The 56,422-nt window shown below is 45.9% G+C and carries 57 protein-coding genes, 1 tRNA gene and 4 pseudogenes (2 of these 62 cut by a window edge); 27 read left to right on the top strand and 35 right to left on the bottom strand.

Going from position 1 to position 56,422, the window contains the following annotated elements; translation table 11 throughout:
- Nucleotides 1–363 carry the 3' portion of a biofilm surface layer hydrophobin BslA gene (gene bslA / locus AC1RRX_RS03515; protein WP_015240450.1) on the top strand. 177 nt of this gene lie to the left of the window's left edge, so only the last 363 of its 540 coding nucleotides appear in the window; the start codon falls outside the window, past its left edge; its stop codon occupies nucleotides 361–363.
- Nucleotides 364–526: 163 nt separating this feature from the next.
- A complete protein-coding gene (ktrA, locus tag AC1RRX_RS03510; protein WP_144463952.1) occupies nucleotides 527–1,195 on the top strand; it encodes a potassium uptake protein KtrA in 669 nt (222 codons plus the stop codon).
- Between the two features lie 33 nt (nucleotides 1,196–1,228).
- Here ktrA and AC1RRX_RS03505 read toward each other — a convergent pair whose 3' ends face one another.
- Both AC1RRX_RS03505 and hmpA read right to left on the bottom strand, forming a co-directional pair.
- A complete protein-coding gene (locus tag AC1RRX_RS03505; protein WP_144463951.1) occupies nucleotides 1,229–2,074 on the bottom strand; it encodes a glucosaminidase domain-containing protein in 846 nt (281 codons plus the stop codon).
- A gap of 141 nt (nucleotides 2,075–2,215) precedes the next feature.
- Nucleotides 2,216–3,391 (bottom strand): NO-inducible flavohemoprotein, encoded by a 1,176-nt coding sequence (gene hmpA, locus AC1RRX_RS03500; RefSeq protein WP_144463950.1) that lies wholly within the window; start codon nucleotides 3,389–3,391, stop codon nucleotides 2,216–2,218.
- Nucleotides 3,392–3,609: 218 nt separating this feature from the next.
- Here hmpA and AC1RRX_RS03495 point away from each other — a divergent pair, with 218 nt between their 5' ends.
- On the top strand, nucleotides 3,610–4,251 hold the full coding sequence (locus AC1RRX_RS03495; RefSeq protein ID WP_038464235.1) for a cupin domain-containing protein: 642 nt from the start codon (nucleotides 3,610–3,612) through the stop codon (nucleotides 4,249–4,251).
- Between the two features lie 66 nt (nucleotides 4,252–4,317).
- Here the strand turns inward: AC1RRX_RS03495 and AC1RRX_RS03490 are convergent.
- Nucleotides 4,318–4,639: pseudogene (locus AC1RRX_RS03490) on the bottom strand (YjcN family protein).
- 837 nt (nucleotides 4,640–5,476) lie between these two features.
- Here AC1RRX_RS03490 and AC1RRX_RS03485 point away from each other — a divergent pair.
- Entirely contained in the window at nucleotides 5,477–5,665 is a 189-nt protein-coding gene (locus AC1RRX_RS03485) for a hypothetical protein (RefSeq protein WP_144463949.1), read from the top strand.
- A 197-nt stretch (nucleotides 5,666–5,862) separates the two neighbouring features.
- Here the strand turns inward: AC1RRX_RS03485 and AC1RRX_RS03480 are convergent, their stop codons facing one another.
- A complete protein-coding gene (locus AC1RRX_RS03480; protein ID WP_258566438.1) occupies nucleotides 5,863–5,991 on the bottom strand; it encodes a hypothetical protein in 129 nt (42 codons plus the stop codon).
- The gene (locus AC1RRX_RS03475) at nucleotides 5,981–7,111 is read right to left on the bottom strand and encodes a Rap family tetratricopeptide repeat protein (protein WP_144463957.1); all 1,131 of its coding nucleotides are present in this window, start codon (nucleotides 7,109–7,111) and stop codon (nucleotides 5,981–5,983) included. Before AC1RRX_RS03475 ends, AC1RRX_RS03480 begins: the two co-directional genes overlap by 11 nt.
- A gap of 391 nt (nucleotides 7,112–7,502) precedes the next feature.
- On the opposite strand from AC1RRX_RS03475, the gene AC1RRX_RS03470 reads away from it, so the two are divergent.
- Entirely contained in the window at nucleotides 7,503–7,706 is a 204-nt protein-coding gene (locus AC1RRX_RS03470) for a hypothetical protein (RefSeq protein WP_038464241.1), read from the top strand.
- 123 nt (nucleotides 7,707–7,829) lie between these two features.
- The gene (locus AC1RRX_RS03465; protein ID WP_047477098.1) at nucleotides 7,830–8,336 is read left to right on the top strand and encodes a hypothetical protein; all 507 of its coding nucleotides are present in this window, start codon (nucleotides 7,830–7,832) and stop codon (nucleotides 8,334–8,336) included.
- 172 nt (nucleotides 8,337–8,508) lie between these two features.
- Here AC1RRX_RS03465 and AC1RRX_RS03460 read toward each other — a convergent pair.
- From AC1RRX_RS03460 to AC1RRX_RS03450, 3 genes are all read right to left on the bottom strand, one after another.
- Nucleotides 8,509–8,581 (bottom strand) — tRNA-Ala (locus AC1RRX_RS03460).
- Between the two features lie 127 nt (nucleotides 8,582–8,708).
- Nucleotides 8,709–9,539, bottom strand: a complete 831-nt coding sequence (locus tag AC1RRX_RS03455) for an undecaprenyl-diphosphate phosphatase (protein ID WP_007613337.1) — start codon at nucleotides 9,537–9,539, stop codon at nucleotides 8,709–8,711.
- Between the two features lie 91 nt (nucleotides 9,540–9,630).
- The gene (locus AC1RRX_RS03450) at nucleotides 9,631–10,791 is read right to left on the bottom strand and encodes an AI-2E family transporter (RefSeq protein ID WP_007408629.1); all 1,161 of its coding nucleotides are present in this window, start codon (nucleotides 10,789–10,791) and stop codon (nucleotides 9,631–9,633) included.
- A gap of 179 nt (nucleotides 10,792–10,970) precedes the next feature.
- Here AC1RRX_RS03450 and AC1RRX_RS03445 point away from each other — a divergent pair, with 179 nt between their 5' ends.
- On the top strand, nucleotides 10,971–11,957 hold the full coding sequence (locus AC1RRX_RS03445; RefSeq protein WP_045208716.1) for a Gfo/Idh/MocA family protein: 987 nt from the start codon (nucleotides 10,971–10,973) through the stop codon (nucleotides 11,955–11,957).
- A gap of 31 nt (nucleotides 11,958–11,988) precedes the next feature.
- Here the strand turns inward: AC1RRX_RS03445 and AC1RRX_RS03440 are convergent, their stop codons facing one another.
- The 8 genes and pseudogenes from AC1RRX_RS03440 to AC1RRX_RS03405 form a co-directional block, all read right to left on the bottom strand.
- Complete coding sequence (locus tag AC1RRX_RS03440; protein WP_003152143.1) at nucleotides 11,989–12,513, bottom strand: type 1 glutamine amidotransferase domain-containing protein; 525 nt, start codon at nucleotides 12,511–12,513, stop codon at nucleotides 11,989–11,991.
- A gap of 65 nt (nucleotides 12,514–12,578) precedes the next feature.
- A complete protein-coding gene (locus tag AC1RRX_RS03435) occupies nucleotides 12,579–14,585 on the bottom strand; it encodes a methyl-accepting chemotaxis protein (RefSeq protein WP_144463948.1) in 2,007 nt (668 codons plus the stop codon).
- Nucleotides 14,586–14,700: 115 nt separating this feature from the next.
- A complete protein-coding gene (locus AC1RRX_RS03430) occupies nucleotides 14,701–15,651 on the bottom strand; it encodes a methyl-accepting chemotaxis protein (RefSeq protein WP_404833624.1) in 951 nt (316 codons plus the stop codon).
- Nucleotides 15,646–16,686, bottom strand: a pseudogene (locus AC1RRX_RS03425) (cache domain-containing protein); the annotation flags it as partial. The gene AC1RRX_RS03430 and the pseudogene AC1RRX_RS03425, both read right to left, overlap by 6 nt.
- A gap of 127 nt (nucleotides 16,687–16,813) precedes the next feature.
- Complete coding sequence (locus AC1RRX_RS03420; protein ID WP_479835020.1) at nucleotides 16,814–17,767, bottom strand: methyl-accepting chemotaxis protein; 954 nt, start codon at nucleotides 17,765–17,767, stop codon at nucleotides 16,814–16,816.
- Nucleotides 17,762–18,709, bottom strand: a pseudogene (locus tag AC1RRX_RS03415) (HAMP domain-containing protein); the annotation flags it as partial. The gene AC1RRX_RS03420 and the pseudogene AC1RRX_RS03415, both read right to left, overlap by 6 nt.
- Before the next feature lie 277 nt (nucleotides 18,710–18,986).
- Nucleotides 18,987–19,814: a methyl-accepting chemotaxis protein gene (locus AC1RRX_RS03410; RefSeq protein WP_371265913.1), complete on the bottom strand. Its 828-nt coding sequence runs from the start codon at nucleotides 19,812–19,814 to the stop codon at nucleotides 18,987–18,989.
- Between the two features lie 117 nt (nucleotides 19,815–19,931).
- A pseudogene (locus AC1RRX_RS03405) lies at nucleotides 19,932–20,972 on the bottom strand (cache domain-containing protein); the annotation flags it as partial.
- Nucleotides 20,973–21,115: 143 nt separating this feature from the next.
- Between AC1RRX_RS03405 and AC1RRX_RS03400 the strand changes: the two are divergent.
- A complete protein-coding gene (locus tag AC1RRX_RS03400; RefSeq protein WP_007408635.1) occupies nucleotides 21,116–21,853 on the top strand; it encodes a protein-glutamine gamma-glutamyltransferase in 738 nt (245 codons plus the stop codon).
- A gap of 17 nt (nucleotides 21,854–21,870) precedes the next feature.
- Here AC1RRX_RS03400 and AC1RRX_RS03395 read toward each other — a convergent pair whose 3' ends face one another.
- The 7 genes from AC1RRX_RS03395 to AC1RRX_RS03365 form a co-directional block, all read right to left on the bottom strand.
- Entirely contained in the window at nucleotides 21,871–22,122 is a 252-nt protein-coding gene (locus tag AC1RRX_RS03395) for a protein YuzH (protein ID WP_007408636.1), read from the bottom strand.
- 25 nt (nucleotides 22,123–22,147) lie between these two features.
- A complete protein-coding gene (locus AC1RRX_RS03390) occupies nucleotides 22,148–23,179 on the bottom strand; it encodes a nitronate monooxygenase (protein WP_144463945.1) in 1,032 nt (343 codons plus the stop codon).
- Nucleotides 23,176–23,592, bottom strand: a complete 417-nt coding sequence (locus AC1RRX_RS03385) for a secondary thiamine-phosphate synthase enzyme YjbQ (RefSeq protein WP_144463944.1) — start codon at nucleotides 23,590–23,592, stop codon at nucleotides 23,176–23,178. Before AC1RRX_RS03385 ends, AC1RRX_RS03390 begins: the two co-directional genes overlap by 4 nt.
- A 121-nt stretch (nucleotides 23,593–23,713) precedes the next feature.
- Nucleotides 23,714–25,372 carry a glycoside hydrolase family 13 protein gene (locus AC1RRX_RS03380; protein WP_144463943.1) on the bottom strand — a complete coding sequence of 553 codons (1,659 nt, stop codon included), beginning with the start codon at nucleotides 25,370–25,372 and terminating at the stop codon, nucleotides 23,714–23,716.
- 89 nt (nucleotides 25,373–25,461) lie between these two features.
- Entirely contained in the window at nucleotides 25,462–26,751 is a 1,290-nt protein-coding gene (locus AC1RRX_RS03375) for a hemolysin family protein (RefSeq protein WP_088461336.1), read from the bottom strand.
- A gap of 42 nt (nucleotides 26,752–26,793) precedes the next feature.
- Nucleotides 26,794–27,471: a zinc metallopeptidase gene (locus tag AC1RRX_RS03370; protein WP_144463942.1), complete on the bottom strand. Its 678-nt coding sequence runs from the start codon at nucleotides 27,469–27,471 to the stop codon at nucleotides 26,794–26,796.
- A gap of 46 nt (nucleotides 27,472–27,517) precedes the next feature.
- Nucleotides 27,518–27,781 (bottom strand): YuzI family membrane protein, encoded by a 264-nt coding sequence (locus AC1RRX_RS03365; protein ID WP_039063521.1) that lies wholly within the window; start codon nucleotides 27,779–27,781, stop codon nucleotides 27,518–27,520.
- A 132-nt stretch (nucleotides 27,782–27,913) separates the two neighbouring features.
- On the opposite strand from AC1RRX_RS03365, the gene AC1RRX_RS03360 reads away from it, so the two are divergent.
- Together AC1RRX_RS03360 and AC1RRX_RS03355 are read left to right on the top strand one after the other, a co-directional pair.
- A complete protein-coding gene (locus tag AC1RRX_RS03360) occupies nucleotides 27,914–28,168 on the top strand; it encodes an Atypical membrane-integrating protein (protein ID WP_015418086.1) in 255 nt (84 codons plus the stop codon).
- Nucleotides 28,165–29,151, top strand: coding sequence for a potassium channel family protein (locus AC1RRX_RS03355; RefSeq protein ID WP_007408644.1), 987 nt, complete (start codon nucleotides 28,165–28,167; stop codon nucleotides 29,149–29,151). The genes AC1RRX_RS03360 and AC1RRX_RS03355 overlap by 4 nt, the downstream gene beginning before the upstream one ends.
- Here the strand turns inward: AC1RRX_RS03355 and AC1RRX_RS03350 are convergent.
- The 3 genes from AC1RRX_RS03350 to AC1RRX_RS03340 all read right to left on the bottom strand — a co-directional run bounded on the left by AC1RRX_RS03350 (nucleotide 29,148) and on the right by AC1RRX_RS03340 (nucleotide 31,346).
- Complete coding sequence (locus AC1RRX_RS03350) at nucleotides 29,148–29,552, bottom strand: YugN-like family protein (protein WP_015418088.1); 405 nt, start codon at nucleotides 29,550–29,552, stop codon at nucleotides 29,148–29,150. The genes AC1RRX_RS03355 and AC1RRX_RS03350 overlap by 4 nt on opposite strands.
- Before the next feature lie 22 nt (nucleotides 29,553–29,574).
- Entirely contained in the window at nucleotides 29,575–29,928 is a 354-nt protein-coding gene (locus AC1RRX_RS03345; protein ID WP_237436946.1) for a transporter, read from the bottom strand.
- 65 nt (nucleotides 29,929–29,993) lie between these two features.
- Nucleotides 29,994–31,346, bottom strand: a complete 1,353-nt coding sequence (locus AC1RRX_RS03340) for a glucose-6-phosphate isomerase (RefSeq protein ID WP_044801734.1) — start codon at nucleotides 31,344–31,346, stop codon at nucleotides 29,994–29,996.
- 396 nt (nucleotides 31,347–31,742) lie between these two features.
- On the opposite strand from AC1RRX_RS03340, the gene AC1RRX_RS03335 reads away from it, so the two are divergent.
- Nucleotides 31,743–32,309, top strand: a complete 567-nt coding sequence (locus AC1RRX_RS03335) for an NADPH-dependent FMN reductase (RefSeq protein ID WP_022537146.1) — start codon at nucleotides 31,743–31,745, stop codon at nucleotides 32,307–32,309.
- Nucleotides 32,310–32,433: 124 nt separating this feature from the next.
- Complete coding sequence (gene ycaC / locus AC1RRX_RS03330; protein WP_007613383.1) at nucleotides 32,434–33,078, top strand: isochorismate family cysteine hydrolase YcaC; 645 nt, start codon at nucleotides 32,434–32,436, stop codon at nucleotides 33,076–33,078.
- Nucleotides 33,079–33,370: 292 nt separating this feature from the next.
- On the opposite strand, the gene AC1RRX_RS03325 is transcribed toward ycaC, so the two are convergent.
- Nucleotides 33,371–34,543 (bottom strand): iron-containing alcohol dehydrogenase, encoded by a 1,173-nt coding sequence (locus tag AC1RRX_RS03325; protein ID WP_144463941.1) that lies wholly within the window; start codon nucleotides 34,541–34,543, stop codon nucleotides 33,371–33,373.
- 86 nt (nucleotides 34,544–34,629) lie between these two features.
- Complete coding sequence (locus tag AC1RRX_RS03320; protein WP_088461331.1) at nucleotides 34,630–35,793, bottom strand: iron-containing alcohol dehydrogenase; 1,164 nt, start codon at nucleotides 35,791–35,793, stop codon at nucleotides 34,630–34,632.
- Nucleotides 35,794–36,023: 230 nt separating this feature from the next.
- On the opposite strand from AC1RRX_RS03320, the gene AC1RRX_RS03315 reads away from it, so the two are divergent.
- Complete coding sequence (locus AC1RRX_RS03315) at nucleotides 36,024–36,260, top strand: DUF378 domain-containing protein (RefSeq protein ID WP_003152104.1); 237 nt, start codon at nucleotides 36,024–36,026, stop codon at nucleotides 36,258–36,260.
- Between the two features lie 47 nt (nucleotides 36,261–36,307).
- Here AC1RRX_RS03315 and yugI read toward each other — a convergent pair whose 3' ends face one another.
- The 3 genes from yugI to AC1RRX_RS03300 all read right to left on the bottom strand — a co-directional run bounded on the left by yugI (nucleotide 36,308) and on the right by AC1RRX_RS03300 (nucleotide 38,568).
- Nucleotides 36,308–36,700, bottom strand: coding sequence for a S1 domain-containing post-transcriptional regulator GSP13 (yugI, locus tag AC1RRX_RS03310; protein ID WP_007408653.1), 393 nt, complete (start codon nucleotides 36,698–36,700; stop codon nucleotides 36,308–36,310).
- A 197-nt stretch (nucleotides 36,701–36,897) separates the two neighbouring features.
- Complete coding sequence (locus AC1RRX_RS03305) at nucleotides 36,898–38,067, bottom strand: aminotransferase (RefSeq protein WP_025285179.1); 1,170 nt, start codon at nucleotides 38,065–38,067, stop codon at nucleotides 36,898–36,900.
- Nucleotides 38,068–38,568: an Lrp/AsnC family transcriptional regulator gene (locus tag AC1RRX_RS03300; protein WP_144463940.1), complete on the bottom strand. Its 501-nt coding sequence runs from the start codon at nucleotides 38,566–38,568 to the stop codon at nucleotides 38,068–38,070.
- 152 nt (nucleotides 38,569–38,720) lie between these two features.
- On the opposite strand from AC1RRX_RS03300, the gene AC1RRX_RS03295 reads away from it, so the two are divergent.
- A complete protein-coding gene (locus tag AC1RRX_RS03295; protein ID WP_032876825.1) occupies nucleotides 38,721–39,542 on the top strand; it encodes an alpha/beta fold hydrolase in 822 nt (273 codons plus the stop codon).
- Between the two features lie 25 nt (nucleotides 39,543–39,567).
- Here AC1RRX_RS03295 and AC1RRX_RS03290 read toward each other — a convergent pair whose 3' ends face one another.
- Complete coding sequence (locus AC1RRX_RS03290) at nucleotides 39,568–39,828, bottom strand: DUF1871 family protein (protein ID WP_003152094.1); 261 nt, start codon at nucleotides 39,826–39,828, stop codon at nucleotides 39,568–39,570.
- A gap of 86 nt (nucleotides 39,829–39,914) precedes the next feature.
- On the opposite strand from AC1RRX_RS03290, the gene AC1RRX_RS03285 reads away from it, so the two are divergent.
- The 3 genes from AC1RRX_RS03285 (at nucleotide 39,915) to kapB (ending at nucleotide 42,918) form a co-directional block, all read left to right on the top strand.
- The gene (locus tag AC1RRX_RS03285) at nucleotides 39,915–41,078 is read left to right on the top strand and encodes a MalY/PatB family protein (protein ID WP_040238949.1); all 1,164 of its coding nucleotides are present in this window, start codon (nucleotides 39,915–39,917) and stop codon (nucleotides 41,076–41,078) included.
- A gap of 122 nt (nucleotides 41,079–41,200) precedes the next feature.
- On the top strand, nucleotides 41,201–42,484 hold the full coding sequence (locus tag AC1RRX_RS03280) for an ATP-binding protein (protein ID WP_040238948.1): 1,284 nt from the start codon (nucleotides 41,201–41,203) through the stop codon (nucleotides 42,482–42,484).
- 47 nt (nucleotides 42,485–42,531) lie between these two features.
- Nucleotides 42,532–42,918: a kinase-associated lipoprotein KapB gene (kapB, locus tag AC1RRX_RS03275; protein WP_007408657.1), complete on the top strand. Its 387-nt coding sequence runs from the start codon at nucleotides 42,532–42,534 to the stop codon at nucleotides 42,916–42,918.
- A 24-nt stretch (nucleotides 42,919–42,942) separates the two neighbouring features.
- Here kapB and kapD read toward each other — a convergent pair whose 3' ends face one another.
- Nucleotides 42,943–43,560, bottom strand: coding sequence for a 3'-5' exonuclease KapD (gene kapD / locus AC1RRX_RS03270; protein WP_003152084.1), 618 nt, complete (start codon nucleotides 43,558–43,560; stop codon nucleotides 42,943–42,945).
- Between the two features lie 151 nt (nucleotides 43,561–43,711).
- On the opposite strand from kapD, the gene AC1RRX_RS03265 reads away from it, so the two are divergent.
- The 3 genes from AC1RRX_RS03265 (at nucleotide 43,712) to AC1RRX_RS03255 (ending at nucleotide 47,355) form a co-directional block, all read left to right on the top strand.
- Nucleotides 43,712–44,956: a multidrug efflux MFS transporter gene (locus AC1RRX_RS03265; protein ID WP_007408659.1), complete on the top strand. Its 1,245-nt coding sequence runs from the start codon at nucleotides 43,712–43,714 to the stop codon at nucleotides 44,954–44,956.
- A gap of 89 nt (nucleotides 44,957–45,045) precedes the next feature.
- Nucleotides 45,046–46,920, top strand: coding sequence for a transglycosylase domain-containing protein (locus AC1RRX_RS03260; RefSeq protein ID WP_012118304.1), 1,875 nt, complete (start codon nucleotides 45,046–45,048; stop codon nucleotides 46,918–46,920).
- A gap of 21 nt (nucleotides 46,921–46,941) precedes the next feature.
- Complete coding sequence (locus AC1RRX_RS03255) at nucleotides 46,942–47,355, top strand: thiol-disulfide oxidoreductase DCC family protein (protein ID WP_014305710.1); 414 nt, start codon at nucleotides 46,942–46,944, stop codon at nucleotides 47,353–47,355.
- A 14-nt stretch (nucleotides 47,356–47,369) separates the two neighbouring features.
- On the opposite strand, the gene AC1RRX_RS03250 is transcribed toward AC1RRX_RS03255, so the two are convergent.
- The gene (locus tag AC1RRX_RS03250) at nucleotides 47,370–47,927 is read right to left on the bottom strand and encodes a YufK family protein (protein ID WP_007408662.1); all 558 of its coding nucleotides are present in this window, start codon (nucleotides 47,925–47,927) and stop codon (nucleotides 47,370–47,372) included.
- 174 nt (nucleotides 47,928–48,101) lie between these two features.
- Between AC1RRX_RS03250 and malK the strand changes: the two genes are divergently transcribed.
- From malK to nupQ, 6 genes are all read left to right on the top strand, one after another.
- Nucleotides 48,102–49,703 carry a malate sensor histidine kinase MalK gene (gene malK, locus AC1RRX_RS03245; protein WP_012118305.1) on the top strand — a complete coding sequence of 534 codons (1,602 nt, stop codon included), beginning with the start codon at nucleotides 48,102–48,104 and terminating at the stop codon, nucleotides 49,701–49,703.
- Nucleotides 49,696–50,403, top strand: a complete 708-nt coding sequence (locus AC1RRX_RS03240) for a response regulator (protein WP_003152077.1) — start codon at nucleotides 49,696–49,698, stop codon at nucleotides 50,401–50,403. The genes malK and AC1RRX_RS03240 overlap by 8 nt, the downstream gene beginning before the upstream one ends.
- A 401-nt stretch (nucleotides 50,404–50,804) precedes the next feature.
- Complete coding sequence (locus tag AC1RRX_RS03235; RefSeq protein WP_007408665.1) at nucleotides 50,805–51,878, top strand: BMP family lipoprotein; 1,074 nt, start codon at nucleotides 50,805–50,807, stop codon at nucleotides 51,876–51,878.
- 141 nt (nucleotides 51,879–52,019) lie between these two features.
- Nucleotides 52,020–53,552, top strand: a complete 1,533-nt coding sequence (locus tag AC1RRX_RS03230) for an ABC transporter ATP-binding protein (protein WP_144463939.1) — start codon at nucleotides 52,020–52,022, stop codon at nucleotides 53,550–53,552.
- A complete protein-coding gene (locus AC1RRX_RS03225) occupies nucleotides 53,545–54,591 on the top strand; it encodes an ABC transporter permease (protein WP_042635448.1) in 1,047 nt (348 codons plus the stop codon). The genes AC1RRX_RS03230 and AC1RRX_RS03225 overlap by 8 nt, the downstream gene beginning before the upstream one ends.
- Nucleotides 54,592–55,551: a guanosine ABC transporter permease NupQ gene (gene nupQ / locus AC1RRX_RS03220; RefSeq protein WP_003152071.1), complete on the top strand. Its 960-nt coding sequence runs from the start codon at nucleotides 54,592–54,594 to the stop codon at nucleotides 55,549–55,551.
- Between the two features lie 44 nt (nucleotides 55,552–55,595).
- Here nupQ and AC1RRX_RS03215 read toward each other — a convergent pair whose 3' ends face one another.
- Nucleotides 55,596–55,814 (bottom strand): hypothetical protein, encoded by a 219-nt coding sequence (locus tag AC1RRX_RS03215; RefSeq protein ID WP_042635449.1) that lies wholly within the window; start codon nucleotides 55,812–55,814, stop codon nucleotides 55,596–55,598.
- 243 nt (nucleotides 55,815–56,057) lie between these two features.
- On the opposite strand from AC1RRX_RS03215, the gene AC1RRX_RS03210 reads away from it, so the two are divergent.
- Nucleotides 56,058–56,422, top strand: partial view of a Na+/H+ antiporter subunit A gene (locus AC1RRX_RS03210; protein WP_144463938.1) — the beginning only. It continues 2,038 nt past the right edge of the window; only the first 365 of its 2,403 coding nucleotides appear in the window; its start codon is at nucleotides 56,058–56,060; its stop codon lies off the right edge, out of view.

Genomic DNA, 56,422 nt, shown 5'->3' with positions numbered 1-56,422 from the left:
TGGTCATTTTCTGATATCGAATTGACGTACCGACCGAACACGATCCTGAGCTTAGGCGTTATGGAATTTACCCTTCCTAGCGGATTTGCGGCTACTACAAAAGATACAGTCAACGGACACGCTTTGCGTGAAAGACAGATTCTGAATAACGGCAAAACAGTCAGACTTCCGTTAAACATTGATTTGCTCGGCGCAGCGGAATTTAAGCTTTCTCTTAATAACAAAACGTTGCCTGCTGCAGGTACATATAAGTTCCGTGCAGAAAATAAATCATTAAGCATCGGCTCTAAATTCTATGCTGAGGACACAATTGTTGTTCAAAAACGCAGCACACCGCCGACACAGCCTTGCAACTGCAAATAATTGCGAAAAAAAGACCGGCACAAGCCCATCGCTTGTCAGCCGGTCTTTTTTTGTGCTGTTTTCTTTCTTCCAGCCCTCGCATTGACAAACCCTTGAAACAGGAGTACATTCTTGTTTGTTGTATTTGGAGTGACGAAAACAGTTTCTTAAGGAGTTATGAGGATTGGGAAAAATCAAAAATAAACAATTTGCCGTCATCGGACTCGGCCGTTTCGGCGGAAGCATCTGTAAAGAGCTTTTTAAAATGGGGCATGAGGTGCTTGCGGTCGATATCAGCGAAGAGCGGGTCAACGCATACTCCTCTTATGCCACGCATGCTGTGCGGGCAAATTCAACGGAAGAAAGCGAGCTTCAGTCGCTCGGCATCAGAAATTTTGAATATGTCATCGTAGCAATCGGCGCCAACATTCAGGCAAGCACGCTGACGACGCTGTTATTGAAGGAGCTGAACATCCCTAATATCTGGGTGAAAGCGCAAAACTATTATCATCACAAAGTGCTTGAAAAAATCGGTGCTGATCGTATTATCCATCCCGAAAAGGATATGGGCGTGCGGATTGCGCAAAGCCTTTCAGATGAAAATGTCTTAAATTACATTGATTTGTCAGATGAATACAGCATTGTGGAGCTTTCAGCCACGAAAAAGCTGCATTTAAAATCCATTCTTGATCTCGGCGTCCGGGCCAGATTCGGCTGCACCATTCTCGCCTTGAAACATAATGGAAACATTCAGCTGTCCCCTTCTCCGGAGACTGTCATTCATGAATGTGACTGTCTTGTGCTGATGGGGCATAAACGTGATATTAAAAGGTTTGAAACTGAAGGAATGTAAAAAAGCCGGCGGGCTGCCGGCTTTTTTTGATGCTTATGTTTCTTCACTTAACTGGACGGCGGTTTGGTCAACCCAGCCGATCAGCTCATCTTTCACTTGAATTTGGTACCAGACGGATTCTCCGTTTTGTTTTTCAGATACGACTTTAATATGCTCGCCGGTAAACTTTTGCGCCGATGCCAGTTTAATAGAATGCCGCTCTTTTGACGGCTTGGACCACACGTCTTCAATGGCGTGGTCTTTGATGGCGCCTTTCATATCAACTGCTTTAAGAGAGGCATTGATTTTGTCATATTCATTCAGGTTATAGGTTTCTATGACATCTTTAATTTTTTCAGCATAGCCGGGGTCTGTGGCGTAGCCGGATTTTTGAAGGGCAGCCGCCGCAGTTTTATAATTGTCCGCTTCAATGACGGGCTTGTACTTCTTTTTATTCCAAGACGTTCCGTTGACAAATAATTTGGCATGGTCATCCATTGATTCAAAAAACGTGCTGTATTTACGGAATTTTGCCCGAATCGTTTTTCGTTTTCCTTTTTCAAATTCATCCGTTTTCATCGTGACGTGTTTTCCTTTATAATCACCTTTTACACCGAACAGGTTGCGCGCTTTCCCCGCAAGCTCACTGTTCCCCCAGTCCGATTCGAGAATGGCCTGTGCGAGGGTGATGCTCGGAAGGACATGATATTTCTCATATAAAATTTGAGCATGCCCGGAAAGGCTGTCAATAAAGACCTGCTGCTCGTCCACCTCTTCAGGCGGTTTTTCTTCCGTCACTATGAATTTCGAAAACACCATTGATACCAGAAATAATCCGAATATAAGAGATACAGCAAAAAGGCATCCAAGCCCCTTTTTGGTCTTTGCTTTCTTTTTCATATCAACCTTCCTTTAATTCCGGAATCACTAGATTTATAATTTTACTGGTCATTGATGAAAATTTCAATAAAATAGGGAAAAAGACGGAGAAAGAACACATTGTGCAAGTAAAAAAGACTCCTCTTTGAGGAGTCTTTTATGTTATGCCATGCTCAGCTGAGGGCCGAACAATTCATATTGAACGGAATCAGAGTCAAACCCGAGTGCAAGAATCATGTCTTTCATTTGCGTCATAAACTGCGCTGATCCGCACAAGTAAAATTCAGCATCTTGATTCAGATGAAGCTGCTCCAGGAAGGTTTGATCAATTCTGCCGCTGTAAAAAGGCTTGTCTCCTAAGCGGTCTTGTTCTGCCGGTTCACTGTATACATAAATGACGTTAATATTCGGATGATTCTCCGCAGCTTGTTCAGCCTCTTTGCGGAACGCGGCGTACTCTCCGTTTTTCGCGGCATGAATAAAAGTAACGGAACGCTCCGGCTGTTTTTCGGCGGCTGTTTTCAGCATGCTCATCATCGGCGTGATTCCGGAACCGGCACTGATAAGAACAACCGGTTTTTCGGAAGAAGACAGCTTGAAATCTCCGGCGGGTGCACTGACTTCAAGTTTATCTCCCTCTTGAACTTCATTGTGGAGATGAGAAGAAACCGCTCCGTCCTTTTTCACAGAAATCCGATATGCGCCTTTTTGAGAAGCATCAGACAGGCTGTATTGGCGAATGTGCGTATAAGGAGAATCCGCAATCCGCACTTTAATGCTGATATATTGTCCCGCTTCAAATCCAGGAAGCGAAGAGCCGTCACTCGGTTTGATATAAAATGATGTGATATCTTTGCTTTCTTTCGTTTTCTGTATAACCGTAAATTCTTTATACCCCTGCCATCCGGCTTCATTGTACATGTCTTTTTCAATGCCGATGAAAGCCTCCGCAATAATACCGTAAGCTTTTTCCCATGCCTGCATAATCTCAGGAGTTGCGGCATCCTGCAGCACATCCTTAATTGCCAGAAGCAGATACTTTCCGACAATCGGATAATGTTCCGGTTTTACACCGATGCTTGTGTGTTTATGGCCGATCTGTCTGACCTCCGGAATGATTTGTTCTAATTGATCAATATTCGCCGCAGCCGCAATGACTGCATTTGCCAATGCTGCGCGCTGAGTCTGTTTCTTTTGGTTCGTTTGGTTAAACATATTTAACAGTTCGGGATGATCTTGAAACATCAGGTTATAAAAGCGTCCGGTGATGTTTTCTCCATGTGTTTTCAATACGGGTACTGTGCTTTTGATGATGTCTATTGTTCTCTCATCCAGCATGTTAATCCTCAACCCTTCTAAAGATGTATTTTCAATATATCTTTATAGTAAGAGATATTTTGAATAAAAGATATATTGAAAATGAATCTTTAAAAAAGTCGTCACAATATTGTATTGGATTTGGAATTTATGGATTTCACCTCCTTTTTTTATCACCCGGTGAAACAGGGACACATATATTTGGGAATATACGTTTAAAGATGAAAGCGGGGGAGTGCATGGTTTCCGATATCGATTACACGTCTCCGAATACACAGTTCACTTATAATGTGAATGAGAGCCGTTTTTTTACGAAAGATGCTCGGAACTTTATCAATGTATTGGGGATTAAACAGTTAAACACGCTTGAAAATATTTCATTATTAGATATCTTTCTGAGCAATACAAATGTGATTGAACCGCATACCCATCAAAACGCCGCTGAATTGGTGTACTGTATTTCGGGTTCCGCGGTGGTGTCGATGCTGAATCCGTTCACCCAGAAAATACGGAATTATCCGATCTCTTCAGGACAAGTGGCGAATGTTCCGCAGGGGTGGTGGCATTATGAAGTCGCCACTTCAGACAAAACCCACCTTTTGGCCATATTTGACGCCCCTTCGCCTGAAGTGATATACGGCTCGGATATTCTCCGTCTGACGCCGCCTGAGATCATGGCGCATACGTACTGTCTGAATGAGCATGAGTGGGAAAAAGCCGTTTCACCGATCCGGCAATCAACTGTGATAGGTCCCGATAAATACTGCGGTCAGACTGAAAACACGGGTATTCATGATATGAATAAGCCTTATCAGCCAAATACGCATTATCCGAATGATCCGTATCGGCATTATGATACGCCGTTATATTGGGGATATTAAACGGAGAGCCAGAGCGGCATTCAGCTCGACAGAAAGAGCCCCTCATTGGAGAGGGGCTCTTGATCATTACGGTCCGGTTCCGCAGCTTACTTTGTATCCGCCTTCGGACGATTTTTTTGAATAACATACGTGCGGCGTCTGTCCAGTTTCATCTTTCCAATTGAACCAATTTACATAATAAAGGTTCCCGGCCTCTCCGCCGCCTTCTTATTTTTGAAGAATCGCAAAGTAGCTTTGATACGGATATCCTTTTTTATAAAATGTCATGCCTGATGGCTCCTTTTTCTGAAGCAGACGTGAAGATGACGGGAGAAAGAGGCAGAAGCGCTGTTAAAAGAAGTGCCAGTGCCGCTGAAAGAGATAATATAAGATAGATTTTCTTTTTCATTTTCTCTCTTTCCTTTATTTTGAATTGTTAGAAATGAAGCAGAACACAGAGGCTGCCGCAGAAGATGAAAAAACAAAAAAACCCTTATTTATAGAATAAGGGTTTAAAGGTATGGAGCCAAGGGGGCTCGAACCCCTGACCTCTACGCTGCCAGTCTGGAGATGAGTTTCTGATACAAACAGACGTTTTATTTTGAAACCTTATTTTATAAGGTTTGCTGACCAGCCTTTCTGATAAAAAATCTTCTGTTTTGGCTAAAAATGAACAAGTTGGTCCCTAATTCGTCCCCATCTGTCCCCAAATAGGATTATAAATTAAGGTTAATTTTCCACTAGACCTGCCATCAAAACGCCCATCACAATCAATAATAATAGTAAAAGTAAACAAAGTGCTAGGATAACAAAAGAAATATACTTAGCAATTCCTTTAGGTGATTTGATTGCTAGAATACTCCCCACGACAATTCCTAGGATTCCAAGTGCCCAATGAATATGAGGCAGGAAGTACAATGTGAATAAAAGGATGATAAGCGACACTATTCCAAAATACTTTATCATTTCTCTCCTTTCTATTTTCCCTCCATTAAATTTGAAAATTGAGCTTATCAATTCTTATATATTCTTAAGATCTAAAAATATAGAGTGCCATATTTTTTTAATATTAGCATAGATTTATCGTTCGAGCTTTATGACGACGGATACATACGCGAGGTTATCTGCGCAGTTCATTACGGGACCACATACGGAAGGAAACTCGTGTCGAGAACTTAAAGGTGGATACATTATTGTATTTGATTCTCTTTTATCCGTTGAGACTTATGAAGTGGGAGATGATCAAATGACTGATTTTGAACGAAAAGTGTACCGGATTATCTTTAACATGATCCAATTCGGAAAAAACCCCTCCTTGGATGAATTGAAGAGAAAAACCGGCAAGGATGAACGCGCTAACCGGGAAGCAGTGAAGAACCTCATGAAGCAGCGTATGCTGGAATGGGATAAGAATAAAAACAAGTGGATGTTTTGAAACAATATAATGAAGAAACTAAAAAAGCCTTTCCCGAAGAAAAGGCGTAAGCTGTTCAAGTTTGAAGACGATCAGAAGCAGTTTGAAAGGTAGCATGTGTTTGTTTTTCCACTGTGTTTACACCCAATCCGCATATCAAAGATAACGACAGACCCAAAATAATGAAGAGGCTTTTTTTCATACAGGCACTCTCCTTCTTAGGTTTGATTACGATCAGAAGAAACTTGATAAGATCCATCAAATGAAACAGCCGATGTTGCTAGACCGATCCCTGACATTAAAACGACAGCCGACACAATGATAAATACGCCTTTTCTAAAATTCATACAGGCATTCTCCCCTCTGAATTTGTTTTTGCGTTTGAATCATTTTTTGATGATAAAAATAAGATTTGTCATATTGCTTTGACTCTGCATAAACAGCAGCCGTATCAAGAGCAATATCTTCTACATACGAATAGTTTTTATTTTTCTCAAGGTAATCAATTGTTTTTTTGATTCCCATTTGGTCTATTGCATTAATATATAAAGCCTCCAAATATTTTTGCAGAGATTCAAACAGCTTATCTCCTTGAAATATCGCTGATGAAAGTCCCTTTTTGCTGATTTGAATCGCCTCGCTTGTTTTCCCTTGTTTAAATAGAAGCTTTGCGTATGTAAACAAGGAATGCGGAAGGTTACCCAATTTATACTTTTCAGATATCTCCGCTGCTTTTTTTAAGTAGATTTCAGCTTTACTGTATTCTTCTAAGTCTCCGTAATTCTTTCCTATGTTGTAATAAGCAGAACTGAGCAGCCTTTCATTATTGTTTACTTGTTTCGACAACTCTAAAGCTTTTTCTAAATGCGGCAAGCTTTTTTCAAAGCGTTTAAAGTCAATATAATTCCCTGATATGACAAATAGACATTGAATTTTCCGGACCTTATACAACTCATACTGATCGTAAATATCGAGCGCTTGCTTTACGTGATGCATAGAGACGTGACTTTGTTTCATACCGTAATATGCTTCAGCCAGTTTAAAATGAAACTCCGCTCTCTCAATTTCATCATGCACATGAACGAGTTGTTTTTCAGCCTCTCTATAAAAGCCGATAGCCTTTACATACTGCTTTTGATCAAATTCATACATGCCGCGGAAAAATAAAGAATAATAGCACAGCAGGCCGGAAATTCCTTTATTTGATGCTTCGATTTTTTCCAGCAGCTCGTCAATTGTCGGTCTCACGCGGGTAGTCACCGGTTCTAAATAATCCAACATGAGCTGATGGCGGAATTTCATGAGGGTGTAGTAAATCAGTAGATACTCGTCTTCTTCCATCTCATTTATTTCTTGTTCCACTTCCGCTTTCAAAATTTCCGCATCCGGAACACTGAACTGACGTATCATTTTGTACCATTCATTAATCTTAACGCCAACCTCCGATGATGGTAAAACAGAACTCACAAGGCCACTCCTCCTTTTATATAATATTCTAACATTTCCATAATATGTTTGGGCGAAAAAAAACCGCAATTTGTTTGCGGTCTACAGTGATTATAAAATCATGATTTTGTTGGATAAAAGATACATCATTTCTTATACCATTAGACATATTACGCATTACTTATTTTCACATAACTGTTGGAAATGGCCATTCTATTTGCGATAATAAAACTAATGTGTCGGGAATACAAATGGGGAGGGGATAAGGATGTGCCATTTTAAAATGAGCCTTACTTTATCACTCAAGCGTTCTCAGCTCTAAAGAAATGTGTACTTTGGATAAACGTGTATAAGTAGACTTTCTACAAGTCTACTTTATTTTTTCTCATAAATAAAAACGAGGTGAAAATCAATGGATGGTATAGAATTTTTAGAAAACATGACACGACTTGGAATAATCATTTTGGTGTTCTCCGGATACGCTATTTATTGGAAATTAGGTAAAACAAAAAGAGAGCGAGGGCTTTCAAAATTTGAAGCTTGTCTTAGGTTCTCTGTAATGTTTGGGATAATAGCATGGGGGGTTTCGACTCTTGCTTTGAGTTTATGGTCATAATCTTTTTTGTCGATATTTGACTTATCCTGTCTAAACAGATTAAAACTGGATAAACATACCCTAATTTGGAAAAATGTGTTACCATGTAGTTACTTGTACAATTTTCCAAAAGGGGGAGTTATAATGTTGAAAAGATTAGTTTTTCTGGCGTTGACCCTACTTCTTGCTATTGCTACAATAGCGCCAACAGTTTCAGCAGAGGAAGAGAACGGGTTAGATGGATTAACTAAAGAACAAATTGAAAAATCTTTAAAAGAAGTTGAGTACATCTTTACTAAGATTGTAATTTTTGATGAAGAAACAGGTTACACAGTTAATGAGGGTGAGCTTGAAAAGTCTCCTTATACCAAAGGTCAAAAAGAGGGTATGATCGCCTTCGCTAACTATATGAACAAGGAATATAAGTATGCAAGTGTCCAAAAGAACACTGTTCAAAGATGCCTTGAAGATGCTATTGGTATCTCTAAAGGAGCATTAGATAAAGTTCAAAAGGCAATTGAAAAAGGAGATTGGTGGACAGTATTGGAATATCTGGGCAAATTAGGTGTAGCAATTTCTCCACCAGTATTATTTACATTCTTCCTGTTCTGCGGTGCTACACCAGCAAAGATTGCTCCGCAAGAAAATTGATAAACAACAAAGCCGCCTTTAGAGGCGGCTTCTTCAATCCTAATTGAAGGCGAAAAGCAACTAAACTTCCTCAAAATAAATTTTTCGTCCCCAAATTGTCCCCAATTGCTTTTTGGGGCTATTGGCTCTGTTCCTGACAAATAAAAAAACCCTTATAAAGGGTTTAAAGGTATGGAGCCAAGGGGGCTCGAACCCCTGACCTCTACGCTGCCAGCGTAGCGCTCTCCCAGCTGAGCTATGGCCCCGTGCTGTAACGTCATGTTTTATTATAGACGAGTCTTCTATGAATTTCAAGCAGAAAATTCAGTTTGCTCATATTTTCCTGAGACGTTTTTCGAACATAAAAAGAAGACCCTCCGGGGGCCTCTTCGTTTATCGCACGAGCATGATTAAAATGATGCCGAGGATGACACGGTAAATGGCGAACGGGACAAGCTTAATCCGGTTAATGAGCCGAAGAAAAAACTTGACGACTAAGAGGGCGACGACAAAGGCGCAGATAAAGCCGACAAGAAAAAACGGAATCATGTCATAAGAAAGACTGCTCCAGTATTTCACCAGCTTCAGAAGGCTTGCGCCCGCCATAATCGGAATAGCCATAATAAATGTGAAGTCTGCGGCTGCTCGGTGATTCAAGCCGACAATGACACCTCCGGCAATCGTTGAGCCTGAGCGGGAAAATCCGGGCCATAAGGCGAGACACTGGAATAATCCGACACAGAAAGCCTGTTTGTAGGTGATTCTGTCTACCGTATCGATCGTTTCTTTCCTTTTATTGATCCAGTCCGCTATAAGCATAAGCACGGCTCCGGCAATTAATCCGTAAGCGACCGTTCTGACGGAGAATAAATAGCGGTCAATGAAATCCTCAAATAAAAAGCCGAGCACCGCCGCCGGAACAAGACCGACGGCGATTTGCGCGATGGTCAGCCTGTATCCCTTCTGCTGATCGCGCGTGACGTTTTTTTTGAGGCCGAGTAAATGTAATATCCGATCCTTAAACACAATGGCCACCGCCAGAATCGAACCGAGCTGAATCACCACTTTGAAGGAATTGGCGGCTTCCGGATTCATCAGGCTTCCGGATTTCAGCCAGATGTCATCCGCTATGATCATATGTCCCGTGGAAGAAACCGGCGCATACTCCGTCAGCCCTTCCACGATTCCCAAAACGGCTGCTGTGAACATCTCCCATAATGTCATCCCATTCTTCCCTTCATTCATCATTTACAAAAGAGAAGCTCTCCTCTGAAGGAAAGCCTGTCTTATAATAAATATCATATCCGTTCCGATTTTATGACTTCGATCCAGCATCATTTTTTTCTTCTTCATATAAATGCGAACGCATTTTGAACCAATCAAACAGATGGGTCGTGACCACTTTGATGACCGCATACCCCGGGATGGCTAAAATAATGCCGACAACCCCGAACAGCTTTCCGGCAGTTAAAAGAACAAAGATGATGGTAATCGGGTGAATGTGAAGATTTTTCCCCATGATCTGCGGAGAAATTAATTTTCCTTCCACGAGCTGGACAACGGTCCAGACAATCGCAAGCTTCAGCAGCATAAGGGGCGAAGTGACCAACGCGATAATAATCGCCGGCGTGATAGCAATGGTCGGCCCTAAATACGGAACAACGCTCGTACAAGCGGCAATGACCGCAAGCAGTGACGCATAATCAAGTCCGATAATCAGATAGCCGATAAATAATAAAAACCCGATGCAGAAGCTGACGATGACCTGTCCTCTAATATAGGAGCTTAATCTGTGGTTCATTTCACTAAGCATCGTATACGTTTGTTCTTTCAGACGGGTGGGCACAAACTTTAAGATATAGATTGGCAGTTTTTTGCCGTCTTTCAGCAAATAGAACAGAATAAACGGCACGGTCACAATTGAAATAATCACTTCCGTCAGCGCGCCGATAAAATTCCCGACCCCGGTAAATGTGCTGTTTGCAATTGTCGCCGCCTGCGCCGATACTTTATTAGCAAGATCGGAAATGTTGATATTCATCGTCTTTTGCGCCTGATTTACAAAATCGCTTCCGATCAGGCTTTTCGTCTGATCTTCAACGATATCCACATATTTCGGCAGATTGTCGATCAGGCTCATGATCTGTTCCTTTAAAAACGGAATAATTGAAACGACCGTAATCGTAATCAGCCCTATAATAATGAGGTAAAGGAGCAGGATGGAATAGACTCTTTTCACTCTTATTTTTTCCAATATATCTACGATCGGATTAAGCAGATAATAAACGATTCCTGTCAAAATGACGGGGAGCGCAATCGTTTTAAGCAGGACGATAATGGGTGTGAAAATAAATGATGTCTTCATAAAGACAAGGATATTGAGACCGATGAGCAGCAATACAAGCAAAAACAAGACAAATTTATTGTCTAAGAAAAACTGTTTAAATCTGCCGCCCCATGTTTGCAATGTTTCCACTATTGTTCCTCCATCATATGTATTTTACTTAAATTGTACACTATCGTTCCTGTAATGAAAAATAATAACCGGTCTCTATGGGAATTTTTCCTATCTCTTTAGCTGCCAGCCTTTTTTCCATTTATGTTTCTCAGAAAAAAAGCTATAATGTAAGCCAATACATAGAAGGAGCGATAGCAATGATTCGATTTGCAACAGTCGGAACGAATTGGATTACAGAACGATTTCTGGAGGCGGCTTCTGCTATTGATGATTTTCAATTAACGGCGGTTTATTCCAGAACTGAGGAACGTGCGGCGGAATTCGCCGGCAAACACGGCGCTGCTCATTATTTCACCAGCCTGAAAGAAATGGCGGAAAGCGAAGCCTATGACGCGGTGTATCTCGCCAGCCCGAATGCATTTCACAAAGAGCAGGCGGTCCTTTTTATGGAACACGGCAAGCATGTACTGTGCGAAAAACCGTTTGCGTCTAACGCAAGGGAAACGGATGAAATGATTCATGCAGCCAAAACGAACGGCGTTCTCTTGATGGAAGCCATGAAAACAACGTTCCTGCCGAACTTCAGCATGCTTCAAAACCACTTACATAAAATCGGACCCGTCAGGAGATTCACGGCAAGCTACTGCCAATATTCATCACGATATGATGCATATAAGAACGGTACGGTGCTAAACGCGTTTAAGCCTGAATTATCGAACGGTTCGTTAATGGACATCGGCGTGTACTGCATTTATCCGGCCGTCGTCCTGTTCGGCAAACCGAAAAACGTCATTGCGACCGGTCATAAACTCTCATCCGGCGTTGACGGCGAAGGCACGGTCATTCTGTCATACGACGGATTTGAAGCGGTGCTGATGCATTCGAAAATCTCAAATTCGTTTGCCCCGGCGGAAATTCAGGGTGAAGACGGCACGATCGTTCTGGACAGCATTCACGGACCGGAACGGGCGGAAATCCGCTATCGTGACGGCCGGACGGAAGACATTTCAGTCCCTGATCTGAAACCGTCGATGTACTACGAAACGGCTGAATTCATCAATCTTCTTCGAAACGGACAGCGGGAGTCTTCCGAAAATACATTTGAACGTTCTTTCATTACGGCAAGTATTATGGAAGAAGCGAGAAAACAAATCGGAATTGTCTTTCCCGCCGATCAAAACTAAAAACATCCGCCCGGATTCGGGCGGATGTTTTTTATTTGGACGCTAACAGGTCAGCAAACGCTTTTGCATACTGCGGAAGGTCGGGCGGGCGGCGGCTTGATACAATGTGGCCGTCAGTTACGACTGCTTCATCCAGCCACTGTGCCCCTGCATTTGTCATGTCGTCTTTGATGCCGGGCGTGCTCGTTACTTTTTTTCCTGCGAGAATTCCGGCAGATATGAGCACCCAGCCCGCATGACAGATCTGGCCGATCGGCTTTTTCTGCTCGTTCATCGTACGGATGATGTCCAAAACTTCGGGATATCTTCGCAGTTTGTCAGGAGCCCAGCCGCCAGGCACGAGCACAGCATCATACTCCTGGATAATCAGGCTCTTAAAATCGTAATCCGCCGTCGCGGGCACGCCGTATTTTCCTTTGTATGAACGGCCCGCTTCTTCTCCTATTAAATGAACGATCGCGCCTTCCTCTCTCAGCCGGTAGACGGGATACCAAAGCTCTAAGTCTTCAAAATCGTCACTGACAAGCGCTATGACTTTTTTGCCTTCTAATCTCATCACTGCCACTCCCTTCTTTTATATTAGTGTATCGCTTTTTTCAGATGAGGAAAAGAAACAGCTCGCTACAGCTGTTCTTCGTCTTCAGACTGAATCGTAAATTTCCGTGTGACCTGCTGCAGTTCTTCAGCCATATGCGCAAGCGTTTCGGCGGATGAACTGATTTCTTCCATGGAGGCCAGCTGCTCTTCAGCTGAGGCGGCGATGTCTTGAATGCCGGCGGACCCTTCTTTGGCGACTGAGGTAATGTCCTCCACCGCGTTTGTCACATTTTGCGACCCGGCTGCAAGCTTCTCAAGCGTTCCGTTCATATGCTGCAAGGCGCCTGAAATCTGAGTCGTCATTTCTGAGATTTTTTTGAAGCTTTCGGCCGTTTGATCCGTAATATCGAGGCCTTCCTTCACATCTTGATTCACCGCTTGGAATACGGAAAGCGATGTGGCGATTTCTTTGACGATTTCCTGAATCAGCGTTTCGATTTCCTTCGCGGAGCCGGCTGATTGTACGGCAAGCTTTCTCACTTCTTCCGCAACGACGGAGAAGCCCCGCCCGTATTCGCCGGCTCTGGCCGCTTCAATGGCCGCGTTTAAGGCAAGCAGATTTGTTTGATCGGCAATGCCGTTAATGACGTTCAGAATGCTCTTAATGTCGTGCGACTTCGTTTCCAGTCCTTTTACGACCGCTTCCGCCTGCTGTACGGAACGATCAATTGTTTTCATCTGGCCGACCGTTTTCGCCACTAATTCTTCTCCGCTTCCGGCCGTTTCAGAGGTTTGGATGGCGGATTCAGTGATTTCCGCCGATACATTCGCCGTCTCGGCAATGCCCGCATTCATTTGGGAAAGGTGATCAGCACTTTCTTCCAATTTCTCGCTTTGTGATTCGTTTCCGTTTGAGAATTGTTCAATCGCCAGTGTAATATGCTCTGTCGCCTTGCTTGTCTGTCCGGCGGATGCCGTCAGCTCTTCGGATGAAGAAGCGACATGTTCGACGGATGACTGGATGACGCCGATGACAGACCGGAGTGATGCCGACATCTCATTGAAGCTTTGGCTGAGCTGCCCGAATTCATTTTTCGACTTGATGTCAATGACTTCCGTTAAATCGCCGTCACTGATTTTAGCTGATGTCGAAACAAGTTTTTTGAGCGGTTTTGCAATCGAGCGAATGATAAAAACGATTAAAATACCGCCGACGATAAGAGAAACCGCCAGGATGATCAGCGCCATTTTCATGACAGGCGAGGCTGCATCATGGATCTCACTGACAAAAAATGTGCCGGCGATTTTCCAGCCCGTCAGTTTGTTTGTCGTGAAGGCCATTTTCTTCTGCTGTCCTTCAAACATGTATTCAAACGATCCGCTTGATTTGGAAAATACCTCTTTCGTCCACTCTCCGGAGCCTTCCGTTCCCGCTTTTATAGTCGGATGGGCGATGTATTTTTTATCTCCCGTTGTAATGAAGGCAAATCCTTTATGACCGATCTGCACGCGTTCGGAAGCGTTCAGAAGGTCGCCCAGATTAATATCAAGCGCCACAACGCCTGATCCGTCTTTTGTCTGCTGGGCAATCGTAACGACCGTCTGTCCGGTTGCAGCGTCTTTATAGGGCTCGGTAAACACCGGCTGTCCGCTTTTTTCAAGTGCTTTGGTATACCACTCGCGCGTGAGCGGATTATAATCGGACGGCATGTCAGCGGACGGATATTTCACGAACGCTTTGTCGCGAGACGCGGCGTAAATTGACGCGACATCGTCATTTACGGTGACATACTGCTTCATATTGTCGAGCAGTACCGATTTATTTTTCGTATTCAGTTTTTCCTTTGTGATTGATTCGCTGTAGTAGTCAATCGCTTTGAGCTTACTCTCAAGCATGTTTTCCAGCACGCTGTTCAGTTCGCTGACATTTCCCTGGGCGCTGTGGGTCAGTTCGCTTTCTAATGTACTCCCCGCCGTTTGGTAGCTGAAGTAGGCGAGTATGCCGATCGGAAGCACCAATACGGCTAAAAATGCCGCGATCAGCGGCTTGCTGATGGATGGCTGTTTGATCCAATGTATCAGTTGTTTCATTTTTTCAGTCTCCTTCTTTGAAAAGCTAAATCTAATATCGTCAGCCAGGACAAAAGATTTATTAAAAAAACTAAAAAAAACACCCAAACAGCACATTTGGGTGTTCTATGACCTATTAATCTATTTTAAATCGTTTCGTCATATCACGTAATTCTTCCGCCATTTGGGATAACGTTTCCGAAGACGAACTGATTTCTTCCATTGAAGCCAGCTGTTCTTCGGCGGAGGCCGCAATATCCTGAATGCTGGCGGAGCTTTCTTTTGCGATGGACGCGATTTGCTCAGAAGCTCCTGAAATCTGCTGAGATCCTGCTGTCAGCTGTTCTACCGTCGCATTCATATTTTGAATTTCTCCGGCGATCTGGTTCGTCATTTCAGAAATCCGTTTGAAGCTCGTTTCGGTCTGATTCGTAATATCCAGTCCGCTCTCCACCTCTTTGTTGACGGATTGGAACATGCCGAGAGATGTATTGATTTCGTTGACGATTTCTATAATTAAGCTTTCGATTTCTTTCGCTGAATCGGCAGACTGGACCGCAAGTTTTCTGACCTCTTCGGCGACGACGGAGAAGCCCCGGCCGTATTCACCCGCACGCGCGGCTTCAATTGCCGCGTTCAGCGCAAGAAGGTTTGTCTGATCAGCGATTCCGTTAATGACACGGAGAATGTTTGTAATGTCTTTTGATTTTGTTTCAAGTCCGCGCACCACTTGTTCAGCTTCTTTCACTGACCGGTCAATGACGTTCATTTGGCCGACCGTCTGGTGGACGAGCTTTCCGCCTGAATTGGCGACTTCCGCTGATGTGGCGGAGGATTCGGTAATGACGGCAGATGCTTTCGCCATATCTTTAAGCCCGCTGTTCATTTGGTAAATATGTTCCGCCGCGCTTTCAATATTTTCACTTTGACTTTCATTTCCGTTAGAAAATTGTTCGATCGCCAGTGTGATATGTTCCGTTGCCTTGCTTGTCTGCTCCGCTGAAGCCGTCAGCTCCTCTGAGGAAGATGCGACGTTATTCACGGAATCCTGGATGGCATGGATGAGAGACCTGAGCGAAGCGGCCATATTGTTAAAGCTTTTGCCAAGCTCGCCTAATTCATCTTTTGACTGAATCTCGATCGTTTCTGTTAAGTCGCCTTCACTGATCTGTTTCGATGATGTCACAAGCTGCTTGAGCGGTTTTGTGATTGAACGGATAATCAGCACCATGACGATGGTTCCGATCACAATCGCTAATACGAGAACGAGCAGGGACAGATGGAGGATCGGTAGGGCCGCTTCATGAATTTCGTCCAGATACATTGTTCCGGTAATCTTCCAGCCTGTCAGCCCGTTCGTATCATAAGCCATTTTCTTTTCCTGGCCGTCGTATTTGTATTGAAAATCACCTTTTTTGCTGGTGAACAGCTGTTCAGCCCACTCCCCGTTTAATACTGTGCCTGACGTGCGGTTCGGGTGGGCGACCACTTTTTTGTCTTTCGTCAGGATAAAAGCGTAGCCTGATTTTCCGATGTTCACTTTCTTTGTCGTTTTCAGAAGCTCATCGATTTTCATATTGATGGCGACGACCCCTGAGCCGTCTTTCGTCTGCTGAACGACCGTCACGACCATCGTATTGGTGGAAGCCGTGCGGTAAGGATCTGTTACAACAACCTTCCCCTTATTTTCCACGGCCTTTTTATACCAGTCTCTTTCAAGCGGATTATATCCTTTAGGCATCTGCAGATCCGGATACCGTGTGAAATGTCCTTTCGTGTCACTCGTATAAATGGATTCCACGTCTTTATTGATCTTCATGTACTCTGTGAATTTATCGGTAATTTGCGATTGGTTTTTCGGCTTGTACCGATCCTTTGTGAGCCAATCGCTGAAATATGCCGTTCCGTCTTCCTTTTGGCTGATGCTTGTGTTGATCATATCGTTAATCTGCTGCACATTATCTAGTGCGCTTCCCATCATCTGCCTGTCAAGCGTGCTTATCGCCGATTGATAGGCGATAAAAGCCAGCGTTGAAATAGGAAGAATGAGAATGGCCAAAAAAGAAATGAGCAGTTTTCTTGTAAGCGATCTCTGCTTGATGATTTGCACAATTTTTTTCATCTGCTATATCTCCTCTTGCGTGTTTACCCTTCATATCGGCAATTATGGGTAAATATACACATCCAAAAAGAAGAAATATAACGAAACATACTTTTTACCTATCTTAAAATTAGTCTTTTAGACTTAATTAAGAGTTTATCTTAAAACGCTTTGTCAGTTCGCGTAATTCTTCCGCCATTTTTTCCAGCGTGACGGCGGAGGAACTGATTTCCTCCATGGACGCAAGCTGCTCTTCAGCTGAAGCCGCGATGTCCTGAATGCCGGCCGCGCTTTGTCTGGAGACGGCCGCGATATCCTCTGAAGCGTTTGATACTTCCTGAGACCCGGCAGAAAGCTGTTCCACGGTTGCATTCATATTTTGCAGTTCACCGGCAATCTGATTTGTTTTAACGGAAATGTCCCGGAAGCTTTTTTCCGTTTCGTCCGTTAACTGAAGTCCGCTTTTCACCTCGTGATTGACGGATTCCAGCATTCCGAGCGAAGTATGAATTTCTTTGACGATTTCATGAATTAAGGATTCGATTTCTTTCGCTGAATCGGCGGATTGGACGGCAAGCTTTCTCACTTCTTCGGCAACGACTGAAAAACCGCGTCCGTATTCTCCCGCTCTTGCCGCTTCAATGGCTGCATTTAAAGCAAGGAGATTCGTTTGATCGGCAATGCCGTTAATGACGCGCAAAATGCTGGTGATGTCCTGCGATTTGAGTTCAAGCCCTTGTACGACTTGCTCCGCTTTACTTACGGATTGGTCAATGGCGCCCATCTGGCCGGCTGTTTTCTTGACAAGCCGCTCACCGGCGCCGGATATCTCCGCCGATTCAATTGACGTTTCCGTCACCACGGCTGCCGCTTCCGCCAGATCACTGAGCCCGTCTTTCATCTCATTCACTTGGGCTGTCGCTTTATCAATACTCTCACTTTGGTCTTCCGTTCCATTAGAAAACTGTTCAATCGCAAGGGTGATATGTTCCGTTGCTTTGCTCGTCTGCTCAGCCGAAGCCGTCAGCTCCTCTGAGGAAGAAGCGACATGTTCAACAGAGTCCTGAATTCCCTGAATAAGCGAACGGAGTGAATTTGTCATATGATTAAAACTTTTACCGAGCACGCCCAGCTCATCTTGAGAGCTGACATCAATGGTTTCCGTCAGATCTCCGCTGCTGATTTTTTCCGCTGAAGCTACGAGACGTTTTAACGGTTTGGTAATTGAGCGGATGACAAAATAAATGAAAATCATCCCTGCGGCAATGGCTATCGCCAATATGATAACGGCCAGAGTCAGAACCGGTCTTGCCGCATCCTTGATTTCATCCACGGACATGGTTCCGCTGATCTTCCAGCCCGTCGCTTCATTGGTCACGTACGCCATTTTTTTAGCTTTCCCGTTCAGCGTATATTCATAGTCGCCTTTTTGCCCGCTGTATAATGTATCAACCCATTTTCCCGATACCGCCGCGCCGGCTTTTTCATCACTGTACGCAACGGCTTTTTTATTTTTGCTGAGGATAAAGGCGTATCCTTCTTTTCCGATGTTCACTTCTTTTGTCATCGTGATGAGATCGTCGATTTTTATATCAATGGCGACGACGCCTGATCCGTCTTGCGCCGCGCGGGCCATAGTGACGACCATCTTTTTGTTTGAGATGGACTCATAAGGGTCTGTGATGATGGTTTGGCCTTTATTCTCCATGGCTTCCTGATACCAGCTTCTTTCAAGCGGGTTGAAATCGGCCGGCATATCGGCATGCGGATAACGGGTAAACGTTCCTTCCTTGCTGCTTGAAAATACGGCGGACGCTTTATCATTGCTTTCAATAAACTGCTTGAACCTTTCTTGCATTTCCGTTTGGTTTTTTTCTTTAAATTTAGCGCTTGTCGCCCATTCGCTGAAATATGCTGAGCTTTTTGTAAACATTCCGATCCGGTCATCAATCATATTGTTTAAGATTTGCACATTTCCTTCGGCGCTTTCCATCATTTGCTTTTCAACGGATGAAGCCGCCGAACGGTAGGCGCCGGCAGCCAATACTGCTACCGGAATGATTAAGATCAGTAAAAATGAAATGATCAGTTTTTTGGCTATTGATTTTCTGGTGATTTTTTTTGCTGTTTTTTTCAATTTTGTAAACCTCTTTCAATCATTTACTGTTTATATCGGCCGACTCCCTTTTTATTACATTGAAAATTAAGTCATAAATAAAAAATAGTTCTATGTACTCCCTTTTCATGCAAGACTTTTTATTTAATTGTCCGGCTATTACTATAAAAAAAGACGCCTTCCATCCGGAAAGCGTCCTTTTTTACTAGTTGATTTTAAATTGTTTCGTTAATTCCCGCAGTTCTTCGGCCATTTGCGCCAAAGTATCGGCGGATGTGCTGATTTCTTCCATTGATGCAAGCTGTTCTTCTGCGGATGCGGCAATATCCTGAATGCTTGCTGCGCTTTCCCTAGATACGTCCGCAATATCGGTCACCGCGGCTGAAACGTGCTGAGAGCTGTCTGACAGCTGTTCAACCGTGCCGTTCATCGATTGAAGCTTCTCGGCGATGTCGTTTGTCATGCCGAAGATATTCTGGAAGCTTTCTTTCGTGCGGTCCGTTACGGCAAGTCCTGATTGAACTTCTTCATTAACGGATGTGAACATGTGAAGCGACGTATTAATTTCAGCCGTGATTTCCTGAATGAGTTTTTCAATCTCTTTGGCAGAACCGGCGGATTGGACGGCCAGCTTGCGCACTTCTTCGGCTACCACTGAGAAGCCCCGGCCGTATTCACCGGCTCTTGCCGCTTCAATGGCTGCATTTAATGCAAGCAGGTTTGTCTGATCGGCAATACCGTTGATGACTCTTAAAATATGAGTGATGTCTTTTGATTTGGCCTCAAGGCCTTTTACAACCGCTTCCGCCTGCTGGACCGATTGATTGATGAGATTCATCTGCCCGACGGTTTGCTGCACATATTCTTCCCCGGTGCCGGCAGCTTCCTTCGATTGTTTAGATGCTTCCGTAATGGATGATGATGTGCGGGAAACGGCGGTGAGTCCGTCATTTATATGATTCAGCTTGGCTGAGCTTGAATCGACTTTTTCGCTTTGCTCTTCGTTTCCGTTTGAAAACTGCTCAATGGCCATTGTAATATGTTCCGTCGCTTTGCTTGTCTGCGAAGCTGAAGCGGTCAGCTCTTCCGATGACGCGGCCACATTGTCGACAGAGTTTTGGATCGCGCTGATCAGTCCGCGCAGAGATTCTCCCATTTCATTAAAGCTCGCGCCGAGTTCGCCCAATTCATCTTTCGAGCGGATATCAATGGTCTCGGTCAAGTCTCCGCCGCTGATTTGTTTAGAAGAGCGGACAAGCCGTTTCAGCGGTGACGTAATGGATCTGACAATCAACAGAATTAAAATTCCCCCGATGATAATGGATGCTGCAAGGACGATCATTCCCATCGTCAGCACCGGTTGTGAGGCGTCTTTAATTTCGTTGAGCTCCATGCTCCCCTCTATTTTCCATCCGGTCAGTTTATTTGTCGTAAACGCCATTTTTTTATTTTGATCATCGAGCTTGTATGAAATAATGCCGCTGTCTTTGCTGTATACCTCATTCAGCCACGGGGTTGAAACTTTATCGCCCGGTTTGTGGTCTTTATGCGCGACATAGGTTTTATTTTTGGACGTGATAAACACGAAGCCTTTTTGTCCGATTTTGATTCCCTGCATCTGCTTCAGCAGCTGGTCAATCGTAATATCCATGGCCACTACGCCTGTTCCGTCCTGCATCTGCTTTGCCACGGTGACGACCATGCTGCCGTCGCTTGCCGCGGTGTAAGGGTCGGTGACAACGAGCGTGCCGCCAGCCTTCACAGCGTCTTTATACCAAGTGCGTGTTCTCGGATCGTAATCGGCCGGAGTATTCTCCTTCGGCGCCTGTGCGTAGCTGCCGTCTTCCGTTCCTCCGTAAATGCGGGCTACGTCCTTATGAATAGACGTGTATTGCCCGAACTTTTCTTCAAGAGCAGACATGTTTTTCTTTGAGAAGGATGACCCTTTTAACGTTTCACTGAAAAATTCAATCGCCTTTGCTTTTGCGCCGATATCATTTGTAATGGTTGTGTTAAAAGATTCGATGTTATTTTTCGCGTTGCCTGAAATCTGATCATCCAGCGAATTGCTCGCCGTATGGTATGAACTGAATTCTAACACGAGAATCGGTATGATTAAGATCACGATAAATGAAATGATTAATTTACGTGAAATCGATGCCTTTGTGCACCAATTGATGAATTTTTTCATATTAAGCTGCTCCCTCAAGTGTGATACCTTATATATCGGCTCAGCCTTCACATTTTGTTAACATTTCCTCCTTTTTTATGACTTGATTTTCATTGCCCAAGCTTCCTGCATATCTTATAAAAAAAGAGAAGGGGGGCGCGCAGATGATTATCATATCCGGCCAAGTGCTTCGGCCTCAGGACATCGCGAACTGGCAGACGGAAGAAAGCCTTGTTCCGTATATAAATGAACTGCTCAATTCTCCCGTACAATTCGATTACGGGTCGATTGCTGAACTGATGTTCGAGGTGCGGCTGCGCCGCCATATTGTGGAAGCCGCAAGAGAACTGCACGGATCAGGTGTGAAATTTGCGACTTTCGCCAAAACATACGGAAATACGGCTTATTGGAGAGTGACGCCAGAAGGAGCCTTGGAGCTGAAGTACAGAATCCCCGCTTCAAAAGCGATTCGGGACATTATTGAAAATGGGGCGTTTTACGCATTTGAATGCGCTACCGCCATTGTTGTGATTTATTATCTGGCCGTCTTAAAGACAATCGGTGAAGAACGGTTTAACCGGCGTTTCCGGGATATCACTTTGTATGACTGGCACTATGAGCATCTGCCGATCTACACGGAAACCGGCAGCCACTTTTTACGGGGAGATTGTTTATATTTTAAAAATCCTGATTTTAATCCTGCAAAGGCTCAGTGGCGGGGAGAGAATGTCATTGTGATGGGGAATGATCAATATTTCGCCCACGGTCTCGGGATTCTGACCGCTGAACAAATCATCCAGAGATTGAATTCTTTAAGAAAAAAAAATGCCGTGCAGCCGGCTTATCTGCTTAACCAGGCAACAAGGCTTGATGCACCCGCGCTTTATCAGATCATGCATTAAAACAATCCCATCGTCTGTCATTGTGACGATGGGATGCGGAATGCTTTTCTTTTCCGGTAAAAAGCCGTCGTGCCGAGCGCTTGGTTTGCAGCCCATTCAAACTTCTCTAAATCATGTCGGGTGACGGCTCTGTCCCGTCGGCTCCATTTAATGGCGCGGACAAAGTAATACCCTTTAATCGGCGCCATGGTGACTTTAGAATGCGGAAAATCTTCAAAGACAAACTCAATAGTCCCTCTTTTTTTATAGGACATTTGAAGAATCTTCATCATCCATCACCTCACGATTGCTGGATTATGATTCGCACAATCCGTCCAAAACGGTTTTCACGTCTGTCGGCCCTTCAAGTTTCGCGGCGGACTGGCCAGCCCATAAAGACATATACTCCGCGTCTTCTGATTGAGCCGCGTGCCCGCGCATCGGCTTTGTCAGCGTATTATGCAGCGGATAAGGCAGCGTTTTTCCCTCGTCAGCTTCATATGTTTTCATGAACTGATTCACGATTCCCCGCGCCTGTTTTCCCGAAAACAGGGTGGTCAGCCGCGTGTCGGCTCCATTTGATTCGGCAATGGCTTTTTGATATGCCGGTGAGGCGCTGCTTTCTTCACAAAGGAGAAACGGTGTTCCTACTTGAACGCCGTCCGCACCCAAACATCGGGCCGCCTGCACCCCGCGGCGGTCAAAAATGCCGCCTGCCGCAATCACCGGGATATTCAGCGCGTCTTTAGCCTGCGGAATCAGCGCCATAAGGCCGAGAGCCGGTTCTCCTTTAACCGGCAGAAACGACCCGCGATGTCCGCCGGCTTCTATTCCCTGAAGGATAACGGCGTTCATTCCCCGTTCTTCAAAAGCCTTCGCTTCCTCCGGCGTTGTCGCCGTGCCGAAAAGGAAACATCCGCTTTTCTTCAGCTTTTCCGCCGTTTCTTCCGGCGGCAGGCCGAAGGTGAATGAACACGCTTTGACTCCGTAACGGATCAGAAGCTCCGCTTTTTCCTCGAAATCATTCCATTCTTCTTTCAGATCAGAGAACGGCTTGGCGTCTTTTGCCCTCGGGATGCGGGCTTTCCATTTTTCAACAAGTTCCGCCTCAGGCATCTGCCTTTCTTCCGGAACGAAAAGATTTACTTGATAGGAGCGGTTCGTCAGCTCTTTCATCTCGATAAGCTGTTTTTCAAGCGCTTGCGGGCTGACGTATCCTGAAGCAAGGCTTCCGAGCGCCCCTTCATTTGATACCGCCGAAGCCAGACGCGGCGTGACCAGCCCGCCGGCCATCGGCGCTTGAATGACGGGCTTTGTTAATGATAATGCACTCATCCACTCACTCATTTGTTTTCCTCCGTTTCAGCCTGTATTTTGATATAACATGTTCTGTTTCGCGGACCGTCAAATTCGCAAAAATAAACGCCCTGCCATGTTCCGAGTATCAGGCGCCCGTCTTCTATGATGACATGCTGGGAGGCGCCGGTTGTACTCGCTTTCATATGTGCCGCCGTATTTCCCTCCATATGCCGGTCCAGTTCGTGCTCCCACGGATACATTTCATCAAACCTTCTGAGCATATCCCTCTTCACATCCGGATCGGCATTTTCATTTATGGTAATGCCGGCGGTTGTATGGGGACAGTATATGAGCGCCAAACCGTTTTTCACGCCTGTTTCGCGGAGAAACGCTTCGGCTTCATGTGTGATGTCGATCATTTCATCCCGTCTGTTTGTTTGAATCTGCAATTTTTTCAGCATATAAATGCCTCCTTTCTTTTTCTCTTCCTTTCCCATATTCGTTTCTGTATTTGTCTTTTCCTGTCGGATCGCGATGATAAACGCAGATCACAAAAAACTTCAGCCTCGGGACTGAAGTTTTTCACCATATATATACGCGGGCCTCATAAGGCTTTAAAAGAAAGGATGTCACATGGCGGTGCGCTTCTGTTTCTGCGTTTGCAAGCACGAGAGAATCGGAGTCAAGCGGATAACCGGGATGCCTGTATAAAGCGGGGGTTCGAGACAGATTTGTGATGATCAGGGCGGTTGTTGTTCCGTTTTTTCTTAGATAGGCATAAATCTGCCGGTCATTCGGAAGCAGCAATTCATATGTGCCGTTGATCAATACGCCGTATTCTTTTCTGAGGGCGAGTAGCCGTTTGTAGAAATGGTATACGGATGTTTCATCCTGCATTTGTGATGCAGCATTCAGCCATGTGTGGTTCGGATTCACTCCGAGCCACGGAGAAGCATCAGAAAACCCGCCGTTCGCCTCACCGCTCCATTGCATCGGTGTCCGTGAATTATCCCGGCCCTTCTTCCAGATGATCTTCATCACTTTTTCATGCGGAACGCCGCGGGACGTCTCTTTTTCATACAGATATTTCATTGCGGCGTCATCATAATTTTCAATGGATGGGAACGAAACATTGGTCATTCCGAGCTCCTGCCCCTGGTAAATAAACGGCGTGCCTTTCATCAGCATATACATCGCGGCGAGTGCCTTGGCGCTTTCTGTCAAAAACCGTTCGTCACCCCATACCGAGACGGAACGGGGCTGATCGTGGTTCTCCATAAACAACGCGTTCCAGCCCTTTCCTTCAAGACTGTTCTGCCAGCCGGACAAGACGCGCTTAAGCGCCGGAATGGAGATGCTTTGATCATCTTCCGTATCCCAGAGGCCGAGATGTTCAAATTGAAAAATCATTTGAAAGACGCCGTTTTCTTCACCGGCCCAATCAGCCGCCTCCCAAGCCGCCACTCCGTTTGCCTCGCCGACCGTCATGGTCGGATAGCGCGAAAATGTTTCCCGTTTCAGCTCTTTTAAGAGATCCATTATGCCTTCCCCATTCATATGATACGGGAAAGACGGGACGTATGGGAGACCGTCCGGATTCGGCATGTCAGGGAGCCCTTCTTTTTTCTTAATGTGAGAAATGGCATCCACCCGGAAGCCGTCTATGCCTTTATCAAGCCACCAGCGGACCATCTCATAAACGGACTGCCTCATCGCTTCGTTTTCCCAATTTAAATCAGGCTGTTTTTTGTCAAACAGGTGCAGGTAATACTGGCCGGTCTCTTGATCATATTCCCACGCTGATCCGCCGAAAATGCTTTCCCAATTGTTCGGCTCTTTGCCGTTCTTTCCGTCTCTCCAAATGTACCAGTCCCGTTTTTCGGAATCTTTCGCTGAGCGTGATTCGATAAACCAAGGGTGCTCATCGCTTGTATGGTTGATGACGAGGTCTATAATCAGCTTCATGCCGAGCGCATGGACATCCGCAAGTAGCCGGTCAAAATCCTCCATCGAGCCGAATTCGCCGGCAATTTGTTTATAATTCCGAATATCGTAGCCGTTGTCCGCGCCCGGCGAGTCAAAAACGGGACAAAGCCAGATCACATCCGCCCCCAACTCTTTTATGTAATGAAGCTTTGCTCTGATGCCGTTCATGTCGCCGATTCCGTCCCCGTTCGAATCCATAAAGCTTCGGGGATAAATTTGATAGACGGCCGCCGTTTTCCACCAATCCGTTTTCATACCGACACTCCTTTCTTTACAGCATATGAAGGAGCGGGACGAAGAAGCATTTTTTCCATAAAAAAAGCCTCATTGCAAAAGCAGGAGGCTCAGAAATCAGTTTTTTTAATTTCAACGAAGCGGATATGATGGTCTTCCGCTTCCAGCACCTTAAATTCACACCCTTCGGCATGAAACACATCACCATTTTTCAGCTCCATTTTTTGTGTTAAGAGCCAGCCGGCAATCGTGTCAATGTCTTCATTTTCGATGGCGATATCAAGGAGATCATTCACCTCTTCTATGAGCGCCTTGCCGTCCATCACATAGTGGTGTTCGCCTTTTTTGACGATGTGGGGCATTTCATCCTGGTCATATTCATCACGGATTTCCCCGACGATTTCCTCCAATATGTCTTCGACGGTCACAAGTCCCGCCGTGCCGCCGTATTCGTCAACGAGAATCGCCATATGAATCCGCTCCTTCTGCATGCGGATCAAAAGCTCCTGAACGGGGATGCTTTCAATGACTCTGATGACCGGACGCATAATTTCTTTTAATTCAATGGAGCGGCCGAGAAAATACGCTTTAAATAAATCCTTATTGTTAATAATGCCGAGAATGTGATCTTTGTCTTCCTTAATAACCGGATATCTCGTATACCGTTCGTTGATGATCAAATGTATGGCTTCATCAACTGACTGTTCAAGCGAGATGGCGGCGATTTCGGTGCGCGGCACCATGATTTCTCTGGCGACCCGGTTATCGAATTCAAATATTTTATTGACGTAACGGAATTCAGATTGATTGATTTGACCTTTTTTATAGCTTTCGGACAAAATCAGCCGCAATTCCTCTTCACTGACCACGACCTCATGTTCTTTCACCGAATGAAAACCGAACAGCTTGACCAAAAATCCGGCTGAGCCGTTTAGCAGCTTAATAAACGGATACATCACTTTATAAAACAGAATGAGCGGTTTCGCCGTCCACAGACTGACGGCTTCGGCTTTTTGAATGGATATCGTTTTCGGCGCAAGCTCTCCGATGACGACGTGCAGATACGTAACGGCGATAAACGCCGCAATAAACGTGACGACGTGCGTAATAGATGACGGCATTCCGAGCAGGCTGAAAACAGGATGCAGAAGCCGCTGAATCGTCGGTTCACCGAGCCAGCCGAGTCCGAGCGCCGTAATCGTAATGCCGAGCTGGCACGCTGATAAATATTCATCGAGATTTGAAATCACCCTGTGCGCCGCGAGCGCCCGGCTGTCTCCGGTTTCAACCAGTTCCGCAATTTTTGAACCGCGGATTTTGACAATCGCAAATTCCGCAGCGACAAAGATGGCCGTTAATCCGATTAACAGCATAATGAGAATCAGTTTTAATATAAGCAAAAAAACCCCTACCGCAAACGGTAAGGGGCCACCTCCTTCGTGTTAATTCTCATCACGACCATTTAAGAAAATCATCACAAAACGAAGCAGCTCGAATAATGAAACGAGCGCCGCAGCCACATACGTCAGCGCGGCGGCGTTCAGCACTTTATTCACGCCGTGTTCTTCACTGTTGCGAATGAATCCTTCCGACACGATAATCCGCTTCGCCCTCGCGCTGGCATTAAACTCGACAGGCAGTGTGACAAGCTGGAAAAAAACAGCGGCCGAAAACAAAATAATGCCGAGTCCGATTAAGTTCAAGCTGCCCAGGAGCATCCCGCCCAAGAAAAGCAGAGGGGCAACCCCGGAGGCAAAATTGACGACCGGAAACATTTTGTGCCTCAGCACAAGCGCGCCGTATGATTCCTGATGCTGCAAAGCATGTCCGACTTCATGGGAAGCGACGGAAATGGCGGAAATGGAGCGGCCGTAATATACCGGCTCAGATAAACGCACCACCCGCTCCGTCGGGTCGTAATGGTCTGTTAAAGTGCCTCTTACCGGTTCTACCGGCACATCATATAAACCGTTAATATCAAGAATCCGTCTTGCCGTTTCCGCCCCCGTCCGCTGACTGGAAGCTTCCACGTCTGAGTATTTCTGAAAATTGCTTTTCACTTTAAATTGTGCCCAAAACGACAATCCCAATGCAGCAATTGTTAAAAAGATAAACAGCATATTATCCTCTTCCTTTTTCTCTTATATCGTACGATCTGCTTATATATTATTTTAATGATTGTCCGTTTTCCTGTACAGAAATCCGCTTCTTTTTTCTGACAGGAATCAATCCTCCGAGCATGATGAGGATACACCCTGCCAATCCGATGTAAAACGGAAACGTGCCTGCGGTCTCTTTTGCAAAAACAAGCCATGAAAATCCGCCGGACATGTGATTGTATCCATTCAAATCGAAAATAAGCAATACGGCCGCCGAAGCGAGCAGCTGCGCTCCGGCCAGCGCCGCCAGCAGTTTTTGAATGACTGTCATTTGACTCACCCTTTTTCGGTCCGCTTTCTTTATCATATGAAAAAATGAGGGTGAATATGTTTTCGGCGATTTTTGAAAGACATCAAACGAACTGGGACATACTGTATAAAAAAAGATACAGGTGTGATCGACATGAAAGTGACAAATGGCGAGAAAGAACAGCTGAGCAATGCGATAGACAGAATGAACGAAGGGCTTGACGCCTTCATCCAGCTCTATAATGAGGCGGAAAACGATGAACCTCTCATTCAGTTTGAAGATGAGACGGCCGATTTAATCAGACATGCGCGTGACTCATACGGCCAGGAACAGCTGGACGAAAAACTAAACACCATTATTAAGCAGATTTTATCCATCTCTCTGTCGAAAGAAGAGCCGGACGAATGAAATCAAACCGTTTATTTATTTCCTGGCTGAGATGGCCGTTATATGTTCGGATCGGGCTGATCATTATCGCCTTGATTTTATTGTTCGGCCAACTCATTTACATGCTCGAACCGAAGCAATTCACGTCTGTGTTTGAAGGGGTTTGGTGGGCGGTGATTACGGTGGCCACAGTCGGCTACGGCGATTACGTTCCCCAGACGCCGCTCGGGCAGATTGCCGGTATGGTGCTTGTATTAAGCGGAGCGAGTTTTGTAACCGCCTATTTCGCCACGCTTTCTTCAGCCGTGTTCAGCAAACAGCACCGCTATGTCGAAGGGAAGGTCGCCTTTAAAGGCAAGGGGCACGTCATTCTTATCGGATGGAATGAAAAATCGCATATGCTGCTGAAAGAACTGCAGCACATCGCGCCGTCAAAAACTGTCGTCCTGATTGATGATTCATTAAGGGAAGGACCGCTTATTGAAAACGTCCATTTCATCCGCGGACATGCCGCTGATGACAGCACACTCAATAAAGCGAATATTACGGAAGCCGATACCGTCATTCTGACAGCCGACCAGCAAAAAAATGAATCCGAAGCTGATATGCTGTCGGTATTAACGCTTCTCGCCATCAAAGGGCTGCACCCGTCCGTTTATTGTATCGTGGAAATTTTAACGGAACGGTATGTCAAAAACGCCGAGCGCGCAGGAGCCAATAAGATTCTGTGCACATCACGGCTGTCGAGCCGGGTGATGTTTGAGCATTACCGGGTCAAGCTGCAGCTTGCCAAACCGCAAACGCTGTCAGATCTGACGCTGGAGAAAAAGGTGCGCATCATTCCCGTCCCCGAGGAACTAAAGGGCTCATCTTATCATGACTGTGCGCTCTATTATCTCAAACGGAATACCACGATCATCGGCATACAAAAAGAAGAGGGGCCAATGCTGACCCCTCCCCTGTCATACCAGGTGCTCGATACTGATCTGTTTTTGGCTCTTTAATGCAGCAGGACGTCTTCCAGCTCTTTCACAAGCGAGATGCCAATATCTGTATATGAGCGGTCAATTGCCGCATCCCGCCGTTTCGGCTCGGAGAATTGGTTGAATAATGACTCAAAAACACCGCCGCCTGCGTGATCATCCGTTTCCTGCTGATAGACGTGCCTCAGCAAAAAGGGTGTGCCGATTGTAACGGCGGCCCCCCGTTCATCCAGGTGTCCCTTATTTGCTTCAACAGGGATTCGAAGAAATAAATAGCCGTCCTGATCGGAAATTTTGTAATCAAAGAACCCGCGGTCATACTCCCAGCCGCCTCCGATGGTATAACCGATCGGTTTCAGCACCTGTTCCAGTTCGCGGAGTAAAAACGATTGCCCTTCAAGTGAAGATGGAATGCTGATCATGTGCATATGCTCCTTTTTGTCTTTAGCGTCCCCGCTCTGCTGCATCTTCATACGGCGCCCGGGAAGAATCGGGAGCGGCAGACAGACGCTGGATAGAGATAACGGCGCATTCAATCAGAACATACATCACAATTGCGGAGAGAACGGCTTCCGTTGAAATATAGAAAACGGCGGCATAGAGACAGCACTTCGTGATCAGCGACTGCATCCGGCCAATCTTCAGTTTCAGCCGGACCATGTCCGTAAACAAGCCGAGAGGGAAAGCGAAAAACAGGATGGTTTGTAAGAGGGATTCAGGAGACAGTTTTAGTGCCGAATAGACAATAGCGGCGGAACAGACGGAAATGACGGCATGCTTACATAAGAGTCGTATCATTCATCATCACACCTTTCACGGTTTAAAAAAGGCTGACCCGTCGTGCTGAGGGCCAGCCCTTTTTTTTATTTTTCAAGGCGTTTTTCAAGCTCTGCTTTTTTCTCTTCAAAGCCCGGTTTGCCGAGAAGCGCGAACATATTCACCTTATAGGCTTCAACACCCGGCTGATCAAACGGGTTGACTCCGAGCAGATAACCGCTCATCGCCACCGCTTTTTCAAAGAAATAGACGAGATATCCAAATGTATATGCATTAAGCTCCGGAATATTGACAATTAAGTTCGGCACTTTTCCGTCTGTATGGGCAAGCATCGTGCCTTCGAACGCTTTTTTGTTGACGAAATCGACCGTTTTGCCGGCTAAGTAATTTAAGCCGTCGAGATCAGTTTCCGCTTCTTCAATTGTCAGCTCATGCTTCGGTTTTTCAACGTTTAATACAGTTTCAAACAGATCGCGTCTGCCTTCCTGCACGTATTGACCGAGAGAGTGAAGGTCTGTTGAGAAGTTAGCAGAAGAAGGATAGATGCCTTTTTCATCTTTTCCTTCACTTTCGCCGAAGAGCTGCTTCCACCATTCCGCAAAGTATTGCAGCGCAGGCTCATAGTTGATGAGCATTTCAATAGTTCTTCCTTTATTATACAGAACGTTGCGGACGACGGCGTATTGGTAAGCCGCGTTCTCTTCTAATTCCGAGCTGGAAAAGTCTTTGCTTGCATCAAGAGCGCCTTTCATCATTTCATCGATATCAGCCCCGCTTACCGCAATCGGCAGAAGGCCTACCGCAGTCAGAACGGAGAAACGTCCGCCGACATCATCAGGAATAACGAATGATTCGAAGCCTTCTTCATTAGAAAGCGTTTTTAAAGCGCCGCGCTCTTTATCTGTCGTCGCGTAAATCCGCGCTTTCGCTTCTTCTTTTCCGTATTTTTCTTCAAGAAGTTTGCGGAAAATCCGGAAAGCGATTGCAGGTTCCGTCGTCGTGCCTGACTTAGAAATGACATTGATAGAGAAATCAGCGTCTTCCAAAAGATCCATAACATCTTTCATATAAGTTGAGCTGATATTGTTGCCGATAAAGATAACTTGAGGGTTTTTGCGCTTGTCTTTCGGCAGAACATTATAGAAAGAATGATTGAGCGCTTCGATCGCCGCGCGGGCGCCTAAATATGAACCGCCGATACCCACGACGAGAAGCACGTCTGAATCTGATTTAATTTTTTCAGCGCTTTTTTTAATGCGCGCGAATTCTTCTTTATCGTAGTTTTCGGGGAGGTCCACCCATCCTAAAAAGTCGCTTCCGGCGCCTGTTTTTTCATGGATATTATGGTGTGCCGTTTTTACGAAATCACGTGCGTATGTAAGTTCATGTTCATTGAAAAAAGGTAACGCTCTTGAGTAATCAAAGCGTACATGCGTCATTTGCTTGTCCCTCCATCACGGTGAATTGTTTTCTCTTTCACTTTATATGAACTCACCCGCTAAATCAAGTCATGAAGAAGGCCGGATGATACGGGATTTGCGCTAAAGATGCGTTCATTTTTTATACAATATCCCGGATTCGAGATGGTTATATTTGTAATAATCGTGAGAGGGATAACGAATCGAATGTTGGTGATCCAGGAACGTATCACCTTTACTTTGGAGCAGGATGACATCCATCGCCAATCCCTAGGGGACGGTTCTTTTTATATAGTACTCCTCTTGAGAGGCTGCCACGAAGGCATATTAAGGCATAAATGTACAATTTTAAAAATAGTGTCTATATTTGGAGTGTCATGTTAAGATGAAAGTGATTTTAAACCGGGAGGTGATTTTATGACTAAAACCATTGGTCTTATTTGTGGAAGTTTACGAAAAAACTCGTATAATCGAGCAATTGCTCAATCATTGATTGACTTCGATAATGCGGCTCAATTTCGTTGGGTTGAAATAGACAGTCTTCCTTTTTTTAACGAAGATTTAGAAATTGCCGGAGCACCAGACTCCGTAACATCCTTTAGAGCTGATATACAAGACGTTGACGGCGTCATCATTGTAAGTCCAGAGTACAATTCCGGAATTCCGGGGGTATTAAAAAATGCATTGGACTGGGCATCGAGACCGCGGACCTCTTCTGTTTTAAACAGAAAACCGGTTGGCTTAATCGGAGCAACCCCCGGAGGGTTCGGTACTGCCTTTGGTCAAACGCAAATGAGAGAAGTACTCGAAGCTATGCAAGTCAATGTTTTGCCCTTTCAAAAAATGCTGATTTCGCAAGTCCATGAGAAAATTGATTCCGCTCAAAACATACTTACGGATGAACAAACAAAACGTTATCTTCAACGCTATTTACAACAGTTCATCCATTGGATTGATCATGCTCCGGTTCCCGTTCCAAATTAATTGAAGGATCATCACCCTCACGAAAAGTCACCTCAGAAATAACTTTCTATCTATACAGCATATGAATAGATTTACCGTTTTCAATTCACAAACTTACTCGCCTTAATTCAAGGAGGATTATAAAATGTCTGATCTTTATTCCCGTCTTTCAAAAGATGATGCTGCCGTGCTTTTAGTTGACCATCAAACGGGCCTTATTTCCGGTCTCGTGCGTGACTATGGCGTTGATGAATTTAAGAACAATGTATTGGCTCTCGGTGATACGGCTAAATTCTTTGATTTACCGGTTATTTTAACAACGAGTTTTGAAAATGGACCCAACGGACCGCTCATGCAAGAACTCGCTGATCTCTTTCCTGATGCGCCAAAAATAGCCCGTCCCGGACAAATTAATGCATGGGACAATGAAGATTTTGTTAAAGCCATTGAAGCGACTGGCAAAAAACAGCTGATTATCGCGGGGGTGGTAACAGACGTCTGCGTTGCTTTTCCTGCGCTTTCTGCCATTAAAGCAGGCTACGAAGTGTTTGTTGTGACAGATGCTTCGGGGACGTTTAATAAGCAAGTAGCAGATGCATCATTAACGCGTATGGCTCATGGCGGCGCGCAGCTTATGAACTGGTTCAGCGTAGCATGCGAGTTACAGCGTGATTGGCGCAACGATGTTGAAGGTTTTGGCGCATTAATCTCCAGTCATCTTCCCGGTTATCAAAACTTAATGGGAAGCTATATGGGGGCTCAGCGGGACCTTAGTACACAAAATGCATAAAAGGAGCGCTGATTGAATCAGCGCCCCTTTTTTAAATTCGCGGCTCTTCATGATTTAGATTTTGTGTAAATAGATGATCGGCAATCGCAAAGTTAATTGATCCTTTTCTGCTAAATGTACAGAAACAGGGAGTCAAATCCGCATCATGTGAGATTTCCATAGTTGTCTCATGGCAAGGGGTGTTTCACTTGCTCTTGATGCACTAATGAAAATATGGAAAGAGGGACTCCCAAAACGGTTATATCTGCTGCTTGAAAATCTATTTCATCTTCACCCCGGGCGGGAATGTATCTTACAGTGACGCCTTTAAGATGGCAAGTACGTCATCTTTGTTCAGTTTTTGGAAATTGCCGAATCCGCCGTATTCCATTTCTTTTGCGGCGATGTCTGCGATCAGCTCAAGCTTGTCTTCACCAATGTCATAATCCGCAAGGCGGGACGGTGCGCCGAGGCTTGTCCAGAACGCGGACAATTTATCGATCCCTTCAAGCGCAATTTCTTTATCCGTTTTGCCTTCAGTATTAATGTCAAACATGTTGAGCATCAGGTTTTTAAAACGGTCTACATTTGTATCCAGCGTGTATCTCATCCAGTTCGGGAACAGAATCGCAAGTCCTCCCGCGTGAGGGATGTCATAAACCGCTGATACGGCGTGCTCCATCGTATGGGAAGCCCAATCGCCGAAATAGCCCATTTGCAGCGTGCCGTTTAATGCGATCGTACCCGCGTATAAAATCGTTTCACGGTGCTTATAGTTCTCAAGGTCTTCCAAAAGTTTCGGTGCTGTTTCAATTACCGTCTGAAGGACCGCAAAACACATTCTGTCCTGAAGCGGCGTGTTTTCAACATTGTGGAAGTATTGTTCAAATACGTGGCTCATCATATCCACCATGCCGTATACGGTTTGGTTTTCCGGAACGCTGAAAGTATTCTCAGGATCTAAAATGGAGAAACGCGGATGAGTGACATTGCTGCCCCATACGAATTTTTCGTTTGTTTCCCAATTTGTGATAACGGAATCAGGGTTCATTTCAGAGCCTGTCGCCGCAAGCGTCAGCACCGTGCCGAACGGGAGCGCGTCCTGCGCCGTTACTTTTTTGCTGTAAATGTCCCATGCGTCGCCGTCATATTTCGCACCGGCCGCAATCGCTTTTGTACAGTCAATGACACTTCCGCCGCCGACTGCGAGAAGGAAATCAATCTCATGCTGTCTGCACAGCTCAATTCCTTTATTTACCGTTTCCAGACGCGGGTTCGGTTCAACGCCCGCAAGCTCATGAACGGTTGCGCCTTCTTCTTTTAAGATGCCTGTTACTTGGTCATACAGGCCGTTTCGCTTAATGCTGCCGCCTCCGTAAACAAGCAGCACGTTTTTCCCGTATTGCTTCAGCTCTTTTTTCAATTGGTCGATTTGACCTTTTCCGAAAATCAGTTTCGTCGGATTGTAGTACGTAAAGTTCTCCATTTATCATAACCTCCAAAAAAATCGTAAGGGAATTACTATAACACAGAAAAAAAGGAGCTGCCAATCCGGCCGCCCCCTTTATGTTATTACAATGATGCTTTCAGTATCGCAAGCACGTCTTCTTTCTGCAGTGACTTGAACTGTCCGAATGCTCCGTTTGCCATCGCTTTATCTGCAATCGTATCCAGCTTCTCATCAGAAATATCATAATCAGCGAGTCTGTTCGGAGCGCCGAGGCTCGTCCAGAAATCAGACAGCTTGCTGATTCCTTCAAGTGCGATCTCTTCATCTGATTTGCCTGTCTCGTCAATATCAAAGACACGGACGGCAAGCTGTTTAAAGCGGGCCGGATTTTCTTTGAGCACATGTCTCATCCAGTTCGGGAACAGAATCGCTAAACCTCCGGCGTGCGGTATATCGTAAACCGCTGATACCGCATGCTCGATGTTGTGTGTGGCCCAATCCCCTCTTGCGCCCATTGACAGCATTCCGTTTAATGCGATCGTGCCTGTATATAAAATCGTCTCACGAAGCTCGTAGTTCTCCAGATCATTGATCAGCTTCGGCGCTGTTTCAATCACCGTACGCAGAAGCGATTCACACATCCGGTCCTGATACGGCGTGTTTGACGTGTGGTGGAAATATTGTTCAAACACATGGCTCATCATATCGACCATGCCGTAAATGGTGTGGTCTTTCGGAACGGTAAATGTGTTTACCGGATCGAGAATAGAGAATTTAGGGTAAACGAGCGGGCTCCCCCATCCGTATTTCTCTTGTGTCTCCCAGTTTGTGATGACTGATCCGGAGTTCATCTCTGAACCGGTTGCCGCAAGGGTCAGCACTGTTCCGAAAGGCAGCGCTTCTTTCGGCTGGTGTTTTTTCGTGACGATATCCCACGCGTCGCCGTCATATTTAGCGCCCGCCGCGATGGCTTTCGTGCAGTCAATGACACTTCCGCCGCCAACGGCCAATAAGAAATCGATGCTGTTTTCTTTACAGAGCGCAACACCTTTGTTCACCGTTGAGACACGCGGATTCGGCTCTACGCCTGCCAATTCATGTACGGTAACTCCCGCTTTTTTCAGAAGTTCGGTTACTTGATCATAAAGACCGCTGCGCTTAATGCTGCCTCCTCCGTATACGAGCAGCACGTTTTTTCCGTACGGTTTGATTTCTTCAGGAAGTTTTTCAACCTCTCCCTTTCCGAAAATCAATTTGGTCGGATTCCAATATGTAAAGTTTTGCATGACATCTCCTCCTTTGGATTTATATTATGCAGAAAGATGACGTTCAATGTAAAGCAATCCGCTTTTTTGACGGCGCATCACATGGTTTACAGACATCGGCTTCCCGGGAAAGGCACTTGTACAGCCTGAGACAGTGTGTGATTTACACGGCGGAGAATGTAGTATGCATAGATTCTTTGCTTTGTCACAATCTATAACTGTTTCACGAATTCATAGAGGAGGTTGTTTACATGAGTGTTATTCAGCGTATCTGTCTCGTATTAACGATTATCGGCGCTATTAACTGGGGACTGATCGGGTTTTTCCAATTTGATTTAGTAGCAGCCATCTTCGGCGGCCAAGGATCAGCTCTGTCGCGGATTATTTACGGCCTTGTCGGCATCGCCGGTCTGATCAATCTCGGCCTGCTGTTTAAGCCGAACGAAGAAACATCCCGCGAGGAAGCGGCAAATCCGGAAGTCAGATAAACATAAAAAAAGCACCGAACATACATATCCGGTGCTTTTTTTAATGATTATTTTTTGATAAGGTCTTTGCGGTTGGACTGTTCAATCCACTCTTCAAGCTTATCTTTCAATGTGTTGAAACCTTGCGGAGCAGATGTTTCTTCAGAAGCTTGAGCCGCTTTCGGTTTTCTTGGTTTGCTTTCTTTTCTTTCAGGCGCCGCTTGAGTCGCACGGATAGAAAGGCTGATTTTGCCTTTTTCTTCGTCAACCGCAAGTACTTTTACTTGTACTTCGTCACCGATAGAAAGGTGCTCGTTAATGTCTTTTACGAAACCGTGAGTGACTTCAGAAATGTGAACAAGTCCTTGAGTTTCTTCATCTAATGCAACAAACGCACCATACGCTTGTAATCCTGTTACTTTACCAGTGTAAACACTGCCCACTTCAAATTTTGCTGCCATTCATAACAACTCCTAAGTTAAATTAAATACAGATTATACGCAATTTAAAATTATATCATACAAGTTTGTTTTTCGCAAAGAGAACTTTTTTTACATCATCATGTTTAAGCACAGATAAAGGAGGGTATACTATGATTACGAAGGCTTTCTAGTATTCCCCCCTTTTATTTGGATGCGAACCGGGTTCGTATCTTTTTTTATGCCCTTTTTTCAACAAACCGTTTGATTCTGACGAGCGCTTCCTGAATCTGCTCAATGGATGTCGCATAGGAACATCTGATGTAGCCTTCGCCGCTCGGGCCGAATACATTCCCCGGAACGACGGCTACTTTTTCTTCAATAAGCAGCTGTTCCGCGAATTCTTCTGAACTCATGCCGGTCGACTGAATGGAAGGAAAGGCGTAAAATGCTCCGCCGGGGTGGTGGCAGCCGAGTCCGATTTCGTTCAATGTCTCCACAATCAGGTTTCGGCGTCTCCGATAGCTTTTCTTCATTCTTTCGACGTCTTCCTGGCCGTTTTTCAGCCCTTCAAGCGCCGCATACTGAGCCATGGAAGGCGCGCACATCATCGCGTGCTGATGAATTTTGAGCATGGCATCCCTGATCACGGGAGGCGCCGCCGTAAATCCGAGTCTCCACCCCGTCATGGCAAATGCTTTGGAGAAGCCGGAAATGAGAACCGTGCGTTCCTTCATGCCGCGGATGGCCCCCATGCTCGTGAATGGCTCATCATACGTCAGCTCGGCATAAATTTCATCGGCAAGCACGATCAAGTCGTGTTTTTCAGCGAAAGCAGCGATGGATTCAAGCTCTTCTTTCGAATAGACTGAACCTGTCGGATTTGACGGCGAGCATAGAAGCAGCGCTTTTGTTTTGTCCGTCAGGGCCGCTTCAAAATCGGCGGCTGATGCTTTGAAACCTTTTGCAGCTACAGTCTGAATCGGCACCGGCTTCGCCCCCGTCAGGGTCACGAGTGATTCATATGCGACAAAACACGGTTCGGGAATTAACATTTCCTCTCCAGGATTCATAATGGCGCGGACAGCGAGATCAAGCGCCTGGCTTGCCCCTACAGTAACGATCAGTTCACTGTCAGGCGAATAACTCAGGCCGAACCGCTGATCTAAGTAGCGGCTGATTTCTTCTCTCAGTTCATAAAGACCCGCATTTGCCGTATAAGCCGTATACCCCTGTTCTAAAGAAAGAATACTCGCTTCCCTCACGTTCCAGGCCGTCACAAAGTCAGGCTCTCCCACTCCCAGTGAAATGACGCCTTCCATCGTAGCGGCCAGATCAAAGAATTTGCGGATGCCTGACGGTTTAATCTGCTGCACGTAGTCAGATAAATAAGAAGTCTTCGTTTCCATTTACGGAGACACCACGATTCTTTTGTCATCGTCTCCGCTTTCAAAGACTTTGCCGTCATGCTTATATTTTTTCAGGATGAAGTGCGTTGTCGTGGAAACGACAGACTCAAGGGTGGACAATTTTTCAGACACGAAGCTTGCCACGTCTGACATCGTGTTGCCGCGAATAACGACGGATAAGTCATACACCCCTGACATCAGGTACACTGATTCAACTTCCTGGAATCTGTATATCCGCTCAGCGACTTCATCAAAGCCGACATTTCGTTTCGGAGTGACTTTTACGTCAATCATCGCCGTGACGCCTTCCAAACCGTCGACTTTGCGCCAGTCGATCATCGCCGCATAATCAATGATGACTTTTTCCTTTTCAAGCTTTTCAATGATGCTTTTGACTTCTTTGGCGGGAATGTTTGCCATTTTCGCAATCGTTTCCGCATCAACGCGGCTGTTTTCGTCTAAAATTTCTAATATTTCTGTTTCTTTTTCGGTCAGCTTCATACGTTTCACACCTTTGCATTATCAAAAATCTTCATGACATTATATCACGATTTTCGACAAATGCTAAGAAAAACCCGAAAGAAACCAGAGCTAAAATCTGACAATCAAAAAAGCCTTTACATTACAACAAAGAAAGGACGGCGAAGGCTCTCATGGAAGCTGTTTCACCAATTAAACGGGCCGCGATAGACGGAGTTGAGCTGTATTACGAGCATTATGAAAATCCCGGCAGACAGACACTCGTCTGCGTACACGGTTTTTTATCTTCGGCATTCAGCTTCAGAAAACTGATCCCGCTGCTCAGAAACCATTATGATATTATCGCCGTTGACCTGCCTCCTTTCGGGCAATCGGAAAAGTCACGGACTTTCGTATATACTTACGCAAACCTCGCCAAGCTTCTGATCGGACTTTTGGAAAAGCTCGGTATCAGCCGGGCCGCACTCATCGGCCATTCAATGGGCGGCCAGATTTCCTTATCCGCGTCTCTTCTCAGACCCGAGCTTTTTTCTAAAATCGTCCTGCTGTGCAGCTCGGGGTATTTAAAGCGCTCGCACCCGTCGATTATATTCGGGACGCATCTCCCTTGTTTTGACCTGTACCTTAAGTATTGGCTTTCAAAAGACGGCGTGCTGAACAACCTGTTAAATGTCGTTCACGACCGGACGCTTATCGATCAGGAAATGATTGACGGTTACGAAAAACCATTTACAGACCGCCAGATTTTCAAAGCGATGACAAGGTTTATCAGACACAGGGAGGGCGATTTAAAGCCCGAGGATTTGAAGAAAGTGCAAAACCCCGCTCTTTTAATCTGGGGAGAAGAAGACCGGGTCGTTCCGGTCTCAGTCGGAAAACGGCTTCATGACGACCTGCCGGATTCCATTCTGTATTCACTCAAGGATACGGGGCACCTCGTACCCGAAGAGCGCCCGGAGTTTGTTTCGGAGCGGATTTTTGAATTTATTCAATAAAAAAAACCGGCGGAACCGCCGGTTTTTAAGGGGTGCAGGAGCTGCTTTCTTTTATGAACAGAAGCTGCTCGGCGGCCTTTTGGCAGCCTTCGATCGGAAGCTTTTGCTCAAATGAAGCTTCAAAGATATCCTGAATGGCTGCTGCCAGCTTGTCGGCACGGTCTTCACTGTAGACGGCCTGAACGATATCGACGGCTTCTGTCTCATAAAAATCTTCTCCATATTTAAACGGATCCCACTTGGCAATGATTTTCATCATTTCCATGACCGCTTGGCTTTCTTCCATTTTCATCACCGCTTATAATAAAGTTTGCAATTCTATTTTATCATAGATACGCTGTGCAAAATAATGATACTACAGGAGTGACATACATGAACTTTGATCTTCGAGAAAACCGTCTTGGCACACAATCGGTGAAATGGGACAAGGCGGAAGCGTTATTCGGCGTATCGGATGCACTTCCGATGTGGGTTGCCGATATGGATTTCCGCGCTCCCGAAGCGGTCACTGACGCCTTAAAAGCCCGCCTTGACCACGGCATATTCGGTTACACGTCTCCTGACGAAAACACAAGAGAAGCCGTCGCTTCATGGCTTGAGACGCGGCACGGCTACCGGCCCGATCCCGCAAGCATCGCGTTCAGTCCCGGTGTTGTCACGGCAATCAGCATGGCCGTACAAGCCTTTACCGAACCGGGCGATCCGGTGTTGATTCAATCACCGGTGTATACGCCTTTTTATCAGATGATCAAGGAAAACAAACGGCAGGTTTTACATAACCCGTTACGGGAAGAAAACGGCGTCTACTGTATGGATTTTGAGGATCTTGAGAAAAAGCTGACCGATTCTGAGGTCAAGCTGATGATTCTTTGTAATCCCCACAATCCGTCCGGCAGAGCGTGGAGCCGGGATGAGCTTATGAAGCTCGGATCGCTGTGCGCCGCCCATAACGTCACCGTCGTTTCTGACGAGATACATTCCGACTTGATGCTGTACGGAAAGCCGCATACGCCTTTCGCTTCTCTGTCTGAGGAGTTTGCGCGGATTTCCGTTACTTGTGTCGCGCCGAGCAAGACGTTTAATATTGCCGGCATTCAGGCATCCGCCATTATCATTCCCGATCGGTATAAGCGGGCGAAATTCTCCGCCGCATTGCATCAGAACGGAATTTCCAGCCTCAACACATTTGCGGTTGCAGCAATCGAAGCGGCCTATACAAAGGGAGGCCCTTGGCTTGACGCGCTGATTCCTTACATTGAAGGGAATATGAAATTGGCTGAGGACTTTTTAAGAAAAGAATTGCCGAAAGTCCGCATGATGAAGCCTGACGCTTCCTATTTGATCTGGATGGATTTCAGCGAATACGGATTTTCGGATGCCGAGCTCAAAGAAAGAATGCTCAAAAAAGGGAAAATCATATTAGAGCCGGGAACAAAATACGGACCGGGCGGCGAAGGATTTATGAGACTTAATGTCGGCTGTTCAGCCGCCGCCGTAAAAGAAGGGCTTGAGAGAATGAAAGCAGCGCTCGCTTAGCAGCGGAAAGAACGCCTTTATCAGATGAGATAAGGGCGTTCGCTTTAGAGAAATATATACTTTTTTTTCCGGTAAAGATGTTATAATAGATTCATATTTACATAGGAAAGGATTTCGCATAAATGGAGATTGTAAAGGATTACCTGCTTCACTTCTCTTTTATTTTATTCCCTATTTTTCTTTATCAAGTCTTCTGGCTCAGCAAGCCCGATTTGCTTGTGCCGAGAGCGAACCGCCTGCTGGTCGCCGTATTTGCAGCGTCATCTTCCTTATTATGTACGGCTTTTCCCATCCAGGAGCTTCATTCCGTCCGTTACGGCTTGCAGCTGATTCCCATTATCGTCTGCCTGCTTTATTCCGGTACCGCCGCAGGACTTGCCGCAGGGGCGGCATCCGTTTTTTTTCAGCTCATATGGTTTGAACCTTCCGCTCTTTTTTTCTTATCCTTAATTCCTTTTTTAATCATCATCCCTATCCAGCTCCAAACGAAATGGCCTTTTTTTTCAAAGCGGAAGAAACTGCTTTTCGCTCTTCTCATCGGCTGCACTGAAACCGCCTTGTTAACCGCATCTGTCTTCATCTATTCCGCGACCAATATTTTCAATTTTCAAAATCTATCTTCCGTTTATTATGAGGCGGCAGTATCTGTTTTTTTTCAAGTCAGCGCCCTTTTGCTGTGCATTTATTTGATTGAGATCATTGATGAGAATGCGTCCATGCGGGCAAGGCTGATTCACTCAGAAAAAATGGCCGTCGTCAGCGAGCTTGCGGCAAGCGTCGCCCATGAAGTCCGCAATCCGCTTACGGTCGTCAGAGGTTTTGTGCAGCTGCTGTTCAGCGGCGAGCAGCTTCAGGACAAATCCCACTCCGGATATCAGAAACTTGTGCTGTCCGAACTCGACCGGGCTCAGACGATCATTACGAATTATCTCGATATGGCGAAGCAGGATGACTATGAAAAAGAAAAGTTTGATATTTCTCTGCTCGTAAAGGAAACAGGTTCCTTAATGGAGTCTTATGCCAATTTTAAATCGGTGACCGTGACTGTTCAAAGCGAGCCTGATTTATATGTGTTCGGCGATGTAAAAAAACTGAAACAGGCCTTCATTAATCTGATTAAAAACAGTATTGAAGCCGTGCCCTCTGAAAACGGCCGAATCGAGGTCTCCGTCCAAAAACAGGAAGAGATGATTCTCATTCAGATTACGGATAACGGAATCGGCATGTCCGATGAAGAACTGCAGAAACTCGGCAAGCCGTATTATACGCTGAAAACGAACGGCACCGGGCTCGGGCTTACCGTGACATTCTCGATTATTCAGCATCATGAAGGCTCCGTCTGTTTCACCAGCGGCGAGCACTCGGGCACAACGGCCTCAGTCAGGCTTCCGGCAGCTGTTCACTAGCCAACCGCGTTGATCTCTTATAGAATAACTAGAGAGAGGTGAACGCTATGAATACGTTTGACATCGGCACAATCGTAAAAGGGTTTTATAAAACAGGAGCATACATAGGGGAAGTGACAGACGTCAGGCCCAATCACTATTTAGTGAAAATTAAAGCCGTTCTGACGCATCCCGCTCAAGGAGATCTTCATCATCCGAAGCAGGCGGATGTTCCGTTTTTTCATGAAAGAAGAGCGCTTGCATTCGGGGAACAGACAAACATACCGCATCAGATGGTCAAACCGTTTGATGGCGAGGTGCCTGATTATACGGCTTCCTTACAAGCGGCGTCTGCCCGGCTGAAAGATCAGCTTACAGCGGACGGCTCAGAATGGGCGGAACGTTCGCTCGACAACTTGGCCGCGTTAGAGCGTGACTATTTTAAAAGAACTTGACCCAGTCGGCATGATTGGGTTTTTTTATGTGGCCCGGCGAAACAGTTCAGTCAGATCGACGCGATCACCGATCGTCGGAGGTTTCGGTTTTTCAAGATATTGTTTATCCCGCTCGACAAGCTTGAATAATTTGTATGTCGTCCGCGCATCATCCAGCGCTTTATGATGCGTGCCCGTCCCTTTATCGCCATACTCTTCTGCCGCTTTCCAAAGGCCGGTCAATGTTCTGTCGCCGAAGAAGTTTTTGTATTCAAGGGACAGATCCCGAAGTTCTCCTTTGAACGGAAAAGGGATGTGGTTAAACATGCAATTTTGCTTTAACACTTTCATATCCATATTGCCCCAGGTGACGATCGTGCAGTTTTTATCAGGATCAAGCTCATTTAATTTGCGGATGAATTCATTAAACGTGATTCCGCCGTCCACGTCTTTTTGGGTGATGTTCAGAAAGGTTTTGCATCGTTTCGTCAGCTTCGGAAATTTTTTCGGTTTGATATAACTCGAAAACGTTTCAGTCACTTCATCATTCACTGTCTTGACAATCCCCGCTTCAATAATCTCGGGAAAGAAATTTTGCGGGCTGTATTTTCCGTCAGGCATTGTAAATTCAAAATCAATAATGAGCAGACTGCGCTGATCCACTTTTTTTACACCTGCCTTTCCTCCGATCAAAAATGATATTTTATGATAGTATATCAGTTTCCCCTCTGAAACTTTCTTCATTTTCTAAAAATAATGAATTTTCCTATATCCGCATCGAAAATACAAATACCGGATTCATTCCTATATACTAATGATTAGATACACGAAAAGTAAAGAAGGTGATGTTATTTCTGTCCGTAAGAAGAACTTCGTCGTCATTTGGATTACAAATTTCTTTATTTCCGCCAGCATGACCATGATTGTTCCGTTTCTTTCGTTATATATCGAAACGATCAGCCCCCATTCGGGCGGGTATGTGCAGAGATGGAGCGGGTATGTGTTCGGCGTCACGTTTTTAATGGCGTTTGTGATTTCCCCGTTTTGGGGCAGATTCGGCGATAAGCGCGGCTACAAAAAAATTCTCTTGATTACAGGAACCGGCATTGCCGTCAGCATTTTATTGATGGGGTTTGTGACATCCGTTTATCAGCTGTTTGTCCTCCGGCTGCTTATGGGTCTAGTAACAGGCTTTGTTCCGACATCGCTTGCCATGATTTCGGCGCAGACGCCGAAAGAGACTGCCGGGAAGACGCTCGGCACGCTGCAGATGGGTCAGGTGTCAGGCACTTTATTCGGACCGATGCTGGGCGGGCTGCTCGCTGACAGCTTCGGGTTTACGTACACATTTTTTATTACGTCTTTTGTCATTTTCGCATCCGTGCTTCTCGTTTTATTTCAGGTCAATGAGCAGCCGCTCGGCGAGAAACAAAACAAGCGGAAAACCTATTCCAGAAAACAGGTGCTCTCCTATATTTTTCACCAGCCCGCGCTTTGGGCGATGATGGTGCTTACTATGATCGTGCAGACCGGCAATTTCAGCATCCAGCCGCTGCTCGCTTTATATGTCAATGAGCTGCACGGACCTGTTAATTTAGCCTTTTTCTCCGGAATGGCGTTTTCAGCTACCGGACTCGGAAGCTTACTGCTTGCCCGGAAATGGGGGGACTTCGGCGACCGCTTCGGCCACAGCCGGATCTTAATCGTGCTTTTGATTGCCTCAGCGGTGTTTTTCATTCCGCAGGCGCTCGCCTCCTCCCTCTCCATTCTGTTAGTCTTCAGATTTCTGTTCGGCATGGTCATGGGCGGCACGCTCCCCTGCATTACGGCCGCAATCCGCGTCAGGGCGCCGGGCAGCATCCAGGGAGAGGTGCTCGGCTATAACGTCAGCTTTCGTTTTCTCGGAAATGTGCTCGGCCCTCTGCTCGGAGGTGCGGTCTCAAGCGGTTTTTCCATTTCGGCTGCTTTCTACGTCACCGCCTTTCTCTTTTTAATAGGCGCGGGGCTCTTATGGATGGCGGGACATCTGCAAAAGGATACAGCGTCAAATGCGGGCTGACCGGCAGCGATCACGATTTCTTCTAAATTTAACCTTCTCGTATTCTTAAAAGAATGATACGATATGGCTAGAAATCAGGAGAAAAGAGAGTGACCATGGTACGTAAAATAATCGGATGGATTTTGCTGCTCGGCATTATCCCGTTGTGTGCATTTACAGTTATTGCTTCCGGCAAAGAGGTAAAACAAATCAAGCCTTTTGATCAGGTGCTCGATAAACATATTGATTTAAAAGCGATCAACCTGGTTCAAAACAGTTACATGTATGACAGGGACGGAAGCCTTGTTTCTGAGATTGTCAGCGATCATGAGAACCGCGTGATCGTGCCCTTTAATAAAATACCGAATGAGGTAAAACAACTGTTTTTAACCTCTGAAGACCGTCATTTTTATGAGCATAAAGGGTTTGACTTTATGGGGATGGTCAGGGCGGCCGCCTCCAATTTCAAAGATCATAAAATTGATCAGGGCGCCAGCACCATCACCCAGCAGCTGGCAAGGAATGTGTATTTAAGCCATGAACGCACCTTCAGCCGAAAACTGACGGAGCTGGCCTATTCCTATCAGCTTGAGAAAAAATACAGCAAAGATGAGATTTTAGAAGGCTACTTAAATACGATTTATTTTAATAACGGCGTATACGGTGTCGGTTCGGCGGCACAATTTTATTTCAGCAAGCCGCTGAAATCTCTCACTTTGGGAGAAATGGCCTTTATCTGCGCCATCCCTAATAACCCTACATTATATGATCCTCTCAAGCATTTTGATTATACGAAAAAACGACAAGTCAGATTGCTTAACGGATTAAAAAAAGCAGGCGTTATATCCGGGAAACAGCTGAAAAAAGCCGAAAAGGAAAAGATCAAGCTTGATATAAACGAAAAAACAAATAAATATCCTGACTATGTTTCCTATGTAAATGATGAATTCACACAGCTTGTTTCATCATCCGAAGGCTATGACAAACGTCTTGAAAAAGCTTCCGGAAAGGCGAAACAAAAAATACAGAGTGAGCTTTCAGACAGAGTCAGCACATTGTTAAAAGACGGCGTGAAGATTTATACGGCGCTGAATCCGTATATGCAAAACCAGGTCGTCGCCCAAGTGAATCAAAATCTGCCGTATGCAGGCGTCCAAGGCGGAGCGGCCGTGATTAATCATCAGACACATCAGATTATCGCGCTTTCAGGCGGGAAAGATTACCATAAATATGATTTCAACCGTGCCTATCAGGCATACAGACAGCCCGGTTCATCCATTAAGCCGCTGCTTGATTACGGACCTTACATTGAAAAGACCGGCGCAACGCCACACAGCAAGATTGACGCAAGCAAATTCTGCAGTGCGGATTACTGCCCGCAAAACTACAATAACCGCACGTACGGTACGGTCACGCTGGAAACGGCGTTTAAATACTCGTACAACACACCGGCCATCAGAATCATGGACCGCGTCGGCGTCAATAAGGCGTTCAGCTACCTTGAACCGTTTCATTTCGCGAAGCTGGTCAGCGCGGATTACCGTCTGCCTGCGGCGCTTGGCGGTTTTACAAACGGCATGACGCCGCTTGAAATGACCAATGCGTACACCACGTTCGGCAACAACGGCGTTTATACGCCGAGCCATGCGATTACAAAAGTGACTGATTTAAAAGGAAAAACGATATTAAAATGGAAAGATGAGCCGACTCAGGTATTCAGCGTGCGGACCAACATGCAGATCAAAGAAATGATGAAAGCCGTCGTCAAGAGCGGTACAGGAAAGAAAGCGAACTTTAAAGCTCCGTACGTCGGCGGAAAATCAGGAACGTCAAATGACTATCACGATATGTGGTTTGTCGGCCTGACGGACGCTTATACGATGGGGGTATGGGTCGGCAAGGATACACCGTCAAGCGTCGAATACCTTCATGACGCAAGCCCTCAGCTTTCGATCTGGAAAAACACGCTGCAGGCAGCTTATTAAAGATAACGGAGGGGATCCGCTTTGAAACCAGCTCAGCTTCCGGACCGCGTACTTTTGTTTGACGGCGTCTGCAACTTATGCAGCGGCGCCGTTCAATTCATCATTAAACGCGATCCGGCCGGCAAAATCTCATTTGCATCATTGCAATCAGATACCGCCCGGGAGCTTTTGGCATCAGAAGGACTTCCGACAGAACAATTTGACAGCATGATTTTTATCGAAAACGGGCGGATATACAAAAAATCCGCCGCCGTGTTAAAGGTTTCCCGTCATCTCCGCGGAGCCTGGCGGCTGTCAGCGGTTTTTTTCGCAGTGCCCCGCCCCCTCAGGGATAGAGCCTATTCTTTCATCGCCCGGCGCCGTTACAAATGGTTCGGAAAAAGGGAAGCATGCATGCTCCCCTCCCCTGAGATCAAAAACAGATTTCTGTCTTAACAAAAATGGCTAGCTTACACAGGTAAGCTAGCCATTATGCTATTATAAAGCTTGATAAAGATGTACAAAATACCGATAACAAAAGTAAACCAAAACAGAATCTCAAGCAATATAAAACCGATCAGCGAAACGATCGAGAGTGTCGAATAGATTCTGTACACCATGAAAATCAAATAAACGAGCGTAACAACGGCAAATAACGCCGCAATCCAAAAACCATTCTGCACGAGCGCAAAGGAAAGAATTCCTCCGCCTACATAAATTAAAGAGCCTAATCTGATTTTTTTCAGATTGTCCCCTTCAGGGTCATTTGTGAAAAACAAAAGAGACAGCTCTGTCACTGTGTTTGCAATCAGCTTCAAAGCCGAAAAAAGCATAAAATACACAAGGGCGAACGCTGCAAAAAGCGCCAGTCTGATCCCTTTCTCAGAGAAATAATCCAGCATCCCCTGATACATGCCGAGCGTCTGAAGTATCTTCATGACATAAAGCGAGGTAGAAATGGATAATGACGAACTAAAAAGCAGAATCGCAACGAGCGGAAAATAACCCGTCCAATAAGTATTTTTCATATAAAAAGTCCCTTTCTGTAATCTACCTCACTTATTATGGAGGACTTAAAACACATTGACAAGATAAAAAATACCATTTTTCCTCACTTTTACGAAATAAGGGCCTGATCTTCACAAACCGGCTTTTTCGGAGTAAAGTAGAACGCGGGAATGATAAACGTAAGGAAGGCTGTTATGAAAAAAACATTAAAATTGCAAACCCGATTAACGATATTCGTCTGTATTGTCGTCCTTATCGCACTTTGTATCACCTTTTTCACGATCAGCGTCCAAACAGCAGACCGCGTGAAAGAAGAAGAACGGACGACCGCGCTGCGCACCGCAAAGCTGGTCGCGGAAACACCGAGTGTCGCGCGGGCATTGCAAACAAGAAAAGGGCTGAAAGAGCTCCGGGATTATACATTAGACGTCCAGCATACGACAGGAACCGAATTTGTCGTGGTGATGGATATGAACAGCATCCGCCTCACCCACCCCGACGCAAATAAAATCGGGAAGAAATTCACCGGCGGAGATGAACAGCCGGCGATGCACGGGCATATCAAAACGAGCACATCAGCGGGAACTCTCGGAAAATCCATGAGAGCCTTCGTACCGATCTATGGAAAAGATAAAAAACAAGTGGGCGTCGTTTCGGTCGGAATTTCGCTTAACAAAATACAGGATGTCGTCAGCCACAGTTTGAGACCGCTTTATTTCATCATCTGCGTAAGTATTTTTGTCGGCGTCATCGGAGCCGTCATTGTCGCCCGCACCGTCAAAAACATTATGTACGGTCTTGAGCCTTATGAAATCGCCACCCTCCTCGAAGAGCGGAGCGCCATGCTCGAATCAACGAAGGAAGGCATCCTGGCGGTTGACGCGCGTGGAAAAATCAAGCTCGCCAATGCGGAAGCGAAACGGCTTTTTATTAAAATGGGTATTCCGACTAATCCGGTCGATCAAGATGTGAACGATATTCTCCCGAAAAGCCGGCTGAAACAAGTGATTGAAACGAAAAAACCGCTTCAGGACAGGGATATCCGCATTAACGGGCTTGAGCTGGTCTTTAATGAGGTTCCGATTCATCTAAAAGGACAAACCGTCGGAGCGATCGCCACGTTCAGGGACAAAACGGAGGTCAAACATTTAGCAGAACAGCTGTCCGGTGTTAAAATGTATGCAAACGCATTAAGAGCCCAGTCTCATGAATTCATGAATAAGCTTCATGTTATTTTAGGGCTTGTCCAGTTAAAAGAATACGATGATCTCGGCACTTACATTAAAGACATTGCCATTCAGCAGAAGACGGAAACAAGCGAGATTATAAGTGATGTCAAAAGTCCGGTTCTCGCAGGGTTTCTTCTAGGAAAACAAAGCTACATACGCGAACAGGGCGCTGATCTGGACATTCAGCTCGGCAGCCTGATCCCGAATGCGGCAGATCCGGCCGTCATCCATGAGCTTATTACGATTATCGGAAACCTGTTAAACAACGCGCTCGACGCGGTGGCGCAGATGCCGAAAAAAAACATTACGTGCTCGATGCGGTTTCAGGATCGCCAGCTTGATATAGAGATTACGGACACGGGAGCCGGAATGTCTGCGGCAGACCAAGCCCGTATTTTTGAACAAGGTTATTCCACGAAAGGGACAAACCGGGGGTTCGGCCTCTATTTCACCCAGCAGGCAACAGAAAATTTAAAAGGCCATATGATTGTGACAAGTGAAAAGAATGAAGGAACGACTTTCAGTCTTCGCATTCCGTATGAACCGAAGGAGGAAAATGATGATTAATGTACTCATAGTTGAAGACGACCCCATGGTGGGTGAATTAAATAAACGCTATCTCAGCCAGATTGAAGGATTTCAGCTGAAAGGGATCGCATCATCCTTTCAAAGCGCGCTGCACGTGCTGAGCGAGCATCATATCGATCTCATCCTTCTTGACATTTACATGCCGGGAAAAAACGGGCTTGAGCTATTAACGGAAATCCGCAAACAAAATGAATCGGTTGATGTCATCGTCATTTCGGCCGCAAGCGAGCTGGACGTCATCAAAAAAACGCTTCGGTACGGCGCCGTCGATTATTTAATCAAACCATTTGAATTTGACCGCTTTCAAACCGCTCTTTCCGACTACAGACGCAAGCAGAAAGTTTATCAATCACACAGAAGCATGACACAGAAAGAATTGGATGCCGAGCTTTTTCAAAAGAAAGAAGCGGCGGAAAAGGTTCACCTTCCGAAGGGATTGACAAAAAGCACGCTTAAACTCATCTGGGCGAGCATTGAGTCTTTCGGTGACGGCTCTTTTACCACGGAAGATCTCGCCAAGCATACTGAAATCTCGCAAGTCTCCATCCGGAAATACCTTAAATTTCTGGAAGACATACAAGTGCTGAATGTAGAGATGGCGTACGGCACGATCGGCAGACCCGTCTTCCAATATCATATCAACACCGGCAATGTCAGCAGCATCAAACAATATTTATAATGTCAAAAAGCGCCGTTCCGCTGTGAACGGTGCTTTTTTACTGTCATATCCCGTGACAAAAGGCTTGAGGTTCCTTTTTTGTATGCTATATAAGGATAATGACCCGGCTGATCCTCCTCTGTTTTATCCAGATGAGGAAGCCGATTCATAAAATTGATATTTTTTAAAAAATAAGCAAATTTCTATTTATTTATGGCGGGTAAAATGATAAATTATGATTGGTTAGCAGATCTTTTCAGATAAGTCATAAGTCCCGAACCCGGAAGAGACAGCCGCTCAAGGCGGGAAAAAGAGAGACGTTTCATCATTATTATCAGAAAGTTTTTTCGATTCTGCATCCGGTACGGGGACTCAAGTCTGAATTGAACGGCACAGACATATTTTACAGGGGGGTTATATCTTTGAAAAAACGCAAAATCGGAATGGCGATGGCGCTCATCGCGGCGGCCGGAACCATATTAAGCGCATGCGGTTCAAGTGACAAAGCAAACGGCTCCGGCAGTAAAAACTTTACCGTCGGCATGGTAACGGACATCGGCGGTGTCGATGACAAATCATTTAACCAGTCCGCCTGGGAAGGCATCCAGGCATTCGGAAAAGACAACGGGCTTACAAAAGGCAAAAGCGGTTTTGACTATCTTCAATCAAAATCAGATGCAGATTATACAACGAACTTAAATAAATTAGCGCGGGAACACTTTGACCTGATTTACGGCGTTGGGTATCTGATGCAGGATTCCATCAGCGAAATCGCCGATCAGCGCAAAGACACAAATTTTGCGATCATTGACGCCGTTGTCAAAAAAGACAACGTGGCGAGCCTTACATTTAAAGAGCAGGAAGGTTCATTCCTCGTGGGAGCAGCCGCTGCGCTGTCGAGCAAAACGGGAAAAGTCGGATTCGTGGGCGGAATGGAGTCTGAATTGATCAAAAAATTCGAAATCGGCTTCCGCGCGGGTGTACAAGCCGCAAATCCGAAAGCGACCGTAGAAGTGAAATATGCGGGCGGATTTGACAAAGCCGATGTCGGCAAGGCGACGGCTGAAAGCATGTACAAATCAGGCGTTGACGTCATTTATCACGCGGCCGGCGCAACGGGAACGGGCGTCTTCACAGAAGCGAAAAATCTGAAAAAAGAAGATCCGAAACGGAACGTATGGGTCATCGGTGTTGATAAAGACCAGTACGCGGAAGGTCAAGTCAAAGGCACAAAAGACAATGTCACTCTCACATCAATGGTCAAAAAAGTGGATACAGCCGTGGAGGACTTAACGAAAAAAGCGAGTGACGGCAAATTCCCGGGCGGCAAAACATTAACATACGGTTTGGCGCAAGATGCAGTCGGCATCTCGGATCACAAGGAAAACCTTTCTGACGACGTCATCAAAGCAACAGACGATTGGAAGAAGAAAATTGCGGACGGACTCGAGATCCCTTCAACTGAAAAAGAATTGAAATCCTTCAAGGCTGAGTAAGAATCAGGGGATAAGGAGACTTCCGTGCTTATCCCCTCTCTTTTATGAAAAGAGCGGTGAAGGAAAAGCTGCATCTCTTGCAGCTTTTCTTTTGCCAAGCTCTTTCTCATCAAAGTATCTCTGAAAAGGAGCGTCAAATCGGTGGATTATATCATTGAAATGCTTAATATACGCAAGGAGTTTCCCGGAATCGTCGCCAATGATGACGTCACGCTTCAAGTGAAAAAAGGCGAAATACACGCCCTTCTCGGTGAAAACGGCGCCGGAAAATCGACACTCATGAACGTTTTATTCGGCCTGTATCAGCCGGAAAAAGGCGAGATCCGGGTGCGGGGCGAACGCGTACACATCAACAGCCCGAACAAAGCCAACGATCTCGGCATCGGGATGGTGCACCAGCATTTTATGCTTGTGGATACCTTTACCGTCTCAGAAAATATCATTCTCGGAAAAGAGCCGAAAACTTTCGGCCGGATTGACAGACAGCGCGCCGCCCGGGACGTGCGCGAAATTTCCGACCGTTACGGCCTGCACATTGATCCTGAAGCCAAAGTTGCCGATATTTCCGTCGGTATGCAGCAGCGGGCGGAAATATTAAAGACCCTCTACCGGGGCGCCGACATTCTCATTTTTGACGAGCCGACCGCGGTGCTGACCCCGCACGAAATTCAAGAACTGATTCAGATTATGAAAAATCTTGTCAATGAAGGAAAATCAATTATCCTCATCACCCACAAATTAAAAGAGATTATGGAAGTCTGCGACCGTGTCACCATCATCCGGAAAGGAAAAGGCATTACAACACTCGATGTCGCACATACGGATCAAGATGAACTGGCAAGCCTTATGGTCGGACGCGAAGTGTCATTCAAGACGGATAAACAAGCGGCCGATCCGAAACAAGAAGTGCTTTCACTTTCTGATGTAACGGTTAAAGACGCGCGCGGCGTTGAGGCGGTCAAACAGCTCTCCCTCTCAGTCAGAGCCGGTGAAATCGTCGGCATTGCGGGCGTTGACGGAAACGGCCAGTCTGAATTAATTGAAGCCATTACAGGTCTCAGAAAAACGAATGCCGGCACGATCACGTTAAAGGGCAAACAGCTGCAAAACATGCCGCCCAGGAAAGTCACTGAAGCCGGCATCGGGCATATTCCGCAGGACAGGCATAAACACGGGCTCGTCCTTGATTTTCCGATCGGAGAAAATATCGTGCTGCAAAGTTATTACCAAAAGCCCTACTCTTCTTTCGGCATATTAAATAAACACACGATTTATGACAAAGCGCGAAGCCTGATTGAAGAATACGACGTCAGAACACCTGATGAATATACGCCTGCGCGCGCTCTCTCCGGGGGGAATCAGCAAAAGGCCATTATCGGCCGGGAAGTGGACAGAAATCCGGATCTTTTAATTGCGGCCCAGCCGACGCGGGGACTCGATGTCGGCGCGATTGAATTCGTCCATAAAAAGATCATTGAGCAGCGTGACGCCGGTAAAGCGGTGCTTCTGTTATCTTTTGAACTTGATGAAATAATGAATCTCAGCGATCGCATCGCCGTCATCTTTGAAGGCAGCATCATCGCAAACGTCAATCCGCTTGAAACAAACGAGCAGGAGCTCGGACTTTTAATGGCGGGAAGTAAGCAAATGGAGGCGGGGAAAACACATGATTAATCGACTTTCTCATCTGGCTGTGCCGCTGATTGCGATCATCCTTGGGTTAGCTGCGGGTGCGGTCATCATGCTCGCCAGCGGCTACAATGTCGTAAGCGGGTATTCGGCTCTTTGGAGCGGCATTTTCGGAGAAGTGTATTACATCGGGGAATCGATCCGCCAGATTACGCCATATATTTTGTCCGGATTGGCCGTGGCATTCGCATTTCGGACCGGCCTGTTTAATATCGGGGTTGAAGGACAGCTCCTTGTCGGCTGGACCGCCGCGGTGTGGGTCGGCGCTTCCTTTGACGCCCCCGCTTACATCCACCTTCCGCTTTCGTTATTGGCGGCTGCGGTTGCGGGCGGCATTTGGGGCCTGATTCCCGGATTTTTAAAAGCCCGTTTTTTTGTCCACGAAGTGATTGTCACGATCATGATGAATTATATCGCTCTTCATTTAACCAATTATCTCATTTCCGATGTCATGACGGACCACCGGGACAAAACAGACAAAATTCATGAAAGCGCGTCGCTCCGCTCGCCGTTTTTAGAGCAGATGACAGATTACTCCCGCCTTCACTGGGGCATTCTGATCGCTCTGTTTGCGGCAGTCCTCATGTGGTTTATCATTCATAAAACAAAAAGCGGATTTGAATTCCGGGCTGTCGGCTTTAACCAGCACGCCGCACAATACGCCGGAATGAGCGTCAGAAAAAATATGATGTACGCCATGATGATTTCCGGCGCCTTCGCGGGGCTTGCCGGCGCGATGGAAGGACTCGGAACCTTTCAATACGCGGCGGTTAAGGGCGACTTTACCGGCGTCGGCTTCGACGGCATTGCGGTTGCGCTTCTCGGCGGCAGCACGGCAATCGGCGTTGTTCTGGCGGCATGTCTTCTCGGCGGCCTTAAAGTCGGGGCATTAAATATGCCGATTGAATCCGGGGTGCCTTCTGAAGTCGTTGACATCGTCATCGCCATTATTATTTTGTTTGTGGCATCAAGCTACGCCATCCGTCTCATCCTTGATAAATTGAAGAAAAAGGGGGCGAAGTAAGTGGACTTCCTGCAGATTTTATCCATTATTGTCCCGGCAACACTCGTATATGCGGCTCCGCTTATTTTAACCGCTCTCGGCGGCGTGTTTTCTGAAAGATCGGGAGTTGTCAACATCGGTCTTGAAGGACTGATGATTATCGGCGCCTTTACAAGCGTCATGTTCAACTTATTTTTCGGACGCGAGCTTGGCGCCGCCGCTCCGTGGCTCGCCTTGGCTGCGGCTATGATTGCCGGCGGACTGTTCTCACTGATTCACGCGGCCGCCGCGGTTTCTTTCCGCGCCGATCAGACGGTAACCGGTGTGGCGATCAATATGCTCGCGTTAGGAGCGACACTGTTTATCGTCAAGCTGATCTACGGAAAGGCGCAGACTGATAAAATCCCGGAGCCCTTTTACAAAACGAACATTCCCGGGTTAAGCGATATTCCGGTTTTAGGAAAGATTTTCTTTTCCGACGTATATTATACGTCGATTTTAGCCATCGTACTGGCCTTTGTTTCCTGGTTTATTTTATTCAAAACGCCGTTCGGCCTCCGCATCCGTTCTGTCGGGGAACATCCGATGGCGGCCGATACGATGGGAATCAACGTGTTCGGCATGCGCTATATCGGCGTCATGATCAGCGGGCTGTTCGGCGGGCTCGGCGGCGGTGTATATGCTTCCACGATCGCGCTTGATTTCACGCACTCCACCATTTCCGGGCAAGGCTTTATCGCTCTTGCCGCGCTGGTTTTCGGCAAATGGCATCCGATCGGCGCGCTCGGGGCTGCGCTGTTCTTCGGATTTGCGCAGAGTTTGAGCATTATCGGCTCGCTTTTGCCCCTGTTCAAAGACATTCCGAATGTATACATGCTGATGGCTCCTTACATTCTGACCATTCTCGCGCTTGCCGGCTTCATCGGCCGCGCGGATGCGCCTAAAGCCAACGGCATCCCTTACATTAAAGGAAAACGCTGATTGCCACAAAAAAAGAGTTCCGCACCCTGGTGCCGGAACTCTTTTCATCTATATACGATTCTGATATACTCACGCGGCTGAAACGGCGTTTGGATTGATTCAGCCGCACTCAGCTTGTCTTCTGCGTATTCCGCACCGAGAAAAAAACGCTCCCAATTATCTGCCTCCGTCTGCTGCCGCGTTTTGCAGAAATCGTCCGCTATGAATGTTCCTGCAATAATAGAACAAAATATTCCAATACAGGCCGCCGCCTTTCTCTTCATCTGACCAGCTCCTTTTTTAAAAGCTTGATCTGAAAGATAAATGTATATACAAAGATCAGGATATTTGATAAATTTATTTTGGGTTCAAAAGACCACAAAAACACAGAGAGGAATACATTATGCCGTAGCAGGGTAAAAAAAAGTGCGATATAATTTGTACTGGGTCCTATGACCGTGAATTGATTAATTCACTCTTACATAAAGCAGTTGCTTGATGAAAAAACAAGCAAAGGAGGTCTTCTGTTGCAGCTGTTACATTTCGCGATTTTGGCGCCTTTTTTATTTGCATTTATCGTTCCCTTTCTTTATAAACGGGTAAAACAAGTCCATACAGGCTGGTTTGTGCTGATAGTGCCCGTTGTGCTGTTTGTTTACTTTATCAGCAAGCTCCCTGTAACAATGGCTGGGGAAACCGTCCGATATGCGGCCGAATGGATTCCGTCCCTCGGTATTAACTATACCGTTTATCTTGACGGACTCGGGCTGTTATTCGCTTTATTGATTACGGGCATCGGCTCTTTGGTGACGCTTTACAGTATTTTTTACTTATCGAAGGACAAAGAAAAGCTCGGCCCCTTTTATGTGTACCTGCTGATGTTTATGGGCGC

It is taken from the genome of Bacillus sp. GW821-FHT11D08 (assembly GCF_058808515.1).
This window is presented reverse-complemented; position numbering and strand designations above follow the sequence as displayed.

What these genes read in the sequence shown, in the direction of transcription:
- AC1RRX_RS03435 (WP_144463948.1), bottom strand. Translation starts at nt 14,585, where the DNA reads ATGAAACAACTGATACATTGGATCAAACAGCCATCCATCAGCAAGCCG.
- AC1RRX_RS03430 (WP_404833624.1), bottom strand. Translation starts at nt 15,651, where the DNA reads ATGGCCGCTTCGCTCAGGTCTCTCATCCATGCCATCCAGGATTCCGTG.
- AC1RRX_RS03465 (WP_047477098.1), top strand. Translation starts at nt 7,830, where the DNA reads ATGTTGAAAAGATTAGTTTTTCTGGCGTTGACCCTACTTCTTGCTATT.
- ycaC (WP_007613383.1), top strand. Translation starts at nt 32,434, where the DNA reads ATGTCTGATCTTTATTCCCGTCTTTCAAAAGATGATGCTGCCGTGCTT.
- AC1RRX_RS03335 (WP_022537146.1), top strand. Translation starts at nt 31,743, where the DNA reads ATGACTAAAACCATTGGTCTTATTTGTGGAAGTTTACGAAAAAACTCG.
- AC1RRX_RS03385 (WP_144463944.1), bottom strand. Translation starts at nt 23,592, where the DNA reads ATGCTGAAAAAATTGCAGATTCAAACAAACAGACGGGATGAAATGATC.
- AC1RRX_RS03390 (WP_144463945.1), bottom strand. Translation starts at nt 23,179, where the DNA reads ATGAGTGAGTGGATGAGTGCATTATCATTAACAAAGCCCGTCATTCAA.
- AC1RRX_RS03470 (WP_038464241.1), top strand. Translation starts at nt 7,503, where the DNA reads ATGGATGGTATAGAATTTTTAGAAAACATGACACGACTTGGAATAATC.
- AC1RRX_RS03400 (WP_007408635.1), top strand. Translation starts at nt 21,116, where the DNA reads ATGATTATCATATCCGGCCAAGTGCTTCGGCCTCAGGACATCGCGAAC.
- AC1RRX_RS03345 (WP_237436946.1), bottom strand. Translation starts at nt 29,928, where the DNA reads ATGATACGACTCTTATGTAAGCATGCCGTCATTTCCGTCTGTTCCGCC.
- AC1RRX_RS03215 (WP_042635449.1), bottom strand. Translation starts at nt 55,814, where the DNA reads ATGAAGAGAAAGGCGGCGGCCTGTATTGGAATATTTTGTTCTATTATT.
- AC1RRX_RS03350 (WP_015418088.1), bottom strand. Translation starts at nt 29,552, where the DNA reads ATGATCAGCATTCCATCTTCACTTGAAGGGCAATCGTTTTTACTCCGC.
- malK (WP_012118305.1), top strand. Translation starts at nt 48,102, where the DNA reads ATGAAAAAAACATTAAAATTGCAAACCCGATTAACGATATTCGTCTGT.
- AC1RRX_RS03420 (WP_479835020.1), bottom strand. Translation starts at nt 17,767, where the DNA reads ATGACAAATTCACTCCGTTCGCTTATTCAGGGAATTCAGGACTCTGTT.
- AC1RRX_RS03355 (WP_007408644.1), top strand. Translation starts at nt 28,165, where the DNA reads ATGAAATCAAACCGTTTATTTATTTCCTGGCTGAGATGGCCGTTATAT.
- AC1RRX_RS03440 (WP_003152143.1), bottom strand. Translation starts at nt 12,513, where the DNA reads ATGAGATTAGAAGGCAAAAAAGTCATAGCGCTTGTCAGTGACGATTTT.
- yugI (WP_007408653.1), bottom strand. Translation starts at nt 36,700, where the DNA reads ATGGCAGCAAAATTTGAAGTGGGCAGTGTTTACACTGGTAAAGTAACA.
- AC1RRX_RS03265 (WP_007408659.1), top strand. Translation starts at nt 43,712, where the DNA reads ATGATTAGATACACGAAAAGTAAAGAAGGTGATGTTATTTCTGTCCGT.
- AC1RRX_RS03365 (WP_039063521.1), bottom strand. Translation starts at nt 27,781, where the DNA reads ATGACAGTCATTCAAAAACTGCTGGCGGCGCTGGCCGGAGCGCAGCTG.
- AC1RRX_RS03485 (WP_144463949.1), top strand. Translation starts at nt 5,477, where the DNA reads ATGACTGATTTTGAACGAAAAGTGTACCGGATTATCTTTAACATGATC.
- AC1RRX_RS03280 (WP_040238948.1), top strand. Translation starts at nt 41,201, where the DNA reads ATGGAGATTGTAAAGGATTACCTGCTTCACTTCTCTTTTATTTTATTC.
- hmpA (WP_144463950.1), bottom strand. Translation starts at nt 3,391, where the DNA reads ATGCTGGATGAGAGAACAATAGACATCATCAAAAGCACAGTACCCGTA.
- kapB (WP_007408657.1), top strand. Translation starts at nt 42,532, where the DNA reads ATGAATACGTTTGACATCGGCACAATCGTAAAAGGGTTTTATAAAACA.
- AC1RRX_RS03360 (WP_015418086.1), top strand. Translation starts at nt 27,914, where the DNA reads ATGAAAGTGACAAATGGCGAGAAAGAACAGCTGAGCAATGCGATAGAC.
- AC1RRX_RS03370 (WP_144463942.1), bottom strand. Translation starts at nt 27,471, where the DNA reads ATGCTGTTTATCTTTTTAACAATTGCTGCATTGGGATTGTCGTTTTGG.
- AC1RRX_RS03250 (WP_007408662.1), bottom strand. Translation starts at nt 47,927, where the DNA reads ATGAAAAATACTTATTGGACGGGTTATTTTCCGCTCGTTGCGATTCTG.
- AC1RRX_RS03455 (WP_007613337.1), bottom strand. Translation starts at nt 9,539, where the DNA reads ATGACATTATGGGAGATGTTCACAGCAGCCGTTTTGGGAATCGTGGAA.
- AC1RRX_RS03445 (WP_045208716.1), top strand. Translation starts at nt 10,971, where the DNA reads ATGATTCGATTTGCAACAGTCGGAACGAATTGGATTACAGAACGATTT.
- AC1RRX_RS03295 (WP_032876825.1), top strand. Translation starts at nt 38,721, where the DNA reads ATGGAAGCTGTTTCACCAATTAAACGGGCCGCGATAGACGGAGTTGAG.
- AC1RRX_RS03410 (WP_371265913.1), bottom strand. Translation starts at nt 19,814, where the DNA reads ATGGCCATTGAGCAGTTTTCAAACGGAAACGAAGAGCAAAGCGAAAAA.
- AC1RRX_RS03300 (WP_144463940.1), bottom strand. Translation starts at nt 38,568, where the DNA reads ATGAAGCTGACCGAAAAAGAAACAGAAATATTAGAAATTTTAGACGAA.
- AC1RRX_RS03225 (WP_042635448.1), top strand. Translation starts at nt 53,545, where the DNA reads ATGATTAATCGACTTTCTCATCTGGCTGTGCCGCTGATTGCGATCATC.
- AC1RRX_RS03290 (WP_003152094.1), bottom strand. Translation starts at nt 39,828, where the DNA reads ATGGAAGAAAGCCAAGCGGTCATGGAAATGATGAAAATCATTGCCAAG.
- AC1RRX_RS03495 (WP_038464235.1), top strand. Translation starts at nt 3,610, where the DNA reads ATGGTTTCCGATATCGATTACACGTCTCCGAATACACAGTTCACTTAT.
- AC1RRX_RS03315 (WP_003152104.1), top strand. Translation starts at nt 36,024, where the DNA reads ATGAGTGTTATTCAGCGTATCTGTCTCGTATTAACGATTATCGGCGCT.
- AC1RRX_RS03325 (WP_144463941.1), bottom strand. Translation starts at nt 34,543, where the DNA reads ATGGAGAACTTTACGTACTACAATCCGACGAAACTGATTTTCGGAAAA.
- AC1RRX_RS03340 (WP_044801734.1), bottom strand. Translation starts at nt 31,346, where the DNA reads ATGACGCATGTACGCTTTGATTACTCAAGAGCGTTACCTTTTTTCAAT.
- AC1RRX_RS03505 (WP_144463951.1), bottom strand. Translation starts at nt 2,074, where the DNA reads ATGAAAAAGAAAGCAAAGACCAAAAAGGGGCTTGGATGCCTTTTTGCT.
- AC1RRX_RS03240 (WP_003152077.1), top strand. Translation starts at nt 49,696, where the DNA reads ATGATTAATGTACTCATAGTTGAAGACGACCCCATGGTGGGTGAATTA.
- AC1RRX_RS03395 (WP_007408636.1), bottom strand. Translation starts at nt 22,122, where the DNA reads ATGAAGATTCTTCAAATGTCCTATAAAAAAAGAGGGACTATTGAGTTT.
- AC1RRX_RS03320 (WP_088461331.1), bottom strand. Translation starts at nt 35,793, where the DNA reads ATGCAAAACTTTACATATTGGAATCCGACCAAATTGATTTTCGGAAAG.
- AC1RRX_RS03380 (WP_144463943.1), bottom strand. Translation starts at nt 25,372, where the DNA reads ATGAAAACGGATTGGTGGAAAACGGCGGCCGTCTATCAAATTTATCCC.
- AC1RRX_RS03305 (WP_025285179.1), bottom strand. Translation starts at nt 38,067, where the DNA reads ATGGAAACGAAGACTTCTTATTTATCTGACTACGTGCAGCAGATTAAA.
- AC1RRX_RS03480 (WP_258566438.1), bottom strand. Translation starts at nt 5,991, where the DNA reads ATGAATTTTAGAAAAGGCGTATTTATCATTGTGTCGGCTGTCGTTTTA.
- AC1RRX_RS03285 (WP_040238949.1), top strand. Translation starts at nt 39,915, where the DNA reads ATGAACTTTGATCTTCGAGAAAACCGTCTTGGCACACAATCGGTGAAA.